General features: G+C 73.0%; 55 protein-coding genes and 1 pseudogene (1 of these 56 cut by a window edge). 24 read left to right on the top strand and 32 right to left on the bottom strand.

The window, feature by feature from the left end:
- The coding region annotated (locus tag E1284_RS05145) for a GMC family oxidoreductase (RefSeq protein WP_131937584.1) crosses the window boundary (this coding region is incomplete at its 3' end): on the bottom strand, positions 1-492 show 492 of its 1327 nt. The annotated region extends 835 nt beyond the left edge of the window.
- A gap of 244 nt (positions 493-736) precedes the next feature.
- On the opposite strand from E1284_RS05145, the gene E1284_RS05140 reads away from it, so the two are divergent.
- Together E1284_RS05140 and E1284_RS05135 are read left to right on the top strand one after the other, a co-directional pair.
- Positions 737-1900: a serine hydrolase domain-containing protein gene (locus E1284_RS05140; protein ID WP_207923569.1), complete on the top strand. Its 1164-nt coding sequence runs from the start codon at positions 737-739 to the stop codon at positions 1898-1900.
- On the top strand, positions 1897-3411 hold the full coding sequence (locus E1284_RS05135) for an alpha/beta hydrolase (RefSeq protein WP_131937582.1): 1515 nt from the start codon (positions 1897-1899) through the stop codon (positions 3409-3411). The genes E1284_RS05140 and E1284_RS05135 overlap by 4 nt, the downstream gene beginning before the upstream one ends.
- A 39-nt stretch (positions 3412-3450) precedes the next feature.
- On the opposite strand, the gene E1284_RS05130 is transcribed toward E1284_RS05135, so the two are convergent.
- The 7 genes from E1284_RS05130 to paaZ all read right to left on the bottom strand — a co-directional run bounded on the left by E1284_RS05130 (position 3451) and on the right by paaZ (position 10011).
- A complete protein-coding gene (locus tag E1284_RS05130) occupies positions 3451-4158 on the bottom strand; it encodes a VWA domain-containing protein (RefSeq protein ID WP_131937580.1) in 708 nt (235 codons plus the stop codon).
- A 106-nt stretch (positions 4159-4264) separates the two neighbouring features.
- Positions 4265-5356, bottom strand: coding sequence for a 1,2-phenylacetyl-CoA epoxidase subunit PaaE (paaE, locus tag E1284_RS05125; RefSeq protein ID WP_131937578.1), 1092 nt, complete (start codon positions 5354-5356; stop codon positions 4265-4267).
- Positions 5357-5845, bottom strand: coding sequence for a 1,2-phenylacetyl-CoA epoxidase subunit PaaD (paaD, locus tag E1284_RS05120; protein ID WP_131937576.1), 489 nt, complete (start codon positions 5843-5845; stop codon positions 5357-5359).
- Complete coding sequence (paaC, locus tag E1284_RS05115) at positions 5839-6726, bottom strand: 1,2-phenylacetyl-CoA epoxidase subunit PaaC (RefSeq protein ID WP_131937574.1); 888 nt, start codon at positions 6724-6726, stop codon at positions 5839-5841. Before paaC ends, paaD begins: the two co-directional genes overlap by 7 nt.
- 8 nt (positions 6727-6734) lie before the next feature.
- Positions 6735-7019, bottom strand: a complete 285-nt coding sequence (paaB, locus tag E1284_RS05110; protein ID WP_131937572.1) for a 1,2-phenylacetyl-CoA epoxidase subunit PaaB — start codon at positions 7017-7019, stop codon at positions 6735-6737.
- Positions 7019-7969, bottom strand: a complete 951-nt coding sequence (paaA, locus tag E1284_RS05105; protein WP_131937570.1) for a 1,2-phenylacetyl-CoA epoxidase subunit PaaA — start codon at positions 7967-7969, stop codon at positions 7019-7021. Before paaA ends, paaB begins: the two co-directional genes overlap by 1 nt.
- Positions 7966-10011, bottom strand: coding sequence for a phenylacetic acid degradation bifunctional protein PaaZ (gene paaZ / locus E1284_RS05100; RefSeq protein WP_131937568.1), 2046 nt, complete (start codon positions 10009-10011; stop codon positions 7966-7968). Before paaZ ends, paaA begins: the two co-directional genes overlap by 4 nt.
- Before the next feature lie 95 nt (positions 10012-10106).
- Here paaZ and E1284_RS05095 point away from each other — a divergent pair, with 95 nt between their 5' ends.
- Positions 10107-10742, top strand: coding sequence for a TetR/AcrR family transcriptional regulator (locus E1284_RS05095; protein ID WP_131937566.1), 636 nt, complete (start codon positions 10107-10109; stop codon positions 10740-10742).
- On the opposite strand, the gene E1284_RS05090 is transcribed toward E1284_RS05095, so the two are convergent.
- Genes E1284_RS05090 through pdhA form a run of 3 tightly spaced genes read right to left on the bottom strand, consistent with a single transcriptional unit; the run spans position 10729 to position 14233 of the window.
- A complete protein-coding gene (locus tag E1284_RS05090) occupies positions 10729-12039 on the bottom strand; it encodes a dihydrolipoamide acetyltransferase family protein (protein ID WP_243714260.1) in 1311 nt (436 codons plus the stop codon). The genes E1284_RS05095 and E1284_RS05090 overlap by 14 nt on opposite strands.
- A gap of 50 nt (positions 12040-12089) precedes the next feature.
- The gene (locus E1284_RS05085) at positions 12090-13094 is read right to left on the bottom strand and encodes an alpha-ketoacid dehydrogenase subunit beta (RefSeq protein WP_131937562.1); all 1005 of its coding nucleotides are present in this window, start codon (positions 13092-13094) and stop codon (positions 12090-12092) included.
- Positions 13091-14233, bottom strand: a complete 1143-nt coding sequence (gene pdhA / locus E1284_RS05080; protein ID WP_131937560.1) for a pyruvate dehydrogenase (acetyl-transferring) E1 component subunit alpha — start codon at positions 14231-14233, stop codon at positions 13091-13093. Before pdhA ends, E1284_RS05085 begins: the two co-directional genes overlap by 4 nt.
- A gap of 108 nt (positions 14234-14341) precedes the next feature.
- Between pdhA and E1284_RS05075 the strand changes: the two genes are divergently transcribed.
- The 3 genes from E1284_RS05075 to E1284_RS05065 all read left to right on the top strand — a co-directional run bounded on the left by E1284_RS05075 (position 14342) and on the right by E1284_RS05065 (position 17366).
- Complete coding sequence (locus tag E1284_RS05075; protein ID WP_131937558.1) at positions 14342-14857, top strand: Lrp/AsnC family transcriptional regulator; 516 nt, start codon at positions 14342-14344, stop codon at positions 14855-14857.
- A 52-nt stretch (positions 14858-14909) separates the two neighbouring features.
- Positions 14910-15716: an SAM-dependent methyltransferase gene (locus tag E1284_RS05070; protein WP_131937556.1), complete on the top strand. Its 807-nt coding sequence runs from the start codon at positions 14910-14912 to the stop codon at positions 15714-15716.
- 78 nt (positions 15717-15794) lie between these two features.
- Complete coding sequence (locus E1284_RS05065) at positions 15795-17366, top strand: class I adenylate-forming enzyme family protein (RefSeq protein ID WP_131937554.1); 1572 nt, start codon at positions 15795-15797, stop codon at positions 17364-17366.
- Here E1284_RS05065 and E1284_RS05060 read toward each other — a convergent pair.
- From E1284_RS05060 to E1284_RS05030, 7 genes are all read right to left on the bottom strand, one after another.
- Positions 17336-18157, bottom strand: a complete 822-nt coding sequence (locus tag E1284_RS05060) for an SDR family NAD(P)-dependent oxidoreductase (protein WP_131937552.1) — start codon at positions 18155-18157, stop codon at positions 17336-17338. The genes E1284_RS05065 and E1284_RS05060 overlap by 31 nt on opposite strands.
- Before the next feature lie 42 nt (positions 18158-18199).
- Positions 18200-18535 carry a YnfA family protein gene (locus tag E1284_RS05055; protein ID WP_131937550.1) on the bottom strand — a complete coding sequence of 112 codons (336 nt, stop codon included), beginning with the start codon at positions 18533-18535 and terminating at the stop codon, positions 18200-18202.
- A 14-nt stretch (positions 18536-18549) separates the two neighbouring features.
- On the bottom strand, positions 18550-19320 hold the full coding sequence (locus tag E1284_RS05050; protein WP_131937548.1) for a MerR family transcriptional regulator: 771 nt from the start codon (positions 19318-19320) through the stop codon (positions 18550-18552).
- Positions 19321-19355: 35 nt separating this feature from the next.
- A complete protein-coding gene (locus E1284_RS05045; protein WP_279433023.1) occupies positions 19356-20147 on the bottom strand; it encodes a Dyp-type peroxidase in 792 nt (263 codons plus the stop codon).
- 10 nt (positions 20148-20157) lie between these two features.
- A complete protein-coding gene (locus tag E1284_RS05040) occupies positions 20158-20424 on the bottom strand; it encodes a hypothetical protein (RefSeq protein WP_131937546.1) in 267 nt (88 codons plus the stop codon).
- A gap of 38 nt (positions 20425-20462) precedes the next feature.
- Positions 20463-22331, bottom strand: coding sequence for a chloride channel protein (locus E1284_RS05035; RefSeq protein ID WP_243714258.1), 1869 nt, complete (start codon positions 22329-22331; stop codon positions 20463-20465).
- 89 nt (positions 22332-22420) lie between these two features.
- Positions 22421-22849, bottom strand: a complete 429-nt coding sequence (locus E1284_RS05030) for a MerR family transcriptional regulator (protein WP_131937542.1) — start codon at positions 22847-22849, stop codon at positions 22421-22423.
- Positions 22850-23030: 181 nt separating this feature from the next.
- Between E1284_RS05030 and E1284_RS05025 the strand changes: the two genes are divergently transcribed.
- From E1284_RS05025 to E1284_RS05015, 3 genes are all read left to right on the top strand, one after another.
- Positions 23031-24638: a peptide chain release factor 3 gene (locus E1284_RS05025; protein WP_279433021.1), complete on the top strand. Its 1608-nt coding sequence runs from the start codon at positions 23031-23033 to the stop codon at positions 24636-24638.
- 296 nt (positions 24639-24934) lie between these two features.
- The gene (locus tag E1284_RS05020; RefSeq protein WP_131937540.1) at positions 24935-25528 is read left to right on the top strand and encodes a SigE family RNA polymerase sigma factor; all 594 of its coding nucleotides are present in this window, start codon (positions 24935-24937) and stop codon (positions 25526-25528) included.
- Positions 25525-27333 carry a rhamnogalacturonan lyase gene (locus E1284_RS05015; protein ID WP_131937538.1) on the top strand — a complete coding sequence of 603 codons (1809 nt, stop codon included), beginning with the start codon at positions 25525-25527 and terminating at the stop codon, positions 27331-27333. The genes E1284_RS05020 and E1284_RS05015 overlap by 4 nt, the downstream gene beginning before the upstream one ends.
- A 95-nt stretch (positions 27334-27428) precedes the next feature.
- On the opposite strand, the gene E1284_RS05010 is transcribed toward E1284_RS05015, so the two are convergent.
- From E1284_RS05010 to E1284_RS05000, 3 genes are all read right to left on the bottom strand, one after another.
- Positions 27429-28574 (bottom strand): NDMA-dependent alcohol dehydrogenase, encoded by a 1146-nt coding sequence (locus tag E1284_RS05010; protein WP_131937536.1) that lies wholly within the window; start codon positions 28572-28574, stop codon positions 27429-27431.
- Positions 28575-28773: 199 nt separating this feature from the next.
- Positions 28774-29340: a hypothetical protein gene (locus E1284_RS05005; protein ID WP_131937534.1), complete on the bottom strand. Its 567-nt coding sequence runs from the start codon at positions 29338-29340 to the stop codon at positions 28774-28776.
- Positions 29337-30347, bottom strand: coding sequence for a PH domain-containing protein (locus E1284_RS05000; RefSeq protein WP_165965129.1), 1011 nt, complete (start codon positions 30345-30347; stop codon positions 29337-29339). The genes E1284_RS05005 and E1284_RS05000 overlap by 4 nt, the downstream gene beginning before the upstream one ends.
- A gap of 86 nt (positions 30348-30433) precedes the next feature.
- Between E1284_RS05000 and E1284_RS04995 the strand changes: the two genes are divergently transcribed.
- Positions 30434-31093, top strand: coding sequence for a phosphatase PAP2 family protein (locus tag E1284_RS04995; protein ID WP_243714257.1), 660 nt, complete (start codon positions 30434-30436; stop codon positions 31091-31093).
- A gap of 25 nt (positions 31094-31118) precedes the next feature.
- Positions 31119-32201 (top strand): winged helix DNA-binding domain-containing protein, encoded by a 1083-nt coding sequence (locus E1284_RS04990; RefSeq protein ID WP_131937528.1) that lies wholly within the window; start codon positions 31119-31121, stop codon positions 32199-32201.
- 95 nt (positions 32202-32296) lie between these two features.
- On the opposite strand, the gene E1284_RS04985 is transcribed toward E1284_RS04990, so the two are convergent.
- From E1284_RS04985 to E1284_RS04945, 9 genes are all read right to left on the bottom strand, one after another.
- Positions 32297-33763, bottom strand: a complete 1467-nt coding sequence (locus E1284_RS04985; protein ID WP_131937526.1) for a benzaldehyde dehydrogenase — start codon at positions 33761-33763, stop codon at positions 32297-32299.
- A gap of 26 nt (positions 33764-33789) precedes the next feature.
- Positions 33790-34905, bottom strand: a complete 1116-nt coding sequence (locus E1284_RS04980) for an NAD(P)-dependent alcohol dehydrogenase (RefSeq protein WP_131937524.1) — start codon at positions 34903-34905, stop codon at positions 33790-33792.
- Positions 34902-36236, bottom strand: a complete 1335-nt coding sequence (locus E1284_RS04975; protein ID WP_131937522.1) for an amidase — start codon at positions 36234-36236, stop codon at positions 34902-34904. Before E1284_RS04975 ends, E1284_RS04980 begins: the two co-directional genes overlap by 4 nt.
- Positions 36223-37254 (bottom strand): branched-chain amino acid ABC transporter permease, encoded by a 1032-nt coding sequence (locus E1284_RS04970; RefSeq protein ID WP_131937520.1) that lies wholly within the window; start codon positions 37252-37254, stop codon positions 36223-36225. The genes E1284_RS04975 and E1284_RS04970 overlap by 14 nt, the downstream gene beginning before the upstream one ends.
- Positions 37251-38117 (bottom strand): branched-chain amino acid ABC transporter permease, encoded by an 867-nt coding sequence (locus E1284_RS04965; protein WP_131937518.1) that lies wholly within the window; start codon positions 38115-38117, stop codon positions 37251-37253. Before E1284_RS04965 ends, E1284_RS04970 begins: the two co-directional genes overlap by 4 nt.
- 1 nt (position 38118) lies before the next feature.
- Positions 38119-38892 (bottom strand): ABC transporter ATP-binding protein, encoded by a 774-nt coding sequence (locus E1284_RS04960; protein WP_131937516.1) that lies wholly within the window; start codon positions 38890-38892, stop codon positions 38119-38121.
- Entirely contained in the window at positions 38889-39710 is an 822-nt protein-coding gene (locus E1284_RS04955; RefSeq protein ID WP_131937514.1) for an ABC transporter ATP-binding protein, read from the bottom strand. The genes E1284_RS04960 and E1284_RS04955 overlap by 4 nt, the downstream gene beginning before the upstream one ends.
- Complete coding sequence (locus tag E1284_RS04950) at positions 39710-41008, bottom strand: ABC transporter substrate-binding protein (RefSeq protein ID WP_165965128.1); 1299 nt, start codon at positions 41006-41008, stop codon at positions 39710-39712. Before E1284_RS04950 ends, E1284_RS04955 begins: the two co-directional genes overlap by 1 nt.
- A gap of 198 nt (positions 41009-41206) precedes the next feature.
- Entirely contained in the window at positions 41207-42055 is an 849-nt protein-coding gene (locus E1284_RS04945; RefSeq protein ID WP_243714256.1) for an IclR family transcriptional regulator, read from the bottom strand.
- 117 nt (positions 42056-42172) lie between these two features.
- Here E1284_RS04945 and E1284_RS04940 point away from each other — a divergent pair, with 117 nt between their 5' ends.
- From E1284_RS04940 to E1284_RS04930, 3 genes are all read left to right on the top strand, one after another.
- Positions 42173-43642: an aldehyde dehydrogenase family protein gene (locus E1284_RS04940; RefSeq protein ID WP_131937510.1), complete on the top strand. Its 1470-nt coding sequence runs from the start codon at positions 42173-42175 to the stop codon at positions 43640-43642.
- A 120-nt stretch (positions 43643-43762) separates the two neighbouring features.
- Positions 43763-44683, top strand: coding sequence for a cation diffusion facilitator family transporter (locus tag E1284_RS04935; RefSeq protein WP_131937508.1), 921 nt, complete (start codon positions 43763-43765; stop codon positions 44681-44683).
- Entirely contained in the window at positions 44619-44891 is a 273-nt protein-coding gene (locus tag E1284_RS04930) for a hypothetical protein (protein ID WP_131937506.1), read from the top strand. Before E1284_RS04935 ends, E1284_RS04930 begins: the two co-directional genes overlap by 65 nt.
- A gap of 107 nt (positions 44892-44998) precedes the next feature.
- On the opposite strand, the gene E1284_RS43590 is transcribed toward E1284_RS04930, so the two are convergent.
- A complete protein-coding gene (locus E1284_RS43590; RefSeq protein ID WP_279433022.1) occupies positions 44999-45208 on the bottom strand; it encodes a TerB family tellurite resistance protein in 210 nt (69 codons plus the stop codon).
- Positions 45209-45302: 94 nt separating this feature from the next.
- On the opposite strand from E1284_RS43590, the gene E1284_RS04920 reads away from it, so the two are divergent.
- The 4 genes from E1284_RS04920 to E1284_RS04905 are packed head-to-tail and all read left to right on the top strand — an operon-like array spanning position 45303 to position 50056.
- Positions 45303-46835: a peptidase inhibitor family I36 protein gene (locus E1284_RS04920; RefSeq protein WP_131937504.1), complete on the top strand. Its 1533-nt coding sequence runs from the start codon at positions 45303-45305 to the stop codon at positions 46833-46835.
- Between the two features lies 1 nt (position 46836).
- A complete protein-coding gene (locus E1284_RS04915) occupies positions 46837-47451 on the top strand; it encodes a helix-turn-helix transcriptional regulator (RefSeq protein ID WP_165965130.1) in 615 nt (204 codons plus the stop codon).
- Positions 47451-48068: a Pvc16 family protein gene (locus E1284_RS04910; RefSeq protein ID WP_131937503.1), complete on the top strand. Its 618-nt coding sequence runs from the start codon at positions 47451-47453 to the stop codon at positions 48066-48068. The genes E1284_RS04915 and E1284_RS04910 overlap by 1 nt, the downstream gene beginning before the upstream one ends.
- Positions 48065-50056 (top strand): ATP-binding protein, encoded by a 1992-nt coding sequence (locus tag E1284_RS04905; RefSeq protein WP_131937502.1) that lies wholly within the window; start codon positions 48065-48067, stop codon positions 50054-50056. The genes E1284_RS04910 and E1284_RS04905 overlap by 4 nt, the downstream gene beginning before the upstream one ends.
- Before the next feature lie 16 nt (positions 50057-50072).
- Here E1284_RS04905 and E1284_RS04900 read toward each other — a convergent pair whose 3' ends face one another.
- A complete protein-coding gene (locus E1284_RS04900) occupies positions 50073-51521 on the bottom strand; it encodes a COG1470 family protein (RefSeq protein WP_131937500.1) in 1449 nt (482 codons plus the stop codon).
- A gap of 189 nt (positions 51522-51710) precedes the next feature.
- Here E1284_RS04900 and E1284_RS04895 point away from each other — a divergent pair, with 189 nt between their 5' ends.
- The 6 genes and pseudogenes from E1284_RS04895 to E1284_RS04875 all read left to right on the top strand — a co-directional run.
- Positions 51711-53750 carry an eCIS core domain-containing protein gene (locus E1284_RS04895; protein WP_207923568.1) on the top strand — a complete coding sequence of 680 codons (2040 nt, stop codon included), beginning with the start codon at positions 51711-51713 and terminating at the stop codon, positions 53748-53750.
- Positions 53751-53897: 147 nt separating this feature from the next.
- Positions 53898-55448: a phage tail sheath family protein gene (locus tag E1284_RS04890; protein WP_131937496.1), complete on the top strand. Its 1551-nt coding sequence runs from the start codon at positions 53898-53900 to the stop codon at positions 55446-55448.
- Positions 55449-55478: 30 nt separating this feature from the next.
- Entirely contained in the window at positions 55479-55922 is a 444-nt protein-coding gene (locus E1284_RS04885) for a phage tail protein (protein WP_131937494.1), read from the top strand.
- Positions 55922-56329: a hypothetical protein gene (locus E1284_RS04880; protein ID WP_131937492.1), complete on the top strand. Its 408-nt coding sequence runs from the start codon at positions 55922-55924 to the stop codon at positions 56327-56329. Before E1284_RS04885 ends, E1284_RS04880 begins: the two co-directional genes overlap by 1 nt.
- The gene (locus E1284_RS41210) at positions 56326-56478 is read left to right on the top strand and encodes a DUF6760 family protein (protein WP_165965127.1); all 153 of its coding nucleotides are present in this window, start codon (positions 56326-56328) and stop codon (positions 56476-56478) included. Before E1284_RS04880 ends, E1284_RS41210 begins: the two co-directional genes overlap by 4 nt.
- Positions 56478-56761, top strand: a pseudogene (locus E1284_RS04875) (hypothetical protein); the annotation flags it as partial. The gene E1284_RS41210 and the pseudogene E1284_RS04875, both read left to right, overlap by 1 nt.

Below are 56761 nucleotides of genomic sequence, written 5' to 3'. Positions count from 1 at the left end.
CTCGATGAACGCCTCCGAGGCGGGCGTCAGGTCGCGCTGCCGGGTCACCTGGATCGGGCCGCCGGCGCCGCGCAGCTCACTGGCGCCGTCCTCCCAGTTCTCCATGCGCTTGTAGCTGGCGAGGACGTCGTCGTAGCCCCAGCCGTCGCAGCCGTCCGCGGCCCAGTCGTCGTAGTTCTTGCGGTGCCCCCGCACGAACAGCATCCCGTTGATCGACCCGGAGCCGCCGAGGACCTTCCCGCGCGTCTGCGGGATCTTCCGGTCCAGCGCGTGCTTCTGCGGGGCGGAGTAGAAGCCCCAGTCCAGCTTCTTCTTCAGTTGCGGGACGTTGTGGAAGACGGCGATCAGACCCGGCTTGCGGACCAGCGGCGTCCGGTCCGGTCCGCCCGCCTCCACCAGGACGACGCCGGCCCCCGAATCGGCCAGTCGCCGCGCCAGCACGCATCCCGCGCTCCCGGCCCCCACCACGACGTAGTCAGCGGTCTGGTCCATGGTCTTCCTCTCGCAGCGGCGCCCGCGCACGCGCGAACGACCCCAGTCGAGGGCCCGCGCCTGGCCCGATCGGCACCGCCGTGCAGGCGGGAATGGGTGCGGCGATCGTAAGCGGCCGGGAACGCCCGGCCAACCCCTGTCCCGATGACCGGAACCCGCACGGGACGCCGGGGGTCTGCTCCACCACGGCTCCGGGTGATCGCCCCAATGCGCCGCCGGGCCCGCCTGCTTAGCGTCGGAGGGCATGAACGGTACGAGACAGAGTGGGACGAGACAGACCGCTGGACGGGTCACCGTTGTGCTGGTCGCGGCGGCCTCGGCCGCCGCCGTCGGGGCGGTGCCCTCCCGGGCCGACGCCGCCCCCCGCTGCGGTGACCACGATGCGACGCGCGCCGCGCTGGAGCGCATGACGGGTGTGCACCGCCTCACCGGCGCGGCCGTCCGGATCGACGATCCCCGCTGCGGCGCGTGGACGGCGGCGAGCGGCGTCGCCGACCGGCGGACGCACCGGCCCATGCGCGCCGGCCTGCGGACCCGCATCGCCAGCATCACCAAGACGTTCACGGCGACGACCGTGCTCGCGCTCGCCGCCGAGCGCCGGATCTCGCTGGACGCCCCGGTCGAGCGCTACCTGCCCGGCCTGCTCGATCGGAACGGCTACGACGGGCGGACGATCACCGTGCGCAGCCTGCTGCGGCACACCAGCGGCCTGCCCGACCACATGGACACCTTCGACGGCACCGACGAGTTCCGCTTCCGCCACTTCGAGCCGGAGGAACTGGTGGCCCGCGCGCTGACCCTGGCGCCGCCGGAAGGTGACTGGCACTACTCGACCACCAACTACATCATCGCCGGGCTCATCGTGGAGAAGGTCACCGGGCGCACGCTGGAGGACGAGGTCGACCGGCGCTTCATCACGCCGCTGCGGCTCCGCGACACCTACTGGCCGGGCGACGAGATCCGCATCCGGGGACCGCACCCGCACGGCTACGTCCGCGGCGAGGACGGTTCGTACACCGACTACACCGCGTTCAACACGACGGTCGCGTGGGCGGGCGGCGCGCTGGTCTCCAGCCCGCGTGACGTGAACGCCTTCTTCGGCGCCCTGCTGGGCGGACGGCTGCTGCCCCCGGCGATGCTCGCGGAGATGCGGCGGACCGTCCGCGCCGACCCCGACCGCGTGTGGGAGGGCGCGTACTACGGCCTCGGCCTCATCCGGACGCCGCTGCGCTGCGGTGGCGCGTGGTGGGGGCACGCGGGCGGCATCGACGGGTTCACCACGTTCGCCGGTGTGGGGCCGTCCGGCCGCCGCGTCACCGTGATGCTCAACGAGAACGCGCCCACGTTGGAGGCGTGGAACGACGAACTGGACATCGTCCAGGCCGCCCTCTGCGAGGTGGAGCGATGAGGATGATCCGCTGGACGTCGGCCGCCGCGGCGGCGGTCGCGGCGCTGGCCCTGACGGCGGTCGCCCCGGCCGCCGCGGCCCCGGACCCGCTCCACCGCTTCTACCAGCAGCGGCTCCACTGGAAGCCGTGCACGCTCGGCCCGGACGACGCCATCGGCGCGGAACTCGACAAGGCAGGCGCGCGGTGCGCGGACGTGACCGTTCCGCTTGACTACAGCCGCCCGGACGGCCGCACGATCACCGTCGCGATCTCCCGCCTCGCGGCGTCCGGTCCCCGGATCGGGACGATGCTCCTCAACGGCGGCGGTCCCGGCCCCGCCCTGGACATGCCGCCGTACATGCGCGGCATCATGGGCGCGGCCGGCCCGCGCTACGACCTCGTCGCGATGGACCCGCGCGGCCTCGGCCGCAGCGCCCCGGTCGACTGCGGCTGGCCCGCAGGCACCTGGATCAAAGGGGCCGGGCTGACGCACCGCTCCTATGACCGTGCCGTCGCGTTCGCCAAGGACCTGGCGGCCCGGTGCGCGCGGACCGACCGCGACCTCCTGCAGCACATCAGCACCCGCAACATCGCCCGCGACATGGACGTGGTCCGGGGCGCGCTCGGCGAGCGGAAGGTGTCCTACAACGGAGCGTCCTATGGCACCTACCTGGGGCAGGTCTACGCGTCGATGTTCCCCGGCCGCCTCGACCGGGTTCTCCTGGACAGCTCCCAGGACCTGTTCAGCTGGGGCCCGCGCCTGCTCGCGGGTGTTGAGGGCGCGAACGAGCGGGTCCTCGGCGACTGGGCGGCGTGGGCGGCGCGGCGCGATGCCGAGTACGGTCTCGGCGGCACTCGCGACGAGGTGATTCGGACCGTGCACCGGATCCTCAAGGCGTCCGCCCGCACGCCCCTGGCGGTCGGGCGGTACCGGCTCGACGACACGATGGTGCCCCTCGTGCTGTTCACCGGCATCGACACCGACGAGGACGCGGCGCGTGCGACCCTCGCCGCGTCGGTCCGCGTCCTGGCCGCCGCGGCGGCGGGCCGTCCCGCGCGGCCGACCCCGGAACTGGACGAGCAGCTCGCCTTCCTGCTGACGGGGGTGGAGGGACGGTACGGCAGCGGCCAGGCCGCGATCGTCTGCGGTGACGGGGCCGCTCCCCGCGACCCGGCGGGCTACTGGCGCGACGTCCAGCGCACCCGCCGTGCCGCCCCCGTGTTCGGGCCGGTGAGCTACAACATCGGCCCGTGCGCGTCCTGGCCGGTCCGACCCGCCGAGCCGCCGGTGCGGGCCGTCGGCCCGCTCCCCGCGCTGATGGTGGCGGCGACCGGCGACACCCGGACGATCTACGAGCGCAACGAGGTGGCGCACCGGATGCTGCCCGGCAGCCGGATGATCACCCTGGACGCCGACGTCCACGCCCCCTACCAGCGCGGCTACCCGAACAGGTGCGTGGCGGACACCGTCAACGACTACCTGCTGACCGGCCGGCTTCCCGTCCGCGACCTGGTCTGCGCGCCCGAGTAGCCCCCTGCCCGTACCCCGGGCCCGTGCCGTGCGGCCGACTCAGCGGAGGATGCCGGCGGCGCGGGCCTCGGTGAGCCACGACGGGAACTCGTTCATCAGCCGCGCGTAGAGGTCGTCGTCGGCGATGGCCTTCGGCTCCGGACCGGCCGGGAAGAAGTCGGCGTTGTCGATCGCGCGCTTGCGCGGGACGGGCAGGTCGTCCAGCTTGCGGAGGAATCTGAACTCGTCGTCGCCGAACCCGACGAACTGCCAGAAGATCGGGAGTGTGGACGCGTCGCAGAGGGTCTTCTGGGCGGCCGTCCGGGAGTCGGGCGACCCGTCCGTCTGGAAGATGACGAACGCGGGGGCGGCGGGCGCGGTGGCCCGGTAGTGGTCGATGACCGCCTGCATCGCGGCGGCGTAGTTCGTCGTCCCCATGTGCCCGAGCCGGTCGTGCTCCTCGTTGATCCGGCCCTGGTACCGGGTGAGGCCCACCTCCACCGCCGGGTGCGCGATCTTGTCGAAGAACACGACGGGGACGACGCCGTCGTCGTCCAGGTGCGCGGCGAGCGCGAGCGCCTGCTCGGCCAGGTGCTGGACGGTGCCGTCCTTGTAGTAGCGGCGCATCGACCCCGACCGGTCCAGGACGAGGTAGACGGCGGCGCGCTGCCCGCCGAGCCCGCGCTTCTCCAGGTTGACCTTGGCGGCCTTGTAGAGGCTGACGAGGCCGGGCGCGGTCGACTGCACCTTGTCCAGGCTGATGGGCATCGGGGAAGCTCCTCCACGGGTCACGTGAACGTCCAAGGATGCACCGTCATGCCAGGTCGGCGCAGGGTTCTGCCGGATCCGGCCGGTATGAGCGGCGGCCTGCGCGTCAGGAGTCGTAGTCGACGGTGACGTGCGGGGTGGCGGGGGTCGACTGGCAGGTCAGGATGTAGCCGGCGTCGACTTCGGCCGGGTCGAGGGCGAAGTTGCGGTGCATGTCCGCTTCGCCCTCGACGACCCTGGCGCGGCAGGTGCCGCAGACACCGCCCTTGCAGGCGAAGGGGAGGTCGGGGCGGATGCGCTGGGCGGAGTCCAGGATCCTCGCGTCCTCCGGCTGGGTGAGGGTGGTGGAGCGGCCGTCCAGGATGACGGTGACCTCGCACGCCGGGCCGGTGGGGGCCGACTGCTTCCGGTTCGGCTCGGGCGGGGCCTCGTCCACGAAGAACAGCTCCTGGTGGACGCGGTCGCGCGGCACGCCGAATCCCCGCAGGACGTCGCGGGCGCCGGTGACCATGCCGAACGGGCCGCACAGCCACCAGTGGTCGACGCCGGCGACCGGGACGAGGAGCGGCAGGAGCGTGCGGAGCCGGTCGGCGTCGAGGCGCCCGCTGAACAGCTCGGCCTCGCGCGGTTCCTGGGAGAGGACGTGCACGAGCTCGAAGCGGTCGGGGTGCGCGTCCTTCAGGTCGGCGAGCTCGTCGGCGAACATGACCGTGCCGCTGCGCCGGTTCCCGTACAGGACGGTGACGCGGGCGCCGGGGTCGGCGAGCGCGGACGCGGCGATGGAGATGACCGGGGTGATCCCCGAGCCGGCGGCGATGAGCACGTGGTGCGCGGCCGCGGTGCCCGGGGTGAACGTGTCCAGGGTGAACGTGCCCGACGGCGGCAGCACCTCGACGACGTCGCCCGGCCGCACGTCGTGCACCAGCCAGGACGAGAACAGGCCGTCCGGGATCTCCCGCACGCCGATGCGCGGCGCGGCCCCGGCGGGCGCGCAGATCGAGTAGGAGCGGCGCTCCTCCCGCCCGTCGATCGTGCGGCGGAGCGTGAGGAACTGGCCGGGGCGGAAGGCGTAGACGTCCGCCAGGTCCGGCGGCACGTCGAACGTGACCGCGACCGCGTCGTCGCACAGCCGCTCGACGCCCGCGACGCGCAGCGCGTGGAACCCGGCGCGGCGCGGGGCGACCTCGGTGAGCGTCACTCAGATCTCCTTGAAGTGCTCGAACGGCTCGCGGCAGGCGTCGCAGCGGCGCAGCGACTTGCAGGCGGTCGCGCCGAACCGGGACAGCTCGACCGTCTCGGTGGAGCCGCAGTGCGGGCAGCGGACGCGCCGGGTCGGGCCCAGCGTGAGGGGGATCGGGCCGGGCGCGCGGCGGGGTGCCGGGCCGGGCGGCGCTATCCCGGCCTCGTGCAGCTTGCGGCGGCCCGCGTCGCTGATCCAGTCGGTCGTCCACGGCGGGTCCAGGACCGTGCGGACCCGGACGTCGGTGTACCCGGCGTCGGCGAGCCTGTGCCGCAGGTCGGCGCGCATCGTGTCCAGGGCCGGGCAGCCGGTGTAGGTCGGGGTGATCGTCACCTCGACGCGGCCGGTCTCCTCCGTGACGTCGCGCAGGACGCCCAGTTCGGCCAGCGTGAGCATCGGCAGCTCGGGGTCGGTGACGGTCTCGGCGATCGTCCGGGCGCTCACCATGCCGCCCCCGGATGGTCGCGGGCGAGGCTCTGCATCTCGGTGAGGAGGCCGGCCAGCGCGGGCGAGTGCGCACCGTCCCGTCCGGCCAGGTGCGCGGGGACGGGCTCGGGGCGGCGAAGGGTCGCCCTCGACAGCACCTCGTCGAGGACGGCGTCGAACTCCGCATGGACGCCGGCCGGGTCGACGGCGACACCGGCGTCGGCCAGCAGCCGCTCGACCTCGTGCGCGGTGAACAGCTCGCCGGTATGCGGCCACAGGTCGTCCAGCGCCAGCTGCGCGCGCTCGTGGGACAGGTCGGTGCCGTCGCCGAGCCTGACCGTCCACAGCGCGGCGTGGTCGCGGTGGTAGGCGACCTCCTTGACGCCCTTCGCGGCGATCGCGGCCAGGACGGGGTCGCGTGACGTGGTGAGGCGGTCCAGCAGCGCCAGCCGCCACGTCGCGAACAGCAGCAGCCGGACGGTCGAGTGCGCGAAGTCGCCGTTCTCCACCTCGGCCAGGCCGACGTTGCGGAAGTCGGACGCGTCCCGGAAGTAGGCGAGGTCGTCCTCGCCGCGGCCCTTGTCCTCGGCGACGCCGGCGCGGGCCAGCAGCAGCCGGGCCTGGCCGAGCAGGTCGAGCGCGATGTTGGCGAGCGCGACCTCCTCCTCCAGTTCGGGCGCGTGCGTGCACCACTCCTGGAGGCGGTGCGACATGACGAGCGCGTCGTCGCCGAGCATCAGGCAGTACGCGGCCAGCGCGCCGCGGTCGACGCCGTCCGGGACGGACGGGTCGATCCCGGCGAGCGGGTCGTCGAAGCCGGTGCCGAACGCCCAGCGGGCGTCGTCGCTCTCCTCGGAGAGCGCCTCGAACGGGTTGTCGGACGACGGGTAGTCAGACGGCATCGGGAGCCTCACATATGCGGGACGTTCTCGGGGATGTCGTAGAACGTCGGGTGCCGGTAGACCTTGTCGCCGCTCGGGGCGAAGAAGGGGTCCTTCTCGTCCGGGCTGGACGCGGTGATGTCCTGCGACCTCACCACCCAGATGCTGACGCCCTCGTTCCGCCGCGTGTAGAGGTCGCGGGCGTTGCGCAGCGCCATCTCAGCGTCGGGGGCGCGCAGCGAGCCGACGTGCACGTGGTTCAGGCCCCGCTTGCCGCGGACGAACACCTCGTAGAGCGGCCAGTCCCTCTCCATCACGCCACCTCCTTATGGGCGTGCTTCGCGGCGTAGGCGGCGGCGGCCTCGCGCACCCAGGCGCCGTCCTCGTGGGCCTTGCGGCGCCGCTCGATCCGCTCGGCGTTGCAGGGGCCGTCGCCGCTGATGACGCGCTTCAGCTCCGACCAGTCGATCTCGCCGAAGTCGTGGTGCCCGCGCTCGGCGTTCCAGCGCAGGTCCGGGTCGGGGAGCGTGACGCCGAGCGCCGCCGCCTGCGGGACGGTCATGTCGACGAACCGCTGCCGCAGCTCGTCGTTGGTGTGCCGCTTGATCTTCCAGGCCATGGACTGCGCGGTGTGCGTGGAGTCGGCGTCCGGCGGGCCGAACATCATCAGGGACGGCCACCACCAGCGGTTCACGGCGTCCTGCACCATCTCCCGCTGGGCGCCGGTGCCGCGCATGAGGGTCATCAGCAGCTCGTAGCCCTGCCGCTGGTGGAACGACTCCTCCTTGCAGATCCGGATCATCGCGCGGGCGTAGGGGCCGTAGGAGCTGCGGCACAGCGGCACCTGGTTGCAGATCGCGGCGCCGTCCACCAGCCAGCCGATCACGCCGACGTCCGCGAACGTCAGCGTCGGGTAGTTGAAGATCGACGAGTACTTCTGCCTCCCGGAGATCAGCTTGCCGGTCAGGTCGGACCGGTCGGCGCCGAGCGTCTCCGCCGCCGAGTACAGGTAGAGGCCGTGACCCGCCTCGTCCTGCACCTTGGCGAGCAGGATCGCCTTGCGGCGCAGCGACGGCGCGCGGGTGATCCAGAGGCCCTCCGGCTGCATCCCGATGATCTCCGAGTGCGCGTGCTGCGCGATCTGCCGGATCATCGTGGCCCGGTACTTGTCGGGCATCCAGTCGCGCGGCTCGATCCGCTGGTCGCGGTCGATCGTCCGCTCGAAATGCTCCTGCTCCGGCCGGGTCTCCTGCGCCTCCGTCATGCCTCCTCCTCCGGACGCTTGGCCACGAGGGTCAGGACGTCGTACGCCGCGACGACGGCGCCGTCCTGCCGGGTGACCTCGGTGTCCCAGCGCACCTCGCCGTAGTCGGCGTTCTCGCGCGGGGTGATCTGCTTGGCGGTGAGCTTCACCGTCAGTTCGTCGCCGGGGAACGTCGGGGCGAGGAACCGCAGGTTCTCCAGCCCGTAGTTGGCGAGGACGGGGCCCGGCTCGGGCGACACGAACAGGCCCGCCGCGAACGAGACCACGAGGTATCCGTGCGCGACGCGGCCGCCGAAGAACGGGTTCGCCTTGGCGGCCTCCTCGTCCATGTGCGCGTAGAAGGTGTCGCCGGTGAACTCGGCGAAGTGCTCGATGTCCGCAAGGGTGACGGTGCGGGGACCGGCCACGACGGTGTCGCCGATCCGCAGCTCTTCGAGGTGCTTGCGGAACGGGTGGACGCCGGTCTCGGTGCGGGACGTGCCCTGCGTCCAGCGGCCGGTGATCGCGGACAGCATCGACGGCCCGGCCTGGACGGCGGTGCGCTGCATGTGGTGCATGACCCCGCGCATCCCGCCCATCTCCTCGCCGCCGCCCGCGCGTCCCGGCCCGCCGTGAACCAGGCCCGGCATCGGGGAGCCGTGCCCGGTGGACTCCTTCGCGTCCTCCTCGTTGAGGACGAGCAGCCGCCCGTGCCAGGGCGCGGCGCCGATCACGACCCGGCGCGCGAACTCGGGGTCGGCGGTGACGACCGAGCCGACCAGGCTGCCCAGGCCGCGCGCCGCCAGCGCGACGGCCTGCTCGGCGCCGCCGTCGTAGGGGAGCAGGGTGCTGACCGGGCCGAACGCCTCCACCTCGTGCGGTTCGGGACGGTCGGTGTCGTCCACCCGCAGCAGGATCGGGGACATGAACGCGCCGCGCTCGGCGTCGGCGCCGACCACCTCGACGCGCTCGGGGTCGCCGAACACGATGCGGCCCGCGTCCAGGAGCTTCTTCAGCTGCCGGCGGACCTCGTCGCGCTGGTCGAGGGTGGCGAGCGCGCCCATCCGGACGTCCGGGTCGGACGGGTTGCCGATCTTCACCCGCGCGAGCCGCTCGCTCGCGGCCCGCGCGACGTCGTCCATCAGGTCCGACGGCACCAGCGCGCGGCGGATGGCCGTGCACTTCTGGCCCGCCTTCACCGTCATCTCGGCGACGAGCTGCTTGACGAACAGGTCGAACTCGGCCGTGCCGGGGCGGGCGTCCGGGCCGAGGATCGAGACGTTCAGCGAGTCGGCCTCGGCGTTGAACCGGACCGACCGCCCGGTCACGACGGGGTGCTTGCGCAGCAGCCGCCCGGTCGCGGCCGACCCGGTGAACGCCAGGACGTCCTGCTCGGTCAGGTGGTCGAGCAGGTCGCGGGGGTCGCCGCAGACGAGCTGGAGCGTGCCCTCCGGCAGGATGCCCGACTCGATGATCAGCTCGACGAGCCGCGCGGACAGGTACGCCGTCTGCGGCGCCGGCTTCACCAGGCTCGGCATGCCGGCGAGGAACGCGGGCGCGAGCTTCTCCAGCGGGCCCCAGACGGGGAAGTTGAACGCGTTGATCTGCACGGCGACGCCCTGCAGCGGCGTGCAGATGTGCCGTCCGGCGAACGTGCCGCCCTTGCTCAGCGGCTCCACGTCCCCGTCGACGAGGACGGTGTCGTTGGGCAGCTCGCGCTTGCCCTTGCTCGCGTACGCCAGCAGGACGCCGATGCCGCCGTCGACGTCGATCTTCGAGTCGGCGAGGGTGGCGCCGGTGCGGGCCGACAGCGCGTACAGCTCGTCGCGGTGTTCGCGCAGGTGGAGCCCGAGCTTCTTCAGCAGGGCCGCGCGCTGGTGGAAGGTCAGTTCGCGCAGGGCCGGGCCGCCCGTCCGGCGCCCGTACTCCAGCGCCGCGCCCATGTCGATGCCGGTGGAGGAGATGCGGGCGACCTCCTCGCCGGTGACGGCGTCGGTGAGCGGCGCGCCCTCGTCCGGCGGGACATGCCATGCGCCGGATGCGTAGCTGGGCAGCGGAGCCATCGGCCCTCCTCGAATTACTGACCGTACGTTCAGTCAGATATTAACCCGGCGAAGGGCCCGGAGAGAAGAGCGGGACCGGGCCCGGCGCTGCGATAATGGCCGCCGTGAGCAACGTGGGCGGCGGGCGGGCGAACCGGCGCGGGCGGCCCGGCTACGACCGGGAGTCGCTGCTGCGGGTCGCCGTGCAGGTGTTCAACGAGCGCGGCTACGACGGCACCAGCATGGACGACCTGGCCAAGCGGCTCGGGATCGGCAAGTCCGCGATCTACCACCACGTCTCCGGCAAGGACGAGCTGCTGCAACTCGCCGTCGACCGGGCCCTCGACGGGCTGTTCGCCGCCGCCGCGGAGACCGCGGCCGTGGAGGGGCGCGCGATCGACCGGCTGGAGCACCTCGTCCGGGCCAGCGTCGCCGTCCTCGTCGAGCAGCAGCCGTTCGTCACGCTGCTGCTGCGGGTGCGCGGCAACACCGCCGTCGAGAAGCGGGCGCTGGCCCGCCGCCGCGAGTTCGACCACCTGGTGTCCGGGCTGGTCGCGGAGGCCGAGGCGGACGGCGACATCCGCCCCGACATCGACCCGGCGATCGCCGCGCGGCTGCTGTTCGGGCTCGTCAACTCGCTGATCGAGTGGTACCGGCCGCGCGGCGGCGCGAGTGGGGGAGAGATCGCCGACGCGCTCTGCAAGGTCGCGTTCGACGGACTGCGCCGCCGCGCGGAGCCTAGCGGTGGGTGACCAGCACTTCGGGACGCTCCACGCAGTCGGCGACGAACCGCAGGAAACCGCCGGCGACGCCGCCGTCGCAGACCCGGTGGTCGAAGGTGAACGACAGCTGCGTCACCTTGCGCAGCCTGACCTTCCCCTTGTGCGCCCACGGCTTGTCGGTGATCCGGCCGACGCCGAGCATGGCGGCCTCCGGGTGGTTGATGATCGGGGTCGAGCCGTCCACGCCGAACACGCCGTAGTTGTTGAGCGTGAACGTGCCGCCGGTGAGGTCGCTCGGAGAGAGGCGCCCCTCGCGGGCCGCCTCCGTCCGCTCCCTGAGCGCGGCGGCGAGTTCGGCCGGCGTCATCGCGTGCGCGTCGCGGACGACCGGCACGACGAGGCCCCGGTCGGTCTGCGCCGCGAACCCGAGGTGGACGTGCGGCAGCCGGACGATCTCCTGCCGCTCGGTGTCCACGTAGGCGTTGAGCTCGGGGAAGCGGCGCAGGCCCGTCACGCAGACGGCGGCGAGCAGCGCCAGCATGCCGACGCGCGCCTCCGGGTCGGCGTGCGCGATCTTGTTCTTGAGCTTGACCAGGCGGGTCGCGTCCACGTCGACCCAGGTGGTCGCGTCCGGGATCTCGCGGCGGCTGCGTGACAGCTTATCGGCCATCGTCCGCCGCACACCCTTGAGCGGGACGCGCACGACGCCGGCCTCTTCGCCTGCCGGGCCGGTGGTGGTCAGGCCGGTGCTGGTCGGGCTGGTGGCCGGCGCGGCTTGGGCGATGGCCTCCTCCACGTCACGCCGCAGGATGACGCCGCCGGGGCCGGTCGGGGCGAGTGCCGCGACGTCGATCCCGTTATCCTTCGCCAGCCGCCGCACCACGGGCGAGATCACCCGCGGCACCCCGTGACGAGACGCGGTTGCCGCCGGTGCCGCGGCCGGCTCGGGAGCCGGTTTCGCGGCGCGGCGGCGCGAGCGGCGGTTCGCGGACGTCCCGTAGCCGACGAGGACGTTGCCGGACCCGGCCCGCTCCTCCTCCCGGTACTGCTCCGCAGCCGCGTTCTCAGCACCGGCCGTCGCGTGCGACCGGGCCGTCACCGCGATGAGGGGCGAGCCCACGTCCACGACGGTGCCCGCCTTGGCGTAGAGCTCGGTGACCGTGCCGGCGACCGGGATCGGGACGTCGACGGCGGCCTTGGCGGTCTCCACCTCGACGATGATCTGGTCGACCGTGACGGTGTCGCCCACGGAGACCTTCCACTCCAGGATCTCGGCCTCGGTGAGGCCCTCGCCCAGGTCGGGCAGCTTGAAGACCGTCGGGCTCACGCGTGTCTCCTGCGGGGGGACGACCCCCCGCACCCCCCGGTTCGCTGCGCTCATGCCGCACCGCCCAAGTAGCGGGTGTCGGGCTCGTCGTCGCGCTGGAGGCGGTCCAGAGCGTCCAGGATGCGGTCGACGCCCGGCAGGTGGTGGTGCTCCAGCATCGGCGGCGGGTACGGGATGTCGAAGCCGGTCACCCGCAGCACCGGGGCCTCCAGGCTGTGGAAGCAGCGCTCCTGGACGCGGGCGGCGATCTCCGCGCCGACGCCCGCGAACCCGGCGGCCTCGCTGATGACCACGCAGCGGCCCGTCTTCCGGACGGACGCGGCCACGGTCGCGTCGTCGAACGGGACGATCGTGCGCAGGTCGATGACCTCCAGGTCCCAGCCCTCGGCGGCGGCCGCGTCCGCGGCCTCCAGCGCGACCGGCACGCTCGGCCCGTACGCGACGACCGTCGCGTCCCGGCCGGGGCGGCGGACGGCGGCGCGGCCGAACGGCTCGGTCCGCTCCAGGTGCTCGATGTCCGACTTCGACCAGTACAGCTTCTTCGGCTCCATGAACACGACCGGGTCGGGGTCCTCGATCGCCTCGCGCAGCAGGGAGTACGCGTCCTCGACCGTCGCCGGCGTGACGACCTTCAGGCCGGGAGTGTGCGCGTAGTACGCCTCGCTGGAATCGCAGTGGTGCTCGACGCCGCCGATCCCGCCCGCGTAGGGGATGCGGATGACCAGCGGCAGGCGCACCCGGCCGCGCGTGCGGTTGCGCATCTTCGCGACGTGCGAGGCGATCTGCTCGAAGGCGGGGTAGGCGAACGCGTCGAACTGCATCTCGACGACGGGCCGGAAGCCGCCCATCGCCATGCCCACCGCGAACCCGACGATGCCCGCCTCGGCGAGCGGGGTGTCGAAGCAGCGGTCGTCGCCGAACTTGGCGGACAGGCCGTCGGTGATGCGGAAGACGCCGCCGAGCGCGCCGACGTCCTCGCCGAACACCAGGACGCGCTCGTCCTCGTCCATCGCCTCGCGGAGCGCCGTGTTGAGCGCCTGGGCCATCGTCGTCATGACAGCGCCTCCTCGGATGACGGTGTCTCCTCGATCTCGGTGCGGAGCTGGGCCCGCTGCTCGTCCAGCTGCGGGTCGGGGGTGCCGTAGACGTGGTCGAACAGCCCCAGCGGGACGAGTTCGGGGTCGGCGTTCATCCGGTCGCGGAGGCGTCCGGCGAACTCCTCCGCCTCGGCGGACGCCGCCGCGACGTCCTCGTCGGTGAGATGCCCGCGCCGCCGCAGGTAGGCCTCAAGCCGGGCGACCGGGTCGCGTTTGCGCCAGGCGTCGGCCTCGGCGTCCGTGCGGTAGCGGGACGCGTCGTCGGCGTTGGTGTGCGGGTCGAGCCGGTAGGTGTGGGCCTCGACCAGGAACGGTCCATTGCCGGAGCGGGCGTGCTCGACGGCCGCCGACAGGACGGCCAGCACGGCGACCGGGTCGTTCCCGTCCACCCGTTCGGAGCGCACGCCGTAGCCGATGCCCTTGTAGGCGAGGGAGGGCGCGGCGGTCTGCCTCTCCAGCGGCACCGAGATGGCGTACTGGTTGTTCTGCACGAAGAACACGACCGGCGCCTTGAAGACGGCGGCGAAGTTGAGCGCCTCGTGGAAGTCGCCCTCGCTGGTGGCGCCGTCGCCCACGCAGGCCAGCGCGACCCGTCCCGTCCCCTTGCGCCGCTCCGCGTACGCGAGGCCCGCCGCGTGGACGGTCTGCGTCGCGAGCGGCGTGCACTGCGGCGCCGTGTGGTGGACCTGCGGGTCGTATCCGCAGTGCGCGTCGCCCCGCAGCAGCGACAGCACCTCGACCGGGTCGATGCCGCGCGACACCAGCGCCATCGACTCCCGGTAGGTGGGGAAGAACCAGTCGCCGTCCTCCAGGACGAGCACCGAGCCGACCTGGCACGCCTCCTGCCCGTGGCTGGACGGGTACACCGCCAGCCGGCCCTGCTTGGTGAGCGCGGTCGCCTGCGCGTCGAACCGCCGCCCGACGACCATCGCCCGGTGCGCCCGGCGCAGCAGCTCCGGGTCCGGGACCGCGTACCGCTGCCTCCCGCGCACCGCCGCTCCGCCGTCGGTCAGGAACCGCACGGGCTCCGCCGAGGGGAGCAGCGCCTCGACCAGGCCCGCCTCGACCCGGCCCGTCTCAACCCGGCCCGCCGCCATACGCCTCCACCTCCGCACTCGATCGGTGCTAGGAATATGAACCAGATCGGCCATAGGTCTCAATAGACGGCCAAAAATCAGGACATACGGCCAACCAGTGGAGCGTTCATGGACCATCTGTCTCCTGATACCCCGCCGCTCGCGGGACATGACGGACGTTCGGCGGCGCCGCTCGACGACCTCGATCGCGCGATCGTCCGCGAGCTGCGCGCGGACGGCCGCATCTCCATGCGCGCCCTCGCCGAGAAGGTCAGCGTGTCCCGCTCCAACGCCTACACGCGGGTGGAGCGGCTCATCGCCGACGGCGTCGTCACCGGGTTCACCGCGCAGGTCGACCCCGTGCGCGCCGGCCTCGGGACGGCGGCCTACGTCCTGGTCAACATCGAGCAGAACTCCTGGCGCAAGGTGTCGGCCGAACTCCGGACGATGGCCCATGTCGAGCACCTGGCGTTCGTCGGCGGCGACGTCGACCTGGTCATGCTCGTCCGCACCCCGGACAACGCCTCGCTCCGCGATGTCGTGCTGGCCCGCATTCACGCGGTCGAAGGGGTCCGCGCCACCCGGACCTGGCTCATCTTCGACGAGATCCCGGCGGAACCCGCCGAGCACGAAAAGCGCTCATGATCGCGTAGCCTGTAGGGGCCGTGAGCCCCCGCTCTCGCGGCTGTGAGGAGAAATGGTGGCAGCTGACCGGGCGCAGCCGAGCGGTTTCGACCCAAATGTGCCGAATATTGCCCGAATGTACGACTATTACCTGGGCGGCAAGGACCATTACACGGCCGACCGCGCCGCCGCGGAGGCGGCGATCGAGGCCGATCCGACGCTGATCACGCTGATCAGGGAGAACCGCGCCTTTCTCGGCCGCGCCGTGCGGTACCTCGCCGAGCAGGGCATCGACCAGTTCCTCGACATCGGCACCGGGCTGCCCACGCAGCAGAACGTCCACCAGATCGCGCAGGCGGTGAACCCCAAGGCCCGCGTCGCCTACGTCGACTACGACGGGCAGGTCGTCGCGCACGGCCGCGCGCTGCTCGCCGACTCCGAGGGCACCCGGATGATCGTCGGCGACGTCCGCGACCCGCAGGCGATCCTCGGCAACGCCGAGGTGCGGCGGCTGCTCGACTTCGACCGGCCGATCGCGCTGCTCCTCGTCGCGACCCTGCACTTCATCCCGGACGAGGACGACCCGCCGGGCATCATGGCCGAACTGCGCGACGCGCTCCCCTCGGGCAGCCACCTGGTGCTGACCCACGCGTCCGCCGACGGCGTCCCCGACGTGGTCGCCAAGGTCGTGGAGGTCTACAAGCGGACGTCCGCGCCCGGCACCCCCCGCACCCGCGAGCAGGTCACCGGACTGTTCGGCGACTTCGAACTGCTCGACCCCGGCCTCGTGTGGGCGCCGCTGTGGCGGCCGGAACGGTCCATCTCCCTGGAGGAGGCGCTGCCGATCTGGTTCTACGCCGGTGTCGGCCGCAAGCCCTGAGCCCGGGGCCGCAGGTATTGGCATAACGCGTCCGATGCGTGATGGTTGGGGCGGGACGGGCCACAAAGGGGAGGCGGCATGCGGGCGGATACGGTCGGAGCGGCGCTGGAGAACACGGCGCTGGAGAACACGGCGGCGCGTGGCAAGGCATTCCTGTACGACGGTGACGACACCGTCACGTTCGCGGAGTTCAACGCGCTGACCGACCGTGTCGCGAGCGGTCTGCTCGCACGCGGGATCGGGCGAGGCGACCGGATCGGCCTGCTGGGGCTCAATACGACGCAATGGCTCGCCGCCTTTTTCGGTGCGGCGCGGATCGGCGCCGTCGTCGTCCCGCTCAACGTGCGTTACCGCGAACAAGAGCTGTCGTACATGCTCGGCCAGAGCGGCGCGAGAATGGTCATCAGCACCCCCGCCATTCCGGGTTTCGACTTCGCGGCGTTCTTCGAGAAGTTCCGTCCGCAAGCGCCCGGCGTGACCGATTACCTGTTCTTCGGCGAGGGCTTCGGCGAGCTGGCCGCGGCGCCCGCCGACCCGGCCGCGCTCGCGGCGGCGCGGGACGCCGTCGCCCCGGACGACCCGCTGATGATCCTCTACACCTCGGGGACGACCGGGCGGCCCAAGGGCGCGGTGATCACGCACGGCAGCATCCTGGCGTCGGCGCGCGCCCAGGCCGACCACTTCGTGATGACCGACGCCGACGTGCTGCTCGGGCATCTGCCGTTCAACCACGTCGGCGGCATCACCTGCACGATCATGGCCGCGCTGGTCAGCGGCGGGTCGGTGGCGCTGCTGCCCGCGTTCTCCCCGGACGGCGCGCTCCGCGCCATCGAACGGCACCGGGTGACGTTCCTCGGCGCCGTCCCCACGATGTACGTGCTGATGCTCGGCCGCGACGACTTCGCCGACCACGACGTCTCGTCCGTGCGGCTGTGCATGGCGGGCGGCTCCAACGTGGAACCGGCGCTCGCGGAGTCGATCCGCCGCGCCTTCCCCGGCGCGCCGCTCTACGGCCTGTACGGCCTGTCGGAGTCCTCGGGCGCCTGCGTCCTGTCGCCCCTGGACGACGACCCGGAGACCGTCGCCCGCACCCTCGGCGCGATCATCGGCGACTTCGAGGCCCGCGTGACCGGCCCGGACGGCGCCGTCCTGCCCCCGGGCGAGACCGGTGAGCTGCAGATCCGCGGCGGCTGCGTCACCGCCGGCTACTGGGACATGCCGGACGAGACCGCCGAGGTCTTCCTGCCGGGCGGCTGGCTCGCCACCGGCGACATGGTCGAGATGGAGCCGGACGGCCACCTCGTCCTGCGCGGCCGCAAGAAGGAGATGTACATCCAGGGCGGCTTCAACGTGTACCCGGTCGAGATCGAGAACGTCCTGACCGCCCACCCCGGCGTCGCGATGGCCGCCGGCATCGGCGTCCCCGACGAGGTGCTCGGCGAGATCGGCCGCTTCTACGTCGTCCCGCGCCCCGGCGCCGAGCCGCCCACCGCCGACGAGCTCGCCGCCTACTGCCGCGACCGCCTGGCCGACTACAAGGTGCCCCGCCAGTTCGTCGTCACCGCCGAGGTCCCGCTGACCCCCGTCGGCAAGATCCACAAGGCCCAGCTGAAGGACGACTACCTGTCCGCCCTCGACGGCAGCCGGTAGGCCCGCCGCAGCGCGGCGTCGACGAGTCGCTGCGGGGCCAGCGTCTTGAGCCGGGGCACCGCGAAGCTCTGCGGTCCGGCGCCGTAGCGTCCGCGCGGCGCCTTCACGGTCGCGGCCTTCCAGATGATCCGGGCCGCCTTGCCCGGGTCGTCGCCCTTCCGCAGGGCGTCATGGAGGGTGGCGCGGGCGCTCTCCCGGGGCCCGTCGTAGTCGGCGATCGCGGCGGTGCCGGCGGTGGCGGTGGACGAGTTCAGCACCTCGGTGGTGAAGACGCCCGGCTCGACCAGCGAGACCGCGATACCCAGATGCCACACCTCGTGGCGCAGCGACTCGGTGTACCGGGCGAGGGCGGCCTTGGAGGCGGCGTAGAAGCCCTCGCCCGGCTCCCCGACCCACGCGGCCAGCGACCCGACGTTGACGATGCGTCCCCGGCGCCGTTCGCGCATGCCGGGCAGCGCGGCGTTGACGAGGCGTACGGCACCGAAGAAGTTCGTCTCGAACACTGCCCGCGCCTCCTGCGGCGCGGTCTCCTCGGCGAAGCCCTCGTGCATGACGCCCGCGTTGTTGACAAGGACGTCGATGCCGCCCGCCTGAGCGGTCACTTCGCCGACGCAGGCCCGCACGGATTCGTCGGAGCGCACGTCCAGGCGGAGCATCCGCACACCGGCCTCGTCCGGGCGGTCCCGCCGGGACGTGCCGAAGACGCGGGCGCCGCGCTCGGCGAACAGCAGCGCGGTCGCCCGGCCGATGCCTGACGATGCGCCGGTGACCAGGACGTTCGGGGAGGTCAATGGAGGGCCTTTCGCGGGAGGGACGGAGCCCGCCGGCCGCGTTCAGTGGCCGCGCGGGGCGTACATGATGACGGCCATGCCGGCGAGGCAGATCAGGGCGCCGGCGATGTCGAAGCGGTCGGGGCGGTAGCCGTCGGCGACGACGCCCCACAGGATCGACCCGGCGACGAAGATGCCGCCGTAGGCGGCGAGGACGCGGCCGAAGTGGGCGTCCGGCTGGAACGTGGCGGCGAAGCCGTACAGCCCGAGCGCGATGAGGCCCGCGCCGGCCCAGAGCCAGCCCCGGTGCTCGCGCACGCCCTGCCACACCAGCCAGGCGCCGCCGATCTCCAGGACGGCGGCGACGGCGAACAGGGCGATGGAGCGGGCGACGAGCACGGCGGCGTCCTAGATCACGGGGCGAACAGGTCGTCGATCAGGCCGGCGGCGTCCGCTGGGGCGCGGACCTCCAGATGAACGACGTCACCATCGAAGCAGAGCCGGAAGTCGAAGAACGGGCAGCACCGCTGCTCGGCCGCGGCCAGCTCGGCGACCGCTCCGGCCTTGGCGGCGGGCAGCGTGACTCGTACGCCGCCGTCGATCTCCAGCGGCCGGGCGCCGTGGGCGAGCGTCCGCCATTCGGCGATGCGCTCGGCCATGCCGTCTCCGGAGAGCGAGCAGACGATCGCCTGTTCCCCGGCCTTCTCGGGACCGGGCGCCGCGCCGCATCCGCAACCATCCAGCTCGGCCGTGTCCGCGTGTTGCTCGGCGCGGGGCGGGCCGTCCGGGAAGCCGCATTCGGCGTCGCAGGGGACCGTCCGGTCGGGGAGTTCGTCCAGGTGGCGGAGGACGTCGTGCAGTGACCGGGTGAACGCCTCCGTCTCCGCGAGGCGCCGCTCGGACTCGTCCAGGCGGGCGGCCACGCGGGGGCGCAGGTCGGCCTTCACGTCCGCGCAGGCCCCGGACTCCCAGACGGCGAGCAGTTCCCCGATCTCGTCCAGGGGGAGGCCGAGGTGCTTGGCCGAGCCGATGAACGCGAGCCTGGCGACCGCGTCCTCCCCGTACGCCCGGTAGCCGGACGGGGTGCGGTCCGCGGTCAGCAGGCCCGCGCTCTCGTAGTACCGCAGCGTCGTCGCCGGGACGCCGCTGCGCTCGGCGAGCTGTGAGATCCGCATCGTGCTCATACTTGCGACGGTAAACCTTCGACCCGGCTCGAAGGTCAAGCCTCCAGGAGCGATTGTCCGACGTAGCCGCCGGAGTCGGCGCCGCCGGGGACGGCGAAGATCGCGCTGGACTCGTGCCGCGGGAAGCGGGTGAGGCCGTCCGCGCCGTCGAGCTTGCGCTGCACCTGGATGAAGCCGGTCGTCGGGTCGGCCTGCCAGGCGACGAACAGCAGGCCGGCGTCCGGCGCGCCGTCCGGGCGCAGGCCGTCGTGGTAGGAGAAGCCGCGGCGCAGCATCGTCGCGCCGCCGTTGGACGACGGCGCGGCCACCCGGACGTGGGCGTCGCCGGCGATGGCGAGCGCCCCGTCCGGGCCGACCGCGCCGAGGTTCGGCGGCGTCGTCTCCGTCCCGCCGGACAGCGGGGCGCCGTCGGACTTGCGGCGGCCGATGATCCGCTCTTGGCGGGCGAGGGGCAGCCGGTCCCAGCTGTCGAGCAGCATCCGGATGCGCCGGACGACCGCGTACGAGCCGCCGTTCATCCACGCGTGCGGGCCGGTCGTGTCCGCGACGAAGATCTCGGCGTCGTACTCGGACGGGTCCGGGTTGCCGGTGCCGTCGATCTGTCCCATCAGGTTGCGGCCGGTCCGGGGACGGTCGGTCGCACCCCGCGCCCGGTTGAAGCCGCTCATCATCCAGCGGACTTCCGCCGTGCCTGCCGCGGCCTTCTGGAGCATGCGCAATGCGTGCACGGCCACCAGGGGGTCGTCGGCGCCGATCTGCACCCACAGGTCGCCGTCGCTGCGCGAGCGGTCGAGGGCGTCGGCGGGGAACGGCGGCATCTCCACCAGGGCGTCCGGCTCAAGCCATCGCCACGCCGGGCGGACCGCGCCGGATCACGGCATGGTCCAGCAGCGGGGACTCGCCCCGTCCGGCCTCGTTCTCGAAACGGCGGCGCACCAGAACGCGCACCTCAGGCGGGCGGTGCGCGGCGGGACGCAGGAAGACGGCGGCGAAGAGCGCGCCCGCCGTCCGCCGCGACGCCCGCACGATCCGCCACAGGGCGTCCTCGCCGCGGTGCAGCACCCGGCCGAGCAGGAACGCGGCGGCGAGGTGCACGGCGAACATGCCCGGCCCCGGCATCACCTGGACGCCGCATGCCGCCGTCAGCGCGCATCCTCTCGTTCGCGGCGTCCGGAGCCATCTACTACGAACCGTAGTACACCTTTGGACGCCACCGGATCCGCCCCCTGCCCGCCCTCGGCCGGGACGTGCAGCGCCCGCAGCACGGACTGATGCGTGATCCAGCCCGCCAGGACGGTGCGCTCGGCGTCCAGGACAGGCAGCCCGGACCCGCCGGCGGCCGTCAGGACGTGCAACGCGTCCGACAGCGGCATGTCGATGGTGAGCGGCGCCGGCATCTCCGCCAAGTCCCCCGCGCTCGGCGGGACCGTCTGCCGCCCCGCCTCCGCGTCGGCGAGGGCCTCGGCGGCGGCCCGCGCGGTGATGACGCCCTGGTAGGCGCCCTGCTCGTCGAGCACCGGCAGCGCCCCATGCTCGGACAGGACGAGCGGCTGCGCCGCCGCCGCCACCGACAGCGCCCCGGAGAGCGGCGCGGGCACCGGCTCCATCACACTGGCGACACGCCTGGTCAGGCGCGGGTCGGTGGGCGGCGCGTCCAGGTCTATGCCGCGGCGGCGGAGCTTCACGGTGTAGACGGTGCCGGCCGACAGGTGCCGGCTCGCCAGGGCGGCCACCACGATCGCGGTCATCATCGGCAGGATGATGGAGTACTCGCCGGTCAGCTCGAAGAGGATCACCACCGCGGTGATCGGGGCCCGGGCGGCGCCCGCGAACACCGCGCCCATGCCGACCAGCCCGTACGCGCCCGGCGAGGACGTGAGCGACGGCGCGACCTGGTGGACGCCCGCGCCGAACGCGCTGCCGAGCATCGCGCCCATGAACAGGCTCGGTGCGAACACCCCGCCGGAACCGCCGATCCCGATGGTCAGGCTGGTGGCGAGGATCTTGGCGCCCAGCAGCAGGAGCAGGAACCCGATCGCGTACCCGCCGTCCACGGCCTTCTCCAGTGCGGGGTACCCGACGCCGTACATCTGCGGGACGGCCAGCAGCAGCCCGCCGAGCAGCAACCCCCCGGCGGCCGGGCGCAGCCACTCGGGCCCGCGCCAGATGCGGTCGCATGCGTCCTCCACCGTGTAGAGGACGCGCGTGAACCCCACTCCGACCAGGGCGCCGGCCAGCCCGAGAACGGCGAAGAGGGCGTACTCGGCGGGATGGTCCATGTGGAAGTCCGGCAGCTGCATGAACGAGCCCGAGCCGAACGCGGCCCGTCCGATGACGCTGGCCGTGACGCTCGCCAGCACCACCACGCCGAAGGACTCGACGGTGAAGTCGCGGAGGATCAGCTCCATCGCGAAGAACACGCCGGCCAGCGGCGCGTTGAAGGTCGCCGCGATGCCGCCGGCCGCGCCGCACGCGACGAGGATGCGCAGCCGGGCCTCTGTCAGCCGCACGACCCGGCCCAGCGTCGAGCCCAGCGCCGCGCCGATCTGCACGATCGGACCCTCGCGTCCCACCGAGCCGCCCGAGCCGATGGTCAGCGCGGACGCGAGCGACTTGACCAGCGCGACCTGCGCGCCGATGCGCCCGCCGCGCTGTGCGACGGCCAGCATGACCTCCGGGACGCCGTGCCCGCGCGCCTCGGGCGCGAACCGGTGCACCAGCGGCCCGTACACCAGCCCCGCGACGACCGGCACGGCCAGCACGAAGAACGGCCCCGCCCAGGCGAGGTGCGGGTTGGCGGCGTGCCCGGCCGCGGAGTAGTCCGCGTGCCCGGTGAACAGGTGCGTGAACAGCCTGATGAGCTCCCGGAACACGACGGCCCCGGCGCCGGCCCCGCACCCGGCGACCAGCGCGAGCAGGATGAGGCCCCACTGCGTCTCCCGGACCCGCGCCATGATCCCGCGCGCCCGGCGCTCGACCGGTATCACCGCGTCCGGCGAGGCACCACCCACCAGGCCCCTCTCCTCGCACATTCAACCCGAACCAACTATTGCAGTATGCAACACTCTGGATGCGCGGCGCCGTGGCAGGAACGGTGCTCTCAGGAACGGTCCTCGCGGGGACGGTCCTCGCGGGGACGGTGCACGCGCAGCTCCGTGGTGAGTTCGGCGGAGAACTGCTCGGCGTCCGACAGGCGGGCCCGGATCTTCGCGCAGCGTTCCTCGACCAGCGAGCGGTAGACGGCGAGCCGTTCGGCGAGGTCGGCGCGGAGGGTCTCGTCCGTACCGGCCGACCGTAGCCGGTCGAGGACGGTCAGCAGGTCGCGCATCTCTTCGAGGGTGAAGTCGAGCGGCTTCATCCGCTTGATGACCAGGAGGCGCGCCACGTCGTCGTCGGTGTAAAGGCGGAAGCCGCCCTGGGAACGCGCGGTGGGGAGGGCGAGGCCGACCTCCTCGTAGTGGCGGATGGTGCGCAGGCTGAGCCCCGTCCGGTCGGCGACCTCGCCGATCTGCATGTGCCTGCCGTCCATCGGGCTCCTCCTCACGCCACCGGCGCGTCCTGCCGGGGCGGACGATCCACAATGTCGGTCAAGCTTGCCATCTCCTGTTCCGGTGGCCGCCCGGCCGGTGAACATGCCTCCGGCCGGCCGCGCGCACAGTACTCTAACGTAAGGGTAGATTCGAGCGTCGGAACGAACGGGAAGGGGAGCGGTGAGCGGCGGAACGGGCACGCCGGAGGACGTCGCGGCCGAGGCGGCACGCCGCCGGACGTTCGCGATGATCAGCCATCCGGACGCGGGGAAGTCGACGCTGACCGAGGCGCTCGCCCTGCACGCGGCGGCGATCGAGCAGGCGGGCGCCGTGCACGGCAAGGCGGGGCGCGGCGGCGTCCGGTCCGACTGGATGGACATCGAACGCTCCCGCGGCATCTCGATCACGTCCTCGGTGCTGCGCTTCGAGTTCGGCGGCGCACTGCTGAACCTGCTCGACACCCCCGGCCACGCCGACTTCTCCGAGGACACCTACCGGGTGCTCGCGGCCGTCGACGGCGCCGTCATGCTGCTGGACTCGGCCAAGGGCCTGGAGGCCCAGACGCTGAAGCTGTTCGACGTGTGCCGGCACCGCCGCATCCCGGTGCTCACGTTCGTCAACAAGTGGGACCGGCCCGGACGCGAGCCCCTCGAACTGCTGGACGAGGTCGAGCAGCGCATCGGGCTGCGTCCCGCCCCGCTGACCTGGCCGGTCGGCGCCGCGGGCGACTTCCGCGGCCTCATCGACCGGGCCACCGGCACGTTCACCCGGTTCCGCCGCACCCCCGGCGGCGCGACCCGCGCCATCGAGGAGCGGGTGCCCGCCGAGCAGGCGGCGCGGGAGGAGGGCGACGCCTGGCGGACCGCCCTCGAAGAACTGGAACTGCTCGACGAGATCGGCGCCGTCCTCGACATGGACGCCTTCCACGCCGGGGTGTGCACGCCCGTCCTGTTCGGGGCGGCGCTGCCCAACTTCGGCGTCGGCGCGCTGCTGGAGACCGTGCGGCGGCTGGCGCCCGCCCCGTCCGCGCGCGCCGACACGGGCGGGACCGAGCGTCCGGTGGCGGCACCGTTCTCCGGCCAGGTCTTCAAGGTGCAGGCGGGCATGGACCGGGCGCACCGCGACCGGCTCGCGTTCATCCGGGTGTGCTCGGGCCGGTTCGAGCGCGGCATGACCCTCGTCCACGCCTCCACGGGACGCCCGCTGGCGACGAAGTACGCGCAGACGATGTTCGGCCGCGACCGCTCGACGCTGGACGCGGCCTACCCCGGCGACGTGATCGGGCTGCCGAACACGTCCGGCCTGACCGTCGGCGACACCCTCTACACCAAGACCCCGGTGGAGTTCCCGCCCATCCCCGCGTTCGCGCCCGAGCACTTCATGGTGGCGCGCGCCAAGGACAACGGCCGCGCCAAGCAGTTCCGGCGCGGCATCGAGCAGCTCGGCGGCGAGGGCGTCGTGCAGGTGCTGCGCAGCGACCTGCGCGGCGACCAGGCCCCGGTCCTCGCCGCGGTCGGCCCCCTGCAGTTCGAGGTCGTCGCCGCCCGCATGGACACCGAGTTCGGCGCCCCGATCGAACTGACCCGCCTCGACTACTCGACCGCCCGGATCACCGACAAGGAATCCGCCGAGGAACTGACCGGCCGCCGCGGCGCCGAGGTCCTGTCCCGCCCCCTGGACGGCTCCCTGGTAGCGGTCTTCACCGACAAATGGCGCCTACGCGCCCTCGAACGAGAACACCCCGGCCTGACCCTGACCCCCATGCTCGCCGCCGGCGTCCAAGACTGACCCTGCCCAGGAAGAGAACACCCCCGGCCCGGACGTCGACCGCGCCACCGCCTCGTTGACCTGCGGCGTGTTGTTGCTTTCGACGCGCTCATAACAACAACACGCCGCAGGTCAACGCACGAGCCCCGGCCCCGTGCGGTTGGCGCGTGGTGGTTGTGGAAGGGGCGTTGACGGGGGGCGTGTGCGTTCCTACTTTTTGTGAAAGCGCTTTCTGTGCGGGCCGGGGCCGAGAGGAGGGGCGGTGGACGTGTTCGGGTGGGGCGGTCGCCGGGTCTTGGTGTGTTCTCGTGGGCCCAGTGTCTAGGGGTGGCCACGCGAACCCCGAAGCGGGTTGGGAACTCTCTCATGTCGAGTTCCAGGGGTTCTTCCGGCGGCATCACCGGGAGTTGGCGCGGCTGGCGTTCGTCATGCTCGGCGACTCGGACGGTGCGGATGATCTGGCGGCGGACGTCATGGCGGCGGCCTGGCGGCGATGGGATCGGGTCCGGGCCGCCGACCAGCCGCTCGCCTATGTGCGGCGGATGGTCGTCAACATGTCGCGGAGCCGGATCCGGGTCCTTGTGCGGGAGCGCGACCGGGTCGAGCGGATGGGCGCCGGTTCCGACGAGCACCTGTACGGGCCGGACGTCCCGGCGATCGTGGACGTCCGCGCGGCGCTGCTGCGGCTGCCGCAGCGCAAGCGTGCCTGCGTGGTTCTGCGGTTGGCGTTCGACCTGTCGGAGAAGGAGACGGCCCAGGTCCTCGGCATCGCGGTCGGCACGGTCAAGAGCCAGACCGCCAAGGGCGTCGCCGAGTTGACGCGGCTGCTCGCGGTCGAGCGGCAACCTTCCGGGCCCCGCCGGGCGACTAGGGGTAAAGCCCCCCGCCAACTCCCGAGGGAGTCCCCGTGAGACGCATCCCCCTGCTCCGGCACCTGCTGCCCCTGGCCGTCGCCGCGGCGGTCGCCACCGTGCCCGTGACGGCGAGCGCCGCGGCCGCCCGCCAGGTGGAGGACCTCGACCGCGGGCTGATCAGCGTCCGCTCCGGCGACGGCAACTACGTCGGCTGGCGGCTGCTCGGCACCGACCCGGCCGGCACGACGTTCGCCCTCTACCGCGGGTCGTCGCGGATCGCCACGGTCACCGGCTCGACCAACTACTGGGACCAGGGCGCGCCGGCCGGCGCCTCGTACACGGTCCGGCCGATCGTGAACGGGAGCGAAGGGGCGGCGTCCGAGGCGTCGCTGCGCTTCGGCGACGGGTATCTGGACGTGCCGATCCAGCGGCCCGGGTCCGACTACAGCGCCAATGACGCGAGCGTGGGCGACCTGGACGGCGACGGGCGCCTGGAGATCGTCCTCAAATGGGACCCGTCCAACTCCAAGGACAACTCGCAGAGCGGCTACACCAGCGACGTCTTCGTGGACGCCTACCGGCTGGACGGCACGCGCCTGTGGCGGATCGACCTGGGGCGCAACATCCGCGCCGGGCAGCACTACACCCAGTTCCAGGTGTACGACTACGACGGCGACGGCCGCGCCGAGGTCGCCATGAAGACCGCGGACGCCACGGTCGACGGCACCGGCCGGGTCATCGGCAACGCCGGTGCCGACTACCGCAACTCGAGCGGGTACGTCCTCAGCGGCCCCGAGTACCTCACCATGTTCGACGGGCGGACCGGCGCCGCGATGCAGACCGTCGACTACGTGCCGCCGCGCGGCAGCGTCTCGTCCTGGGGCGACTCGTACGGCAACCGCGTCGACCGGTTCCTCGCCGGCACCGCCTACCTGGACGGCTCCCGGCCCAGCCTGATCATGGCCCGCGGCTACTACACCCGGACCGTCATCGCCGCCTGGGACTGGCGGGACGGGCACTTCACCCGCCGCTGGACGTTCGACACCAACAGCTCCACCAACACCGGCCGGGGCTTCGACGGCCAGGGGTCGCACAGCCTGTCCGTCGGCGACATCGACCAGGACGGCCGCGACGAGATCGTCTACGGCGCGATGGCGGTGGACGACAACGGCTACGGCATGTGGACGACCCGCACCGGCCACGGCGACGCCCAGCACCTCGGCGACTTCGACCCGGCGCGTCCCGGGCTGGAGTACTTCAAGGTCAGCGAGTCGTCCAGCCAGCCGTCGTCGCTCTACATCGATCCGCACAACGGGCAGGTGCTGTGGCAGACGTCCGCGTGCTGCGACAACGGGCGCGGCGTCGCCGGGGACATCTGGAACGGGCGCCTCGGCGCCGAGTTCTGGTCGTCGGGCGTCTCCGAGCTGCGCAGCGTCACCGGCAACAACGCCGGCCGCAAGCCGTCGTCCACGAACTTCCTCGTGTGGTGGGACGCCGACCCGGTGCGCGAACTGCTGGACGGGACCCACATCGACAAGTACGGGCCGTCCGGCGACACCCGGCTGCTGACGGCCTCGGGCGTCCACTCGAACAACGGCACCAAGGCCGTCCCGTCGCTGAGCGGCGACCTGTTCGGCGACTGGCGCGAGGAGGTCATCTGGCCCACGAGCGACGACACGCGGCTCCGCATCTATACGACCCGGGACGTCACCGACCGGAAGATCTACACGCTCCTGCACGACACCCAGTACCGGACGGCCCTGGCCTGGCAGAACACCGCCTACAACCAGCCGCCGCACCCGAGCTTCTTCCTGGGCGACCGCATGGCGACCCCGCCCCAGCCGCAGATCTACGTGCGGTGAAAGGGCGTAGCCTCCGGAGGTGAACCCCGCCGAGCGGGCCGGGAGAGCCCACCCCGCTCTCCCGGCCCGGGCGCCGGCCGGACGACTCCGGCCGGTCAGTACTTGATCACTCCGCGGATGTTCTTGCCGTCCCGCATGTCCTGGTAGCCCTTGTTGACCTCGTCCAGGGTGTAGGTGCTGGTGACGAGCTCGTCCAGCTTGAGCTTGCCCTCGTCGTAGAGGCGCAGCAGGCGCGGGATGTCGCGGCGCGGGTTGGCGTTGCCGAAGATGCAGCCGACCAGTTCCTTGCGCTGCATCGCCAGGTCGAACAGGCTGAGCTTGACGTCCTCCTGGGCGACGGGCGCGACGGCGGTGACGACGCCGCGGCCGCCCTTGCCGACCATGCCCATCATCGGGCCGATGAGGTCGCCGGTCGCGACGCCGGTGGTGAGGATGACCTTGTCCGCGTTCGCGCCCCAGGTGAGCTCGGCGAGCTGGGCGGCCGCCTCCTCGATGGACGCGGCGCCGTGGGTGGCGCCGAACTCGGTGGCCTTCTCCCGCTTCCAGTCGACCGGGTCGACGGCGAAGATGTGCCGCGCGCCCGCCGCCGCGGCGCCCTGCACCGCGTTCATGCCGATGCCGCCGATGCCGATCACCACGACGGTCTCGCCCGGCTGGACGTCGGCGACGTTGACGGCCGCGCCCCACCCGGTGGTGACGCCGCAGCCGACGAGCGCGGCCTTGTCCAGCGGGATCCAGTCGTCGATCTTGATGGCGGACGCCTCGTTGACGACGGTGTAGGGGGAGAAGGTCCCGGTGCAGCACATGATGCCCAGGTCCTTGCCGCTCTTGGAGTGGTGGCGGGCGGTCATGTCGCCGATCTGCTTGCCGGCCAGCAGTACCGCGCCCAGGTCGCAGATGTGCTGGCGGCCCATCGCGCAGGACGGGCAGCGGCCGCACGCCGGGATGAACGACAGGACGACGTGGTCGCCCTCCTTGAGCGTGGTCACGCCGGGGCCGACCTCGACGACCTCGCCGGCGCCCTCGTGGCCGCCGATGACCGGGAACTGCTCCCATCCCATCAGCGTGGCGATCTCGGGGTCGAGCACCATGTCCCCGGTGACCAGGTGCTCGTCGGAGTGGCACAGCCCCGAGGCCGCCAGCTTGACCTTGATCTCACCGGCCTTCGGATCGTCGAGTTCGATGTCCTCGATGCTCCAGTCGGTGTGCGGTTCCCACAGAATCGCCGCTCGTGTTTGCACTGGTGCCTCCTGATGGGACATACGGCAGCCGTTGGTCCCCTCTGCTTACTAGAACTCCGTTCGGCGCGCCAGATGCAGCGGCATGTTGATCAAGCTTTTCGGTGCCGGGCGCGGGTGCTCGGGGGTGGTCGACCGGATCGCGGAGATGCCCCGCAACCCGTCCGGTAAGACGCTCAAGCGGCAGTTGCGCGACCCGCAGTTACCGGCCCTTGGGAGGCAGCACCTTCAGGAGTTCGACGGCGGCTTCCTTGGCCTTGGCGGCGACGTCCGTGCTCTTGCCGGGCAGGCGGTAGGTGACCTCGGCGACGAGGACGCCGTCGAGGACGACGACGTGCGCCTCGGTGTAGTCGGACCCGTGCTCGACGCTGACCGCGCTCATGTCACCGAGGCCCGCCGGCTCGCCGCCATCGGTCTGACCGATGTAGAACTCCCGCGCCTTGGAGGACTCCTTTTCGGGGGTCAGCGTCCCGGAAGGACGAAAGGCGCTCACCCCCAGTTCGGTGCGTTCGTCGCCACCGACCCAGTCGCACCGCACCTGTCCGTAGAAGTAGGCCTCCAGCTTGGGGGCGCGCGCCTTCGGCACCAGTTCCGCGGCCTTCGGGGACGGGAACCAGGCGCACAGGTCCACCAGCGGTGTCCGCGGCGGGACCTGCTCGTCGTCGTCCGATCCGAGAGCGGCCTTGACCGTCAGGAACGGTGCCCACAGGAAGGCCGACAGCAGCAGCATTCCCATGAGCAGCCCGCTCTCGCGCCTGTTCAGCCTCATCCCAGCTTCTCCGTCATCGCGCGCAGGACATCGCCGACCTGCCGCTCGGCCTCGTCGGCGGAGGCCGCCTTCCGGCTGTGGAGCGCGACCATCACCTGGTAGCCCTTCACGTTCGCTCTCCCTTGAGCGGTGTAGCCCCAGCCGTCCGGCCAGGCCGCGGTGTAGGCGTCGCCGTCCCGCAGCGGCTTCGGTGCACGTCCGGCGGACCGCATCGCCTTCAGCGACTCCCGGTAGGACCGCTCCGATTCGGACGGCAGGCGGGCGACGATGTGGAAGTCGATCCACGTGCCGTTCTCCGCGGTCGAATCGGTGCTCCAGCGGCAGGCCGCCGGGTTGTCGAAACCGTGGACGCCGCCGTCCGGCAGCACGCGGGCGACGGCCTCCCGGGGGATCTGGTCGCAGGCGACGACGGCGGCGGGGGATCTCGTGCTCCCGACCGCCGCGGACATCCACGTCACCAGCCCGATCACGCTGACGACGGGAAGCGCGATCGCCGCGACTAGCACCCAGGCGCGCAACCGGCGCCAGGGGAGAGGGACCCGGTCGACCGCCGGCAGCCGTCCGCCGCAGGCCGCCAGGTGCCGCTGCTGCAGGTACGCGACCGCCTCGTGCAGGTGCCGGCCCGCCGGGTGCCGGAGGACCATCCGGGCCCCGTCGGTCAACTGGAGCACGGCGAACGTCCGGCGTCCTCGCTTCTGGACGTCGACCCGCGCGATCGCCGTCCACGGCACGAACTGCCGCCGCAGCTGGTAGGAGAACGCCGTGTGGCACCGGATGCCGTCGTGACCGACCGCGGTCGGCGGCCGGACCCGCCCGAGGATTCCGGCGACCGCGAGCGGGACGAGCGGTGACGCCGACACCAACGGGATCAGGAGGACGACGGGCGCGAGCAGGACGTACGCCACCACGCCCCCGGCCAGGAGGAGGGCGAGGACGGCCCATGCCCAGCGTCGTGCCGTCCCCGGCCCGAACTCGACCGGTCCGCCGCCGGCCTCCACCCCATGCATGATCGCCATTATGGCCATGCGTTACGCGGGCCGCCCGCCGGATCGGGCAGGATTGAGGGATGCGGGAGCCTCGGACAGGGGGCGGGGTGCTCCCTGCCCGTAAGCGGCCGTACGCGCTGGCGCTCGCCGCCGCGCTCGTCACGGCGGCGGTGACGGCGGACGTGCTGGTCGGCGGCGCGCTGCGGCATCTCGACGGCCGCGTCTTCGTCGGCGGCCTGCCGCCGCGCAGCGGTGCCTGGCATGTCGGCTGGCGGACGATCGTGAACGGTGGCCAGTACTGGCTGGTCGGTTCGATCACGGCCGTCGTCTCCGTCGTCGTTGCCAGGCGGCGCCGCAGCACGGGTCTGCTGATCCGTGCGGGGGTGTGGCTCGTGGCCAGCGAACTCATCATTCGCGGGGCGCAGATCGTCCTCGCGCGGACGCCGCCGCGCACCGGCCAGGACACGTTCTTCACCGACGGGTACCTGTCATATCCGTCGGGCCATGCCGCCAACGCCGCCGCCTGCCTGCTGTTCATCGCGGCGGTGACCGGCGCGTCCCGCCGCTGGACGGCCGCCGCCCATGCCGTGGCGGTCGCCGTCGGGACCGCGACCGTCGTCCTCGGCTACCACTGGCCGACCGACGCCGTCGCCGGCTGGGGGCTCGGCGCGCTCCTGGCCTGCGCCGGCCGAGCCCTCGTCGTGCCGCGTCCCGCGAACGAACCGGCGACCGGCGCCCTGCGCGGGCGAGAAGCGGACAGGATCTGACCGCTTCTTCTGCGACGGTGAATGCATGACCGTTCTGGACGACCGAGCGCTCAACCGAGCCGCCCTCGCCCGGCAGTTCCTGCTCGAACGCGCCGACGTACCGGTGCTGGACGCCGTCGCCCACCTCGGCGGACTGCAGGCGCAGGAACCGCAGGAGCCGTTCATCGGCCTGTGGTCACGGCTGCGCGCGTTCGACCCGGCCGCGCTCTCCGATCTCCTGACCGATCGGCACGTGGTGCGGACGCAGCTCATGCGCCGCACCATCCACCTGGTGACCGCCGCCGACGCGCTCGCCTGGCGCGCGCGCCACGATGCCATGCTGCGCCAGCGGGTCCTCGGGGTCTATCGCCGCGAGTTGGACGGCGTGGACCTGGACGAGCTCGCCGCGGCGGGTCGCGCACTAGTGGCCGACGGCCGTCCCCGCACGACGGCCGAGCTCGTCCAGGGGCTCCGCGAACGCTGGCCCGCCGTGGGGCCGCGGGCGCTGGGCGAGATGCTGGGCGCCGTGGTCCCGATGGTGCAGGCGCCGCCGCGCGGCCTGTGGCGGACCAAAGCCGGAGTGCGCCACGTCCTGCTCCCCGCCTGGCTGGGCCGGGAGATCGACCCGCTGCCCTCGGACGATTCCGACCCGGTCGGCCAGAAGCTGGTCCGGCGCTACCTCGCCGCGTTCGGCCCCGCCGCCTCGTCCGACCTGCGCGCCTGGTGCGGCCTCGCCGGCCTGCCGGCCGCGGTCGCCGCGGTGCGCGGCGAACTGGTCGCGTTCCGGGACGAGCGCGGCCGCGAACTGCTCGACCTCCCGGGCGCCCCCCGCCCGGACCCGGACACACCGGCCCCGGTGCGCTTCCTGCCGGCGTTCGACAACGCGATCCTCGGCTACCACGACCGCGGCCGCATCATCGACGACGCCCACCGCGGCCTCTCGGTCGCCGGGGAACGCGTGGTCCTGGTCGACGGCCGCGTCGCCGCCACCTGGACCGTCGACACCGGCACCGTCGTCATCACCCCGCTGCACGACCTCCCGAAACCCGCCCGAACCGAGCTGACCGAGGAGGCAGAACGCCTGGCGGCGTTCCTCCTCGACGACGGCTCCCGGGTGAAACTCGCCTAGCGCGCCCCCCACCGGATGCGTTGACCTGCGGCGTGTTGTTGTTATGAGCGCGTCGAAAACAACAACACGCCGCAGGTCAACGAGGGGGCGGTCGGTTAGAGGGGGTACTGGGCGGGTTCGCCGCGCATGGTGATCCAGCGGGTTTCGGTGAAGGCTTCGATGTTCGCGGCGGCGCCGCCGAAGCGGGAGCCGGTGCCGGACGCCCCCACGCCGCCGAACGGGGCGTTGGCCTCGTCGTTCACGGTCTGGTCGTTGATGTGGACGATCCCGGTCGGGATCTGCTCGGCGACGGCGAGGCCGCGCATCACGTCCCGGGTCACGATGCCGAGCGACAGGCCGTAGTCGGTCGCGCCCGCCAGCTCCACCGCCTCCTCGACGGAGGACACGCGGGTGACCGGGGCGACCGGGCCGAAGACCTCTTCGGCGAACGCGGGCGCGGTCAGCGGGATGTCGGCCAGCACCGTCGGACGGTAGAACAGCTCCTCGTAGGTGCCGCCGGACGCGAGCTTGGCGCCCTGGTCGACGCTCTCGGTGACCATGCCGTGGATCCTGTCGCGCTGGCCGGCGTCGATGACGGGGCCGAGCGCGACCTCGCCGGCGGCCGGGTCGCCGACCGAGAGCGCACCGGCCTTGGCGGCGAGGCGTTCCACGAAGTCGTCGTAGAGGCGGTCGGCGACCAGGTGGCGGCCGGCGGTCATGCAGACCTGGCCCTGGTGGAAGAACGAGCCCCAGGTCGCGAGGTTCACCGCCGCGTCCACGTCGGCGTCGTCCAGGATGAGCAGGGCGGAGTTGCCGCCGAGCTCCAGGTGGGCGCGCTTGAGGTGGCGGCCGGCCAGCTCGCCGATGCGGCGGCCGACCGGGGTGGAGCCGGTGAAGGAGATGACCCGCACGTTCGGGTCGGTGATCAGCGCCTCGCCGACGTCCGCGCCGCCGGGCAGCATCTGCAGGACGCCCGGCGGCAGTCCGGCCTCCTCGAAGACCCGCGCCATCAGCGTGCCGCCGGTGACGGCGGTGCGCGGGTCGGGCTTGAGCAGGACGGCGTTGCCGAGCGCGAGCGCCGGGGCGACCGAGCGGATGCCGAGGATGATCGGCACGTTGAACGGCGAGATCACCGCGACCACGCCGGCCGGCATGCGCCGCGCCATGGACAGCCGCGGCTCCTCCGACGGCAGGATCTCGCCGATCGCGCGGGCCGGCAGGCCGGCCGCCCCGTAGCATTCCTCCGCCGCGACGTGCACGGCGAACCCGGCCATGCCGGGGACCGTGCCGACCTCGCGGACGTTCCAGCCGATGATCTCCTCGGCGTGCTGCTGCCACAGGTCGCCGGCCTTGCGCAGCACGGCGGCGCGGGCGGTGTGCGGCAGCGCCGCCCACTCCCGCTGCGCCTTGGCGGCGCTCGCGGCGGCCTCGGCGACGTCCTGCGCGGTCGCCTGCCCCATCCGGCCGAGCTCGGCTCCGGTCGCGGGCTCGACCACGGCGTAATCGCCGCCGCCGTGCGCCGCCGTCCACGCACCGTTCTTGAAGATGTTGCCCTGCCAGTCGACGCTGTCGAGCAGTCCCACGGCGGTTCCTCCTTCTTCTTGGTGTGTCAGTGCTTCATGCGGAGCACCGGTTTGAGCACCTCGCCGCTGCGGCTGTCCGCCAGGGCGCTGTCGATGTCGGCCGGCTCGTAGAAGCGGACGAGGCGGTCGAACGGGAAGCGGCCCTGCCGGTGCAGCTCGACCAGGGCGCCGATGAGGACGTCGCTGCGGCCGCTGCCGCCGAGCGTCCCGACGACGCGCTTGCCCCACAGCGTGGTCAGGTGGTCGAGGGAGAACTCGGCGCCGGCGGGCGCGCCGCCGATGAGCACGCAGGTGCCGAGCATGCCGACGCTGTCGGCGGCCTGCCGCACCACGTCGATCACGCCGGTGCACTCCAGCGCGTAGTCGGCCGGGCCGCCGCAGATCCGCTGGATCTCCGCGACCGGGTCGGTCTCCCCGGCGTCGATCGCGTGGGTCGCGCCGAACTCGGCGGCCAGCGCGAGCCGGGACGCGTGCCGGTCCACGGCGATGATCGTCGTGGCGGGCGACAGCCGGGCGGCCATGACGGCGGCCAGCCCGACCGCGCCGACGCCGTAGACGACCAGGCTCGATCCGGTGCGCGGCCGGAGCGTGTTGAACACCGCCCCGGCGCCGGTGGAGATGCCGCAGGCCAGCGGGCCGAGCAGCTCCAGCGGCGCGGTGGCGGGCACCACGACGAGTGAGTCCGCCCAGGTCAGCGCGTACGTCGAGAACGAGGACTGGCCGAAGAAGTGGCTGTGCACGGGCGAGCCGTCCGGGCGGCGCAGCGCGCTCTGCCCGGCGCGCGGGCCGAGCAGCCGGCCGCCGCCGGCCAGCGCCTCGTCGAGGCGGGCGCAGTAGCGGGGCTCGCCGTCGCGGCAGTTGCGGCACGTCCCGCAGGACGGCCAGCCGATGACGACGTGGTCGCCCGGCCGGACGGAGGCCACCCCGTCGCCGACCGCCTCGACCACGCCCGCGCCCTCGTGGCCGAGCACGCTCGGGAACGGCATCGGCAGGTCGCCGTGGCGGGTGATCTCGTCGGTGTGGCAGATCCCGGTGGCGACGACCCGCACCAGCGCCTCACCGGGGCCGGGCTCGTCGAGCTCGAGGTCCTCGATGCGGAACGGCCCGCCGAGTTCGTCGACGACGGCGGCGGTCACTCTCATACGGGGCTCCTTTCGGCGAAGGCGGGACGGGGCAGCGGCGGGGTCAGCCGCTCGACGAGCCGGGCCGCGGCCAGGACGGTGCCGTCGCCTCCGGCGGCCCCGGCGAGCTGGAGCCCGACGGGCAGGCCGTCCGCGAGGACGATCGGCACCGAGACGGCGGGCAGCCCGGCGGCGTTGAACAGCGAGGTCAGCCGGGTCAGCACGAACTCGATGGGCCACTCCCGGCCGCCGACCTCGAAGGTCATCGCGCCGATCGGCGGGGCCGTGATCGGCACGGTGGCGCCGGCGAGCACGTCGTAGGCGCCGAGCGCCCGCTCCATGAACGCCGTCATCCGGGCGATCGCGGCCTCGTCCTGTTCGGCCTGCCCGGCGGTGCGCGGCGCCATGCGCATCAGTTCGGCGATGTCGGGGCCGAACAGGCCGGGGTCGCGCTCGAACGCGTCGCGGTGGAAGGCGCCGGCCTCGGCGACGATCCGGTTCAGGACGGCCTCCGGCATGCGCGGCTCGTCCGGGACGACGACGTCCTCGACGTGTACGCCGTGCATTTCGAGCCGGGCGCGCGCGTCCGCGAGGGCCGAGCGCACCTCGGGGGCCAGCACCGCCTCGAACCAGCCGACGAGCCACCCCACGCGCGGCCTCGCGGCGGGGCCGTCCGAAGGCGACCCGGTGAGCGCGGACGCGAGCAGCGCGGCGTCGTCCACCGATCCCGCGAGGACGCCGAGGTGGTCCAGGGACGGTGCCAGCGGCAGCACCCCGTCGAGCGGGACGCGGCCGCGGGACGGCTTGAACCCGACGCAGCCGCTGAGCGCGGCCGGGATACGCACGCTCCCGGCGGTGTCGGAACCGACCGCCCCCAGGCTGCTGCCGGCGACGACCGACGCCGCCGACCCGCCCGAGGAGCCGCCGGGGATGCGTCCCCGCCGGTACGGGTTGTGGGTCGGGCCGAAGAACGCGCTGTCGGTGCGTCCGCCCCAGGCCAGCTCGTGGGTGGTGTGCTTGCCGAGGATCACGCAGCCCGCCTCGCGCAGCAGCCGCACGGCCTCCGCGTCCCGCGCCGGGACGTGGTCGGTGAACCGCGGCGACCCGTAGGCGGTGCGGACGCCGGCCGTGTCGATCAGGTCCTTGATCCCGACCGGGACGCCGTGCAGCGGGCCGCGCTCGGCGGCCTCTGCCAGTTCGGCGGCCCGCGCACGGGCCTCGTCCGCCGTGACGGTCGCGTAGGCGTGCACGTGCGGCTCGGTGGCCTCGACCGCGGCCAGCATCCGCTCCGTCAGCTCGACCGGCGACAGCCGTCCGGCGGCGAGGGCGGCGGCCGATTCACTGAGCGACATCGGGCCTCCGCACGTGGTAGCCGACGGGGAACAGGCTCAATCCGGTCCTTCCGCGGACCAGGCCCCACAACCCGCCCGGAAGCCACAATGCCACCGCCATGCCGATGGCGCCCAGCACGACCAGGTACCAGGACCCGTAGTCGGCGAGCAGCTCCTGCAGGCCGAAGAAGATGATCGCGCCGAGCAGCGGGCCCTCGACGAACCCGATCCCGCCGATCACCACGATGAAGATCATGTACGCCGACCACTGCACGCTGAAGATCGAGTCGGGGTTGACGCTGAGCGAGCTGACCGTGATCACGGCCCCGGCCGCGCCGCACCCGGCCGCCGAGACCAGGTAGACGAGCAGCTTGGCGCGCCGCACGTCGATGCCCGCCGAGCCGGCCGCGGTCTCCTCGTCCCGCACCGCCATCAGCGACAGGCCGAGCCGGCCGCGCAGCAGCAGGTAGCAGCCGGCGATCGTGCACAGCGCCAGCGCGAGCGCCACCCAGTACGTCAGGGCGCCGCGCAGCGTCTGGTCGATGCCGGACAGGCCGGTCAGCCCCTTGCCGCTGCCGCCGCCGAGGCTGTCGACCCGCACCACCAGCAGCCGGTACACCTCGGCGATGACCCACGTCCCGACGGCGAAGTAGTCGCCGCGCAGCCGGAACGCAAGCCACGAGGTCGGCAGGGCGAACAGCACGCACGTCAGCGCGGCCAGCGGGACGGCGAGGTAGGGCTGCACGCCCAGGTCGGCGAGCGCGATCAGGCTGTAGGCGCCGATGCCGATGTACGCCTGCTGCCCCACCGACACGAGGCCGCCGAACCCCGCGAGCAGGTTCCACATGCTCGCGAGCGCGATCAGCACGAACAGGTTGACCATCGTGTCGGTGACCGAGCTGAACACGAGGAACGGCAGGGCCACGAGGACGACCGTCCCCACCGCCATCCCGGCGGCCGACAGCTTCGAGGACCGGGCCGCCCGGTTCACCCGCAGCGCGCCCGCCGCACGGGCCGCCACCATCTCGGAGATCGTCATGCGGTCCGTCCCGTGAGAAGGCCCTGCGGCCGGAAGGCCAGCACGGCGAGGAAGACGAGGTGGCCGGCGAGCAGCGTCAGCGCGGGGTCGATCTGCGCGCCGAGCGACTGCGTGATGCCGAGGACCATGCCGCCGATCAGCGTCCCCCACAGGGAGCCGAGCCCGCCGATGACGACCGCCTCGAACGCGAAGATCAGCCGCGACGGGCCGATCGCCGGGTCGAACGAGGACCGGATGGCGAACATCAGCCCGGCGAGCGCGACGGTCGCGAACGCGATCGCGGTCGCGATGCCGTACACGTGCCTGCTGTCGGCGCCCATCAGGCTCGCGGTCTCCTGGTCGTCGGACGAGGCGCGCAGCATCCGCCCGAGCCCGGTCCGCGACAGGAACACCTGGATGCCGATCAGCGCGCCGCAGGCCAGCAGGAACGTCGCCGCCGACAGGTAGCCGATCGAGATCGAGTCGGTGACCTTGAACGATCCGGTGGCGAAGGAGCCGCCGTCGAGGGTGCGGGTGTCGGCGGAGAAGACCTCCAGCAGGACGTTCTGCAGCACGATCGACAGCCCGAACGTGACGAGCAGGGTCGCGAGCGGCCCGGCGCCGAGGCTGCGCTGCAGCAGCACCCGCTGGGTCAGGTAGCCGAGCAGCGCGAACAGCGGGACGGTCACCACCAGCACGATCCACAGCGGCAGCCCCGTCCCGCTGACCATGGCCAGCGCGAGGAACGCCGCGACGACGCCGAGGTCGCCGTGCGCCAGGTTGACGATCCGCATGACGCCGAACATCAGCGACAGGCCCGCCGCGAACAGCGCGTAGAGGCCGCCGAGCAGCACTCCTTGGATGACGGCGTTGAGCCAGCCCATATCAGTCGTGTCCTTCCTGGCCGGCGAGCGCCGCTCCCGTGTCGGTGTCGGTGTCGGTGCTCGCGTCCGTGCCGGCGCCGATGCCGAAGTAGGCGTGCTCGACCTGCTCCGCCGTCAGGTCGGCGGGCCGTCCCCGCAGCACCGACCGGCCTTCGAGCAGGCAGTGCACGTGGTCGGCGACCCGCATGGCCTGCGAGACGTCCTGCTCGACGATCAGCGCGGTGGTGCCGGCGCCCACGATGTCCGGGAGGATCTCGTAGATCCGGCGGACGATGACCGGGGCGAGGCCGAGCGACAGCTCGTCGATGAGCAGCAGGTCCGGGTTGGACAGCAGCGCACGGCCGATGGCCACCGCCTGCTGCTCGCCGCCCGACAGCTGGGACGCGTTCTGCCCGCGCCGGTCGGCCATCCACGGGAACAGCTCGTGGACGGCGGCGACCGTCCACGGCCCGGGGCGCTTGCGGTAGGCGCCCGCGAGCAGGTTCTCCTCCACGGTGAGGGAGTGGAACAGCCGCCGCCCCTCCGGGACGAGGGCGACGCCCGCCGCCACCCGCTTGTGCGCGGGCAGCCGCGTGATGTCGCGGCCGTCGAGCCGGACGGAGCCCGACGTCGGCAGGTTCAGCCCGGCGAGGGCGCGCAGCAGCGTCGACTTGCCCGCGCCGTTCGCCCCGATGATCGCCAGGACCTCGCCCTTCGCGACGTCCAGGCTGAGCGCGTCCACCGCGCGCAGCTGGCCGTGGTGGACGGTGAGGTCGCGGACCGACAGCAGCGTCACGAGCCCTCGCCCCCTTCCTCGCCGGGCAGGCCGGTGTCCTCGCCGGGCAGGCCGGTGTCCTCGTCGGGCAGGCCGGTCTCGGGGCCGCCGCCCAGGTACAGCTCGCGCACCTTCGCGTCGGCCAGCACGTCCATCGGCGCGCCGTCGGCGACGAGGTCGCCGCCCGCCAGGCACACCATCCGGCCGACGGTCTTCACCAGCGCGTGGACGACGTGCTCGATCCAGACGATGCCGAGGCCGCCCGCGTGCAGGTCCTTGATGATCTCGACGAGCTCCAGCACCTCCGGCTCGGTCAGCCCGCCGGCGACCTCGTCCAGCAGCAGCAGCCGCGGGTCGGTGGCGAGGCCGCGGGCCACCTCCAGCCGCTTGCGCTGGAGCAGGGTGAGCCGCCCGCCCGGGGTGTTGGCGAGGTCGGCGAGACCGGTGCGCTCCAGCACCTCCATGGCGTGCTCCTGCGCCTTCCGGCCCTTGAGCCCCGCGCCCTGGTACGCGCAGACCAGCACGTTCTCGAACGCGGTGAGGTCCTCGAACGGGCGCGGCACCTGGTAGGTGCGGCCGACGCCGGCGCGGGTGCGGGCGTGCGGCGGGACGCCGGTGACGTCCCGTCCGCCGAACCGCACCGCGCCGGCGTCCGGGCGCAGGTCGCCCGAGATCATCGCGAACAGGCTGGACTTGCCGGCCCCGTTCGGCCCGACGATCCCGAGCGCCTCGCCCGGCTCGACGCGCAGCGTCAGGTCCTTGGCGACGGTCACCCGGCCGAAGCTCTTGGTGATCCCGTCGAGGTGGAGAAGCGGCTCTGCGGCCGGTTGCCGGGTCATCACGCGTTGGTGGGCTTGAGGTCGCCGCCGATCGGGACGTCCTTGTTGGCCGAGTTGTCGACGATGACGACGTCCCAGGGGAACTTGTCACCCTTGCGCCACTGGCCGCCGACCGGGTGCTGGATCGCGATGCCGGGCTGCGGGCCGGCGGTGAAGTCGAGCTTCCCGCTCATGCACTCGATCTTCATGGTGCGCAGCTTCGAGGCGACCTCGTCGCGGTCCTTCGGGTCGCTCGCGTCCTTGAACGCCTGCACGGCGATCTCGAACAGCGAGTACACCGAGCCGAGCGCCTGCGTCCACTGCTTGCCGGTGGAGGCGGCGAAGTCGTCGGCGAGCTGCTTGGCGCTCCGGCCGTCCAGGACCGACTTGTACGGGTGCGCCGGGCTCCACCAGAAGTCGGTGGCGATGTTGTCGGTGAGCTGCCCGAGCGCCTCGGCCTCGGACGGGAACAGCATGACCTTGGCGACCGTCGCCAGCTTCGGCTTGAAGCCCTGCTGCCGGGACTGCTTCCAGAACGTCTGGAAGTCGGGCGGGATCGGCGTGCAGGTGAACAGCTCGGCGCCCGAGTCCTTGAACTTCGCGATCTGCGCGGTGAAGTCGGTCGCGCCGTTCTGGTAGGCGCCGCCGTCGACCGGGTTGTAGCCGGCCTTCTTCATCATCGGGCCGAGGCCTTGGCGGAAGGCGTTGGCGTCGGTGTCGTTGGGCCACAGCGACGCGACGTTCTTGTTGGAGACGTCCATGCGCTCCCACATGGGGAAGAAGCAGTCAGCGAACTCCTGCATGCCGAAGAAGAACAGCGTCGTGTACTTGAAGCCCTCGCCGTCCTTGCCGTTGCGGCCGTGGAACCACGCCTCCCAGGGGGCGATCGTGGTGACGTTCGGGATGCCGTTGGCCTCGCACTGGTCGGCGACGGGGTTGGTGGTGTCCGGGGTGGACGAGCCGACGATCAGGTCGACCTTGTCGCTGTTGATGAGCTCCCGGGTGACCTCGGTGGCGCGGTTGGAGTTGGACTGGGTGTCCTTGACGACGATCTCGATCCGGCGCTTCTTGCCGCCGGAGGTGAAGCCGCCCTTCAGCGCGTTCTGGATCTGCTGGACGACGAAGTTGTCGGCGGTGGCGAACCCGGCGAGCGGGCCCGTCTGCGGGCTGACGTAGCCGATCTTGAGGACGTCCGAGGACGAGCCGCCGGTGCCCTTCAGCCCGCCGCACGCGCTCAGCAGCGGCGCGCCGCCGCCGAGGATCGCGGCCGTCTTGAGGAAGGAACGGCGGTTCACACCGCGTGCCGAGATCTCGCTCACGCTGAACTCCTTGTCGCCGCGGCGTTCGCACGGCAGGGGCCGACCCGTCCTCGGGGGGAACGCCTCGGTAGCTCGGGAAACTGGCGACCGCCACGCGGCCGAGGAGGTCACGGCCCGGACGGCGGAAAGTTGAGGCGACCGTACGGGCCCGTGACCAGGGGAGCAACAGGGTGTTCCGAGAGTTCGAACGCGACTTTGTTATTTGGAACGCGACTCTGACGTGGGGCGATGGCCGAGCCGCCGGGAGATCTCCGCGGCGGCGCGCCGCAGCGGCGGCTCGACGCGTCCCGCCAGCGCGTCCACCGATGCGGGCGCGACCGTCAGGTGGACGGCCACGTTGACCGCCGCGATCACCGAGCCGGAGCGGTCGCGCACCGGCGCGGCGAACGACCGCAGGCCGGGCGCGAGCTCCTCGTCGTTGACCGCGACGCCGGTCTGCCGCACCCGGGCGAGCGCCGCCATGAGCTGCTCCCGGTTGGTGATCGTCTTCGGCCCCCGGCGCGCCATGTCGGTGCGGTCGAGGAGCTGCCGCAGCTCCGCCGCATCCTTGTACGCCAGCAGGACCTTCCCCATCGACGTGCAGTAGGCCGGGAGGCGCGACCCGATGTGGAGGTTGAGGTCCATGGCCAGCGAGCTGCGCCGTCCGCTTCGCCTCCGGTCGACGTAGACGACGTCGAGGCCGTCGCTCAGGCCCATGCTGGCCGTGTAGCCGGTCTCGTCCGCCAGGGTCTGCAGCGGGGGGCCGGCGATGCCGGTCAGCTCCATCGAGTCGATCGCGGCGAACCCGAGGTCCACCGCGCGCGGGCCGAGCGAGTACTTCTTGGTCTCCGGGTCCTGCTGGAGGTACTCCAGCTTGGTGAGCGTGGCGACGTAGCGGTGCGTGGTGCTCTTGGTGAGCGCCACCGCCCGCGCGAGGTCGGCGATGCCCAGCACCGAGCGATCGCCGGTGAAGGCGGACAGGATGCGCAGCCCGCGGTCCAGCGATGCGGAGAAGGAGGGATCGGTGGCGGGGCGGGGACGCCGCCTCGGGGAGTCTTCATCGGTCACAGTGGTCAGAGTATGGCTTGACCGTTCCAGGTATTCGAACGTTTTTGACCGCCGGACCCGCGATGGCAATCTTCTAGGGCCGTAGGACGACGACGCGAGCGAGGAGAACCGGGCCCCATGGCGGATTGGCGCAAGCCGCGCGTCGGACACTTCATCGGCGGAGAGTGGGGCGACTCCGCCTCAGGGCGCTCGTACCTGAACCTCTCGCCGTGGTCGGGCGAGACGCTCAGCGAGGTCGCCGCCGGCGACATCGAGGACGCCGACCGGGCCGTGGCCGCCGCGCACGCGGCGTTCGACGGCTGGGCGCGGACGCTGCCGCACGAGCGCCAGCTCGTGTTCCTGCGCGCGGCCGACGTCCTGGAGCGCCGCGGCGACGAGGTGCTCGCCGCCCTCGCCGCCGAGACCGGCTGCGGCGCCGGCTTCGGCGGCGTCCAGCTCGGCTTCGCGATCAGGCTGCTGCGCCAGGCCGCGCAGCTCGCCTACCGGCCGGCGGGAGAACTGCTGCCGTCGGACGTCGCGGGCACCACCGCGATGGCCGTCCGCCGCCCCGTCGGCGTGGTCGCGGCGATCACGCCGTGGAACGCCTCCCTGACCCTCGCCGGACGCGGGATCATCGGCCCGCTCGCGCTCGGCAACACGGTCGTGCTGAAACCGTCCGAGGACTCCCCGTACACCGGCGGCGCGCTCTGGGCGGAGATCCTGCAGGAGGCGGGTCTGCCGCCCGGCGCCCTCAACGTCGTCACGCACGCCCCCGGCGAAGCGGGCGGCATCGCCGACGCGCTGCTGGCCGACCCGCTCGTCAAGCGGATCAACTTCACCGGCTCCACGGCGACCGGCCGCCGCCTCGCCGAGAAGGCCGGCCGCCACCTGAAGCGGATGGTGCTCCAGCTCAGCGGCCAGAACCCGCTGATCGTCGCGGCCGACGCCGACCTCGACTACGCCGTGGACGCCGCCACCTACGGCGCCTTCGTCCACCAGGGGCAGGTCTGCATGTGCGCCCGCCGCGTCTACGTGGAGCGCCCGCTGGCCGAGGAGTTCGCCGAGCGGTTCGCGGCCAGGGCATCGGCGCTGCCGGCGGGCGACCCGTCCGACCCGGCCACCGTCATCGGACCGGTGATCAACGAGTGGGCGCTCGCCCTCATCGACCGCCGCGTCCAGGAGGCCGTCGGGCTCGGCGCCCGCGTCCTCGCCGGCGGCGTCCCCGAGCCGCCCTGCTACCCGGCGACCGTCCTCGCCGACGTCCCGGACGAGGCCGAGATCGCACAGGGCGAGACGTTCGGGCCGGTCGTCGTCCTGGAGGCGGTCGACTCGGCCGAGGAGGCCATCGCCCGCGCCAACGCCTCCGACTTCGGCCTCGTCGCCTCGGTCATCACCGGCGACCGCCCACGCGGCCTCCGGCTGGCCTCCGCGCTCGACGTCGGCATCGTCCACGTCAACGACCAGCCCGTCAACGACGAGCCGCAGATGCCCTTCGGCGGCGTCAAGGACACCGGCTGGGGCCGCTTCGGCCTCGGCTTCGCCGCCGACGAGTTCTGCGAACTCCAATGGATCACCACCCGCGACCAGGACCGCGACTTCCCCTTCTAATTCCGGCGTGCCGCGAGCGCCCGGGCGCCATCTCCCGTGGGCGTCTCCGGTCTGCTACAAGTGCAGTTTCGACGGATGCGTCCGAGCGGCGCACACGACCGGACGGCGGCGGGGGAGTACGTGAGCGCCGAAGGAAGTACCAGGGCCGTTCTGACCGCGCTGGGCGCGAACCTCGGGATCGCGGTCACCAAGTTCGTGGCGTTCGCGCTGACCGGCTCGTCCTCGATGCTGGCCGAGGCGATTCACTCGGTCGCCGACTCCAGCAACCAGGCGCTGCTGCTGATCGGCGGGAAGCGCGCGGAGCGGCGCGCCACCGAGGAGCACCCGTTCGGGTACGGGCGCGAGCGCTACATCTACGCGTTCCTGGTCGCGATCGTGCTGTTCAGCCTGGGCGGCCTGTTCGCGCTGTACGAGGCGTGGCACAAGATCCGCGACCCGCATCCGATCGACACGTGGCAGTGGGTGCCGATCGCGGTGCTGCTGGTCGCGATCGCCCTGGAGGGGACGGCGCTGCGCACGGCGGTCAAGGAGTCGAACCGCAGCCGGGGGACGTCCAGCTGGGTGCAGTTCGTCCGGCGGTCCAAGTCGCCGGAGCTGCCGGTGATCCTGCTGGAGGACACCGGCGCGCTCGCCGGCCTCGTGTTCGCGCTCGGCGGTGTGGGCCTGACGCTCATCACCGGCAACGGGGTCTGGGACGGGATCGGCACCGCCGCCATCGGCGTGCTGCTCACCGCCATCGCGATCGTGCTGGCCACCGAGGTGAAGAGCCTGCTCATCGGCGAGTCGGCGGGGCCGGAGCACGTGCGGCTGATCCGGGAGGCGATCGTGGCGAGCCGCGACGTCCCCGCGGTCATCCACATGCGCACCATGCACCTCGGGCCGGACGAGCTGCTCGTCGCCGCGAAGATCGCCGTGGACCTGCAGGACGACGCCCGCGAGGTCGCCGACGCGATCAACGACGCGGAGGCGCGGATCCGTGCGGCGGTGCCGATCGCCCGCCTGGTCTACCTGGAACCGGACGTCCTCCGAAAAGGCGGGTGAGGCCGGTGACGCGCAGGCCGCTGGGGCGCCGGAGGCCGAGGTCCCGGCGGCGCTGGCCGGCGCGGGCGGTCCGGCCGGCACGGCCGAGCTGCGGGCGCGGCCGGCCGGCGATCCGGGCAGCGTGTTGCACCGGTTCGCGCGGTCGCTGAGCGTCGAGGAGGCGCGCAAGCTGCGCGAGTTCCTCGACCGCCCGGAAGGCGACGGGTGAACTGGTTCACCTTCCTGCCCCTGGTCATCATGCCGACGCTCGGCACGGTGCTCGGCCGAGCGTCGTCTCCGGCTCGCTGACCGCCGCGACCCTCCAGCTCGATCACGTCATCGCATCGTCCCTGCTGCCGCTGCTCGCCCTCCGCCGACCGCGAAGCACGCCTCCCGGACGGCGGCCTTCTCGCTGCTGTCGAAGTTGCCGTCCGCGCCGCCGATGATGATGCCGATCTGGATGGCGGCGCGCGCCTCGGCGGGGTCCCCCGCCCGTGAAGCCGGGCGTGGCCTGCGGCGTTGATCGAACGATGATCCGTTGGTTATCGGGTCCCCCTAGGGTTGCCATCCGCTAGATGATCACCCGGGTGTCGTTCGCACGGTGATCCCTTTTGGGCGAGAAAAGCAGGAGGAGAGACCGATGATCGGCCTTCGGGGGAAGGCGGGGGTGCTGGCCGGCGCCGTTCTCGTGGCCGTGACCGCGCTGACACCGCTCACCGCGCCGCCCGCGCACGCGGGCGAGTGCCGCGACAACGCGGGCTGGTGGTGCCTGTACGCCGATCCCGGCCTGCAGGGCCTGCTGATCGGCACCAACAACCCGGGCGCGGACGTCGAGCTGATCGGCCAGTACGGCGGCCTCAACGACCGGGCGGACTCCGTGATCAACCGGACGTCGTCCTACATGGGCCTGTACGAGGACGCGGGCTTCCAGAAGCCGATGCTGTGCCTGCCGCCCAACTCCAGCACGAACCAGCTGCCGAGCGACAAGGTGACCTCGATCCGGATGCGTCCCGGGCGCGCCGCCGCGTGCGGGGGCTCCGCGCCCGCCCAGCAGGCCGCCCCGAAACGCACGCCGAAGCAGCAGGAGGAGGAGGGCGCGTCCAGCGGGAAGCCGAAGGTGTCGAAGTCGCCGTCCGCCAAGGCCAAGGTCAGCGCGCCGTCCCAGGTGCCGGCACCGGACGCGACGCCCACGGGCACCCTGCCGGAGCTGGACGAGCCGACCCCGGCGGTCGCGCTGCCCGAACTGGCCGGGACGCACCCGGCGCGGCCGGTGAGCGCCACGTCCGACGACAAGGGCGGGCTCGGCACCGGGGCGCTGATCGTCATCGGCGTGGGCGCCGGTGTCATCGCGCTGCTCGCCGCGCTCGCGGTGGCGGGGATCTTCGTCCGGCGCCGGGGCGCGTCCGCCCGCCGGGAGCCGAAGCAGAGGGCCGTGGCGCCGGGCGCCGACCCCGAGGCCACCCGCCGGGTCGACCGCGCGCTGCGGCTGCTGGCGGTGGACTGCGAGCAGGAGCACCGCGAGGTGCCCGCCGTCCGCACCGTCCTGCTTGCGGACACCGCCCTCACCCTCGTGCTCGCCGCGCCCGACGCCGACGCGCCGCAGCCCTGGCGTGCCGACGGCGACCGCTGGACGCTCGCCGCGTCCGACATCACCGAGCTGACCGACGACATCGGCCCGCACCGCCCGTTCCCGCTGCTGGTGGCCGTGCGGCCCGACACCTGGGTGAACCTCGCCGAGACGCCCGGGCCGATCGCGCTGGACGGGACCCGCGGCAACGCGCGCCGTGCGGTGCGGGCGCTGTCCGGGCTGCTGGGCAACAGCCCCTGGTCGGACGGCGTCCGGATCCGCATGGTCGGCTTCGGCGGGTCCACCGCCGGCCTGGGCGACGCCGACGTGGGGGACGGCGAGGAGCGCGCCCGGGTGGTGTTCGTCGACGACGGGCGCGCGGTGCCCGCGAACGTCCCGGCGGGCTGCGCGGTGATCGCGGTCGGCCGGGTGCCCGGCGCGCGCACGACCTGGCCGGTGCGGTCCGGCGGCGCGCTGGCGGTGCCACCGGAGGCGCGGTCCTCCGAGACCGGGTCGTCCGAGGCCGGGTCGTCCGAAGCGCGGTCCGCCGGGGAGGGGGCCGCGGAGGAGCGTTCCGCCGCGGTCTCCGATGCGGCGGGTGAGTGAGATGACGACGACGATGCGCATCCCCGTCGCGGTCGAGGCGGCCGATCCGATCTCGCTGGCCGGGGTGACCGGCGGGCTGCGCGGGCGTCCGGAACTGGTGCTGGTCGGGACCGCCGAGGCCCAGGTGACGGTGGTGGTCGCCGACGGCGTCGACGACACCGCGCTGGCGATGCTGCGGCGCGCCGGCCGGTCCCGCCGGGTGCTGATCGCCGGGCGGATCAAGGAGGCCGAGCTGCTGGAGGTCGTCGAGCACGGGGTGGTGGCGATCCTGTGGCGGCAGGAGGCGACGCCGGACGGCATCGCGCGGGCGATCGAGTCCGCCGCGCGCGGCAACGGCGACCTGCCCCCGGACCTGCTCGGCCGGCTGCTGAAGCAGGTGCGCCGACTGCAGCGCGGCGCGCTGCGCGAGCACGGCTTCACCGCCGCCGGGCTGGCCGAGCGGGAGAAGGAGGTGCTGCGGCTGGTGGCCGACGGGTTCGACACCGCGGACATCGCCGCGAAGCTCTCCTACTCCGAGCGCACGGTGAAGAACGTCCTGCACACCATGATGACGCGGTACCAGCTCAAGAACCGCCCGCACCTGGTCGCCTACGCCGTCCGTGAGGGGCACATCTGATGCTCCACGAGGTGGACGCGGCGCTGCGCGCGCTGCTGGACGGCGGCGCGCTCGCCGGCAGCGACGTCAAGGTGGTGTTCGACGCGCCGACGCGGGAGTGGGCGGCGCAGCGCAACGGCCCGGCCGTGAACGCCTACCTGTACGACGTCCGGGAGGACACCGGGCGGCGCGAGCGGGGCCCGCTCCAGGTCCGCGACGCCGACGGGAGGGTGACCACGCGGCGCCAGCCGCCGCGCTACTTCCGGCTGTCGTACCTGGTCACCGCGTGGACCAAGCGCCCGGAGGACGAGCACCGGCTGCTGTCGGCGGTGCTGGCCTGCCTGCTGCGGAACGAGACCCTGCCCGGCGAGTCCCTCCCGGCGGACGGGACGCTGCGGCGGTTCGGCGCGCCGGTCCCGCTGACGGCCGCCGTCCCGCCGGTCGAGTCGCGCGCCATCGCCGATCTGTGGTCGGCACTGGGCGGGGAGCTGAAACCGTCCCTCGACGTCGTCGTGACCGCGCCGTTCCCGGTCTCGCCGGAGTACCCGGTCGGGCCTCCCGTGGAGGGGCTCGACGTCACTGTGGTGGATCGCGGGGCGGTGGACCGCGAGATCGTGGACCGCGGGGCGGTGCGTTGACCGATTCGGCCGGGCACCTCCTCGCCAGGATCGAGCTGCTGCGGCGGCGGGTGCGCGTCCTGGTGGAGGACAGGGCCGCCGCCGATCCTACGGCGCAGGACCCGTTCCGGGGCCTGTACGTCTCGCCGGAGGGGGCTGCGCGGCTCGCCGAACTCGGCGTCCCGCGTCCCGGACGCGACGCCGCCCACGACCGTGCGGTGGGCGAGGTCGAGGACGGCGCCGGGGACACCCGCCTCGCGCGGCTCGCGGCCGGCTTCGGGCTGGACGCGTTCGACGCCGAACTTCTGCTGATCGCGCTCGCGCCCGACGTGGACCGCTCCTTCGAACCGCTGTACGGCTACCTCAACGACGATGTGAGCCGCCGCCGCGCGACCGTCGGCCTGGCCCTGGACCTGTGCGGAAGCCCGGCGGCGTCGGCCGCGGCCCGCGCGCGGCTCGGCCCGTCCGGGCCGCTGCTCGCGGGCGGCCTGGTCGTCCTGGAGGACGAGGACCGCCCGTTCCTCGGCCGCGCCCTGCGCGTACCGGACCGGGTGACCGACCATCTGCTGGGCGGGGACCACCTCGATCCCGCGCTGTCCGGCGCGGTCACCGAGGTCGAGGACGCTTGCGGGCCCGTTCCGCCCGAGCTGCGGGCGCTGGCCCCCGTGCGGCGCGTGGTGTACCTGCGGGAGACGCGCCAGGGGTCGGGCATGGCGCCGGGCGCGGCGGTGCTCGGCGGCGCGGGACGGCCGGTGCTGCGGGCCGACCTGTCGCGCCTGGACGAGGCCCTCATCCCGACCCTGATCCGCGAGGCCCGCCTGCGCTCCGCCGGAATCGTCGCGGGCCCCGTCACCACGGGCACCCAGGTCCGCGCCTTCACCGACGCCTCCACCGACGCTTTCACCGACGACGCGGGCGCGGGCGCGGTCGCGGCCGTGCTGACCGGGGTGGTGCCCTACGACCCGGCCTGGAGCCGCCGGCAGCCGCTCGTGCTGGAGTTCGCGGCGCCGCCCGAGGCGGACGCGTGGGCGGCCGAACTCCCGCCCGACGTCGCGTTCGACGTGGCGGCGGCCACCGCGCCGTACCGGTTCGACCGGGGCCAGATCCGGCGCGCCGTCCGCGCGGCACTCGACTACGCCGCGCTGGAGGGCGTCCCGCCGGAGGCCCGGCACCTGCACCGGGGCGCGCGGCTGCAGAACGCGGTCGGCCTGCAGCGGCACGCCCGCCGGGTCAGCCCCGCGGTCGGCTGGGACGACCTGGTCCTGCCCCCGGAGGAGGCCGGGCGGCTCGGCGAGCTGGTCGCGCGCGCCCGGCACCGGCACCGCGTGCTCGGCGACTGGGGGCTGCGCACCGGCGGCGGGCGGGGCCGCGGTGTGGTCGCGCTGTTCGCGGGCGAGTCCGGTACCGGCAAGACCCTCGCGGCCGAGGTCGTCGCGGGCGAACTGGGCCTCGACCTGTACGTGGTGGACCTGTCGGCGGTCGTCGACAAGTACGTCGGGGAGACCGAGAAGAACCTCGAGCGCATCTTCACCGAGGCCGACCGGCTGGACGCCGTGCTGCTGTTCGACGAGGCCGACGCGGTGTTCGGCAAGCGGTCGGAGGTGAAGGACGCCCGCGACCGCTACGCCAACCTGGAGAGCGCCTTCCTGCTGCAGCGGCTGGAATCGTTCGACGGGATCGCGATCCTCACCACCAACCTGCGGGCCAACATCGACGACGCGTTCACCCGCCGCCTCGACGTGATCGTCGACTTCCCGTTCCCGGACGCGGCGCAGCGCCGCGCGCTGTGGGCGCACTGCCTGGCGCCGCCGCTGCCGTGCGGGGACGACCTCGACCTGGCACGGTGCGCACGCGAGTTCGAGCTGGCGGGCGGCGCGATCCGCAGCGCCGCCACGACCGCCGCCTACCTGGCGGCGGCCGCCGGGCGTCCCGTCTCGATGGCGGACGTGCTGACCGGCGCCGAACGCGAGTACCTCAAGATGGGCCGCCTGCTCCCCGGCACCTGGTGACCACCACCGCCGGCGGCTACTTCTGCGTGACGTAGGGGATCCGGAGCGCGGACACGTACTTGTCGCCCGGCGGGACGTTCGTCCGGACCTCGACGGGCTGCCCGCCCGGCGACCGGACGTAGAACGCGACCCCGAGCCGGCCCAACGTCAGCGGCTTGTACTCCGACCCCGCCGAGTACTGGAGCCCGGCCAGCTCGGTGTACTTCTGCCAGGCGCCGTCCGCCCGCAGCCGGATCGGCTTGAAGACGTCCAGCCGGTCGAGGGCGCCCTCGGTCCCGTCGAACTGCCAGAGGAACATCGCCGACACGGTCACGCCGGTCGCCCCGCTCGGCGACCGCACGTAGAAGTCGAAGGTCGGCCTGCTGCCCGGACGCGGCACCTCGTTGAGGTTGTAGATCGTGCGTATCGCCGGGTTGCCGCCCTTGGGCCAGTCCTTCCCGACCGCCGGGAAGCTCTGGCCGGGCGGGACGCTCCACGTCTGGGCCTGCTCGCCGGGCGGCGGCGGGTTCATCCACGGCCCGCCCGCGGACAGGTAGAACAGCATCGACCCGGGCCCGCCCAGCGGGCGCGGCTTGCGCTTCTTCTTCGGCTCGGCCTGCCCGGCCGGCTTGCTCGGGGCGGCCGTCGGAGTCTCCGGCGGGCTCGGGGACCCCTTCTGCTCCGGCTGGCTGGGCAGCGCCAGCGGGTTGCCCATCGGGCTCATCGCGCCGTCCCGCGCGCGCGAGGAGAAGTTCGGCTGGAACGCGAACCAGGCGACGGTGAACGCCACCGCCATCGCCAGGACGCAGGCGCCCGTCCCGAGCAGCCAGCGCGGCATGATCGCGCCCTGCTCGAAGGTGCCGTCGACCTCCACCGGCTCGCGCCCGGAACGCAGCACGTGCACCGTGTACGGGCGCGACTCCCGCCGGCCGAACCAGGTGATGCCGCCGGGCTTGATCCGCCCGTCCACCCAGGCGGCCCGGCCCGGCTCGATCTGCACGTTCGCCGGGTGCAGCTCGACGCCCAGCCGTCCGGCGGGGTCCTTCCCGCTCAGCGACGCGGTGACCTTGGTGTTGCCGAGGTTGTCCACGGCGACCTTCGGCTTGGCGCCGAACCGGCCCCGCACGACCGGCGGCACCAGCTCCGCCCGGAGCACCGTGAACGGGGTGATGGTCAGGTGGCCCTCGACGACCTCCTTCGCGCCGGGCTGCTCGGTCGGCGTCACCTCGACCGCGAACGGATGCCCGCCCGCCGCCGCGTCCGGCGTGCGCGGCGGCGCGAACACGATCTCCGCGGTCCCGGTGGTGCCGGGGTAGAGCCGCAGCGTGGCCGGCTCGACCCGCGCCCACACCGCCGGGTCGCCCGCGACACCGATCCGGTACTCCTCGACGAGGTCGCCGGTGTTGCGGACGCGCAGCGCGACCGTCGTGCGCTTCCCGGGATCGACCGTCGCGGACCGCGGTTCCAGCGAAGACCAGATACTCACCCTCCGACGCTACGAGCGTCCCCCTCTCCGGGAAACGTCCGAGCGAGCAGCACCCCGTGCAGCATGTCCTGCCCGAATGGACCAGGATGCCCGATCGCGCAGGCCGTACTGCCCGATGATGTGCTCCCTCCGCTCTGGCGCGGCCGGCGCCGCGGCGGGACGCTCGGGGCTATGTTCGAGCAGTCTCGTGTGACCGAGAACGGGCGCACCGGTGCGGGCGAGCGGTCGAGCCGGCGGCGGGCACCGCACGCGGGCCGGGCCGCCGCCGCTGCCGCGCGCGGCACGCTGGCCGGTCTCGGGCCGGCGCAGATGCTCGCCCTCCAGCGCGCGGCGGGCAACGCCGCCGTGGCCGGGGCGGCGGCGGAACGGCACGAGCACGGCCCGTCCTGCGGCCACGAGGTGCAGCGGTCCGCCGTGCACGAGGCGCTGAGCCGTCCGGGCGCGCCGCTCGGGGCGTCGGTCCGCGCGGACATGGAGGCGCGGCTCGGCGCGGACTTCTCCGACGTCCGCGTCCACACCGACCACGCCGCGCACACCGCGGCCGAGTCCGTGCAGGCGCACGCGTTCACCACGGGCAGCGACATCGTCTTCCAGCGCGGCCGCTACGACACCGGCTCGACGGCGGGGCGGACGATGCTCGCCCATGAGCTCACCCATGTCGTGCAGCAGCGGTCCGGGCCGGTCGCGGGCACCGACACGGGCTCCGGGCTGAAGGTCAGCGACCCGTCCGACCGCTTCGAACGCGAGGCCGAGGCCACCGCCCGCCGTGCCATGGCGGGCACCCCCGTCTCCGCACCGCCCGCTGGGACGCCCGCCGGGCCGGGTGCCGTCCAGCGGCTCTCCAGCACCGAGGCGGCGACGGCGCTCAAGGACGCCGCCGAACCGTCCGGCGCGATGACCGCGATGGGGACGGCCGCGTCCGTCGGCTCCAAGTTCGCCGACTCGGACGCCTCGACCTCGTCGTCCCTCAGCGGAGGGCTCGGCGCACCGGGCATCGGGGCCGGGGCGGCCGCCGCCGGGCTCTACGCCGACGCCCGGACGATGCACGGCGCACGGCGCGGCATGAAGGCCGCCGAAGCGGGCACAGCGGCCCACCGCAACCACCGCCGGGCCTGGAAGGGGGCCGCCGGCGACGCGGCGCAGGACGGTTTCAACCTCACCGGCAACACCGTGGGCATCGCGGGCGGCGCGCTGAAGGTCGCGGAGTCCGGGGCGGCGGACGTGGCCGGCGGTGTCGGCGGCGCGTTCACCCTGCCCGCCTCGCTGATCCAGGGCGGACGCTACATCCGCAAGGCGCACCACGCGCGGGAGCGGGCCGAGGCGCTCGCGAAGGTCCTCGGCGCGGGCGGCACCGGCGACTCCGAGCTCAGGACGCTGATGTACTCCCGCGACCTCGCCGGGGCGCTCGTCGAGCTCTATCAGGCCCAGCGGGAATGGCGGGGCGAGGTCGAGGCCGAGGCCCGCGAGCTGGCGAACCGGCCCGAGCCCGCGGGCGCGCCGGTACCCGCCTCGATGACCGGGTTCGCGGCGGAGATCGACACCGCCTTCGCGGCGACGGCCGACCCGGCCGCCGACCTCGTGCGCGCCGAACTGGAGCGCGTGCTGGCGCAGACCGAGAACGTCGCCGACCGGATCGCCGAGGCCACCGAGGCCAAGCGCCGCTGCGACGCGGAGCTGACCGCCGCCATCGCGGCGTACGCGCACAAGAAGAACGCGCGCGGCAAGCACAAGAAGGCGACCGTCGCGGCCGGCTCCATCGCCGGTGCCCTCGCCGGCGTGGCCGCCCTGGTCGCGGCCTTCGCCGCCGGGGCCGCGATCGCAGCCACCCCGCTCGGCTGGGCGCTGGCCGGGCTCGGCGCGGCCCTCGGCCTCGCCGTCGCCGCGTACAAGACCAGCAAGTACTTCGGCAAGCGCTGGGACCGGGCGCGGCTCGACGACACCGGAACCGAGCGGACGACGGGGGAACGCATCCTCGCCACCCTGAACGTCATGAAGCCGCTCGGCCCCGGCAAGCGCGAACTGGTCGCCGGCGCCCTCTGGGAACTGGCCGACGAGCAGGACCGCGATTCCGCTGCGGGCGAGCGGGACACACCGGTCGCGGGCGTGGAGATCCCGGCCGGGAGCGCGCTGTCGATCGTCGCGGCGCTCGGGCTCGACTGGAAGGCGGAGAAGATGGGCGCCGACCGCGACGGCGCCGTCGCCCGCATCGCGTCGAAGATGGCGTCCTGAGCCCCCGGAACCGGCGTCCGCGGGGCGGGCGGTTGCACGAATGTGCGCGGAAGGCTGCCTCCGGGGAGGTCCGTTCCGACGTTTTGGTGGTCTGAGCCGGACGGCACGCTGGTGAGACCTTGATCGCTCTGTGGGGGTTTGTCGCGCATGGCCACATATCTGTCGCCCGGTGTGTACGTCGAGGAGGTGGCCAGCGGGTCGCGTCCCATCGAGGGTGTCGGCACGTCCGTCGCCGCCTTCGTGGGGTTCGCGCCCGAGGGGCCGCTGAACGAGCCCACGCTGGTGACCAACTGGTCGCAGTACGTCGCCGCGTTCGGTGAGTTCGCCGACGGGTACTACCTGGCGCACGCGGTCTACGGGTTCTTCAACAACGGCGGCACCACCTGCTACGTCATCCGCGTCGGCGGGACGTCGGGGCACGGCGCGGACGCCAAGGCCATGCCGCGGCAGCTCGCCGCCGGTGCGCCCGCCGAACTCGGCGGGTTCCGGGTGTCGGCGCTGCCGTCCGGCACCGCGGGCGAGATCAGCGTCGAGGTCGCCGACGTCGACGCCGACGACAAGGGCGACCGGTTCCGCCTGAACGTCAAGGTGGACGACACCGTCGTCGAGAGCTTCCACGTGTCGGCGAAAAAGGCGGCCCGCACCTACATCGTCACGCAGGTCAAGGAGCGGTCGAAGCTCATCTCCGTCGAGGAGGCGGCCCCGGCGGGGCAGCTCGCCAGGCCGGAGGCCCAGACGGTGAAGCTGGAGCCCGCGCCCGTGCCGGTGCCGACTACGGCGGACGGCCGCGGCATCGGCCCCGACGACTACCTCGGCGACGCCGCCGACCGCACCGGCTTCGGCGGGCTGGAGGCCCTGGACGCCGTCACCATGGTGTGCGCCCCCGACCTGATGGCCGCCTACGAGCGCGGCGCGATCGACATGGAGGGCGTCAAGGCCGTCCAGCTCGGCATGATCGCGCACTGCGAGCTGATGGGCGACCGCGTCGCGATCATCGACCCGCCGCCCGGGCTGAACGCCAAGCAGGTCCGCGACTGGCGGCAGGAGACCGCCGGGTACGACTCCAAGTACGCCGCCCTCTACTACCCGTGGATCAAGGTGTTCGACCCGTCGTCCGGCAAGGCGCAGCTGATGCCGCCGAGCGGGCACGTCGCCGGCATCTGGGCGCGCAGCGACGCCGAGCGCGGCGTCCACAAGGCACCGGCGAACGAGATCGTCCGCGGCGTCGTGGACCTCGGGCTCCAGGTCACCAAGGGCGAGCAGGATCTGCTGAACCCGATCGGCGTCAACTGCATCCGCGCGTTCCCCGGCCGCGGCGTCCGCGTGTGGGGCGCCCGGACCCTCTCCTCCGACCCGGCGTGGCGGTACCTGAACGTCCGGCGCTACTTCAACTACCTGGAGGAGTCGATCCTGATCGGCACCCAGTGGGTGGTGTTCGAGCCGAACGACGACGCGCTGTGGGCACGGATCCGGCGCAACATCTCCGCGTTCCTCGTCACCGAGTGGCGGGACGGCGCCCTGTTCGGGGCCAGCCCCGAGGAGGCGTTCTACGTCAAGTGCGACGCCGAGACCAACCCGGCCGAGTCGGTCGACCTCGGCCGCGTGGTCTGCGAGATCGGCATCGCGCCGGTGAAGCCCGCCGAATTCGTGGTCTTCCGCCTCGCGCAGATCTCCGGCGGCGGCGAACTCGAAGAGTAACCCCCACCTCCCCAACGGAAAGAGCGAACGATGACCTTCGACGGTGGCGACGCCGTAGCGGCACATAATTTCGGCCTGCAGATCGACGGCGTGATGGTCGAGTACCTGCAGTCCGTCAGCGGCCTGTCGCAGAGGCAGGACGTCATCGAGTTCAAGCAGAACTCGGCGCAGGGCAAGCCCGTCACGAAGAAGATGCCGGGCGTCGCGCAGGCGGGCGAATGCAGCGTCACGCGCGGCATGACGCAGAGCAAGGCGTTCAACGACTGGATCAACGCGTCGCTCAAGGGCGACATGGGCAGCGCCCGCAAGAACGCCTCCATCATCCTGATGGACTACCAGAACAGCCCGGTGAAGCGGTACCACATGCGCAACGCCTGGTGCAGCGGCATCGAGGCCAGCAACCCGGAGGCGGGCGGCACCTCGGCCCTCACCGAGCAGGTCACCATCACCTTCGAAGAACTGACCATCGAGTAATGCGCCGTTCCGCCCCCGCCGTCGAAACGGCCGGGCCGATGCGGACCGAGTTCGAGTTCGAACTCCCGCGCGGCTACGTCGACGAGTCCGGGACCGTGCACAGGCGCGGCGCGATGCGGCTCGCCACGGCCAAGGACGAACTCGTCCCCCTGCAGGACGTCCGGGTGCGGGAGAACCCCCCGTACCTCTCGGTCGTCCTGCTGGGACGGGTCATCACCCGCCTCGGCGACCTCCCGGCCGTCCACGACGGCGTCGTGGAGAACCTGTTCGCGTCCGACCTGGCGTTCCTGCAGGACTTCTACCGCCAGATCAACGCCGAGGGGCACACCCGCGCCGCCGTGGCGTGCCCCGCGTGCGCGGAGACCTTCGAGGTCGACCTCGCGGGGAGCCGCCTGGGGGAATCGTGACGTACGCGCCCGACCGGCTCCATGAGGAGATCGCGTACATCGCCTTCCACTTCCACTGGAGCCGCGAGGAGATCCTGGACCTGGAGCACCCCGACCGCCGCCGCTACGTCCGGGAGATCGCCTCCCTGGTGACCCGGGCGGGTGCCTGATGCCCTGGAACCCCTTCCGCCGCCCGGCCCGCCCGACTCCGGCTCCGGCCTCGGAGGCCGCCCCGTCCCGGCCTGCCTGGACGACGCTGCCCCCGCCGCCGCTCACGTCCCTGCGCCCGATCAGCGACGCGGCCTTCGGCCCGACCCTCCCGACCTGGCAGAACCCGGTCCTGACCCGGGAACCGACCCGCCTCCTGCGCCCCGCCCCGCCGTCGTCCCTGGCCGGCGGCCTGGGCACCGTGCACCGCACCCCCGCGCACCAGAGCGTGGACGTGCCCATGCG

Source organism: Actinomadura bangladeshensis, from assembly GCF_004348335.1.
In the GTDB taxonomy this organism is placed as follows: Bacteria; Actinomycetota; Actinomycetes; order Streptosporangiales; family Streptosporangiaceae; genus Spirillospora; species Spirillospora bangladeshensis.
Note: the sequence above shows the minus strand (reverse complement) of the source record. Positions and strands in the feature narration are given on the sequence as shown.

Bases quoted from the DNA above. Each gene is read 5' to 3' on its own strand.
- E1284_RS05030 (WP_131937542.1), bottom strand. From the start codon at position 22,849: ATGGACGGCAGGCACATGCAGATCGGCGAGGTCGCCGACCGGACGGGG.
- E1284_RS05085 (WP_131937562.1), bottom strand. From the start codon at position 13,094: ATGACGACGATGGCCCAGGCGCTCAACACGGCGCTCCGCGAGGCGATG.
- E1284_RS04965 (WP_131937518.1), bottom strand. From the start codon at position 38,117: ATGGGCTGGCTCAACGCCGTCATCCAAGGAGTGCTGCTCGGCGGCCTC.
- pdhA (WP_131937560.1), bottom strand. From the start codon at position 14,233: ATGGCGGCGGGCCGGGTTGAGACGGGCCGGGTCGAGGCGGGCCTGGTC.
- E1284_RS05050 (WP_131937548.1), bottom strand. From the start codon at position 19,320: ATGAGCACGATGCGGATCTCACAGCTCGCCGAGCGCAGCGGCGTCCCG.
- E1284_RS05135 (WP_131937582.1), top strand. From the start codon at position 1,897: ATGAGGATGATCCGCTGGACGTCGGCCGCCGCGGCGGCGGTCGCGGCG.
- E1284_RS04880 (WP_131937492.1), top strand. From the start codon at position 55,922: ATGCGCCGTTCCGCCCCCGCCGTCGAAACGGCCGGGCCGATGCGGACC.
- E1284_RS04990 (WP_131937528.1), top strand. From the start codon at position 31,119: ATGACCGTTCTGGACGACCGAGCGCTCAACCGAGCCGCCCTCGCCCGG.
- E1284_RS04970 (WP_131937520.1), bottom strand. From the start codon at position 37,254: ATGACGATCTCCGAGATGGTGGCGGCCCGTGCGGCGGGCGCGCTGCGG.
- E1284_RS04885 (WP_131937494.1), top strand. From the start codon at position 55,479: ATGACCTTCGACGGTGGCGACGCCGTAGCGGCACATAATTTCGGCCTG.
- E1284_RS05130 (WP_131937580.1), bottom strand. From the start codon at position 4,158: ATGCCCATCAGCCTGGACAAGGTGCAGTCGACCGCGCCCGGCCTCGTC.
- paaA (WP_131937570.1), bottom strand. From the start codon at position 7,969: ATGACGGAGGCGCAGGAGACCCGGCCGGAGCAGGAGCATTTCGAGCGG.
- E1284_RS04915 (WP_165965130.1), top strand. From the start codon at position 46,837: ATGACGACGACGATGCGCATCCCCGTCGCGGTCGAGGCGGCCGATCCG.
- paaZ (WP_131937568.1), bottom strand. From the start codon at position 10,011: ATGGCTCCGCTGCCCAGCTACGCATCCGGCGCATGGCATGTCCCGCCG.
- E1284_RS04980 (WP_131937524.1), bottom strand. From the start codon at position 34,905: ATGAGAGTGACCGCCGCCGTCGTCGACGAACTCGGCGGGCCGTTCCGC.
- E1284_RS05000 (WP_165965129.1), bottom strand. From the start codon at position 30,347: ATGCATGGGGTGGAGGCCGGCGGCGGACCGGTCGAGTTCGGGCCGGGG.
- E1284_RS05140 (WP_207923569.1), top strand. From the start codon at position 737: ATGAACGGTACGAGACAGAGTGGGACGAGACAGACCGCTGGACGGGTC.
- paaB (WP_131937572.1), bottom strand. From the start codon at position 7,019: ATGGAGAGGGACTGGCCGCTCTACGAGGTGTTCGTCCGCGGCAAGCGG.
- E1284_RS05095 (WP_131937566.1), top strand. From the start codon at position 10,107: ATGGCCGCCGTGAGCAACGTGGGCGGCGGGCGGGCGAACCGGCGCGGG.
- E1284_RS05075 (WP_131937558.1), top strand. From the start codon at position 14,342: ATGGACCATCTGTCTCCTGATACCCCGCCGCTCGCGGGACATGACGGA.
- E1284_RS04910 (WP_131937503.1), top strand. From the start codon at position 47,451: ATGCTCCACGAGGTGGACGCGGCGCTGCGCGCGCTGCTGGACGGCGGC.
- E1284_RS04975 (WP_131937522.1), bottom strand. From the start codon at position 36,236: ATGTCGCTCAGTGAATCGGCCGCCGCCCTCGCCGCCGGACGGCTGTCG.
- E1284_RS05040 (WP_131937546.1), bottom strand. From the start codon at position 20,424: ATGTTCGCCGTGCACCTCGCCGCCGCGTTCCTGCTCGGCCGGGTGCTG.
- paaC (WP_131937574.1), bottom strand. From the start codon at position 6,726: ATGCCGTCTGACTACCCGTCGTCCGACAACCCGTTCGAGGCGCTCTCC.
- E1284_RS05065 (WP_131937554.1), top strand. From the start codon at position 15,795: ATGCGGGCGGATACGGTCGGAGCGGCGCTGGAGAACACGGCGCTGGAG.
- E1284_RS04890 (WP_131937496.1), top strand. From the start codon at position 53,898: ATGGCCACATATCTGTCGCCCGGTGTGTACGTCGAGGAGGTGGCCAGC.
- E1284_RS04940 (WP_131937510.1), top strand. From the start codon at position 42,173: ATGGCGGATTGGCGCAAGCCGCGCGTCGGACACTTCATCGGCGGAGAG.
- E1284_RS05070 (WP_131937556.1), top strand. From the start codon at position 14,910: ATGGTGGCAGCTGACCGGGCGCAGCCGAGCGGTTTCGACCCAAATGTG.
- paaD (WP_131937576.1), bottom strand. From the start codon at position 5,845: ATGGTGAGCGCCCGGACGATCGCCGAGACCGTCACCGACCCCGAGCTG.
- E1284_RS04955 (WP_131937514.1), bottom strand. From the start codon at position 39,710: ATGACCCGGCAACCGGCCGCAGAGCCGCTTCTCCACCTCGACGGGATC.
- E1284_RS05005 (WP_131937534.1), bottom strand. From the start codon at position 29,340: ATGAGGCTGAACAGGCGCGAGAGCGGGCTGCTCATGGGAATGCTGCTG.
- E1284_RS04920 (WP_131937504.1), top strand. From the start codon at position 45,303: ATGATCGGCCTTCGGGGGAAGGCGGGGGTGCTGGCCGGCGCCGTTCTC.